This is a genomic window from Komagataeibacter rhaeticus (assembly GCF_003207855.1).
GTDB classification, from domain to species: Bacteria; Pseudomonadota; Alphaproteobacteria; order Acetobacterales; family Acetobacteraceae; genus Komagataeibacter; species Komagataeibacter rhaeticus.
Map to the genome: position 1 here is coordinate 396245 of NZ_NKTZ01000001.1, position 54647 is coordinate 450891.

Here is a 54647-nt window from a genome sequence, read left to right on the forward strand (position 1 = left end):
TTTTTACCGGAAAAATGCCGTCCATACGGGATTATGTGCTTGACGTTCGTGTGCCGTACGGATGATAACGCGCCACCTGTTACCGCTACATTACCGGACGGAACACTGAATCCATGAAGACCACACTTTCGCTGAAACCCACCGAGGTGACGCGTGGCTGGACCCTGATCGATGCCGAAGGCCTCGTTCTGGGCCGTCTGGCCGCCATCATCGCCCAGCGCCTGCGCGGCAAGCACAAGCCGCAGTTCACCCCGCATGTTGATTGCGGCGACAACATTGTCGTCATCAACGCCGAGAAGGTCCGCCTGACCGGCAACAAGGTGGACCAGAAGCTGTTCCATTACCACACCGGCTACCCCGGCGGGATCAAGGAACGCACGATCACCCAGCGCCTGACTGGCAAGAACCCCGGTCACGTCGTGCGCAAGGCGGTCGAGCGCATGATCACGCGCGGCCCGCTGCAGCGTGCGCAGATGAAGCACCTGTACGTCTATGCCGGCAGCGAACACCCGCATGAAGGCCAGAAGCCGCAGGTACTCGATGTCGCGGCGCTGAACCGCAAGAATGCCGTCAACACCCAGAAGGTCGGGGGCTGAACCACATGTCTGAAACCCAAGAACGTACAGGCACGCTGGCTGACCTGAAGGAAGCCGTGGCTTCCGGCCAGGTCGTTTCCTCCCAGGAAGCGGCACCCGTCTACGAAGCCAAGCGCGATGCGCAGGGCCGTTCCTATGCAACCGGTCGCCGTAAGGACGCGGTGGCCCGCGTGTGGATCAAGCCGGGCAAGGGCGACATCATCGTCAACCGTCGTCCGGTCGGCACCTATTTCGCCCGTCCGGTCCTGCGCATGCTGATCACGCAGCCCTTCCTGGTGGCTGACCGCTACAACCAGTTCGACGTGTACTGCACGGTCGTTGGTGGTGGCCTGTCCGGCCAGGCCGGTGCGGTCCGTCACGGCATCAGCCGTGCGCTGACCCATTACGAGCCCGCGCTGCGCAGCATCCTGAAGGCCGCTGGCTTCCTGACGCGCGATTCGCGTGTTGTTGAACGTAAGAAGTACGGCCGCGCCAAGGCCCGTCGTTCCTTCCAGTTCAGCAAGCGCTGATCCTGCTTTTCCCGTGGCGTGCCACGGGATACGGGTTCTGCAACGGGGTCGGTCCAGCAATGGACCGGCCCCGTTCTGCGTTGGGCCTGCTGTTCATCGGAACATGAAGACGCTTCAGAAGAACGCCGCCTTTTTGAAAAAAGGCGGTACCCAGAAACTTTTGTTATTATTTACAATATCCCCTTAGGCGAAGGGATTGGGCACCCTGGCCGCCTTGCGGGGCGGCAGGCTGTCGGGCAGGTCTGCCTGTGCATCCAGCGTATCGACCACCTGCTGCAGGAACGCCAGCAGCGCGCGGGCGCGTTCCAGCCCGGCCTTGTCGCGGCTGAGATCGGTCTGGCCATAAAAGGCGATGCTGTCGGTGCCATTTTCCACCGTCATGCCGCCAATGGTGCGGCTGGTGCTGTTATCGGCAAAGGGCACAAGCCCCGTGGCGGCAGGGCCGGGTCTGGTGGAATGGGTGGTCATGGCTGTCTCTCCTGTTATCAGCGGGACTTTTACCAGCGGTAATGGGCATGCCGCCGTGTGGTGTGGCGGCGTGTATGGGTTGTGGTGCGCACGCGGCCATACGGCAGGGTCATGCAGTTCTGTTTCATGCGTGCGGGCAGGGCGGGAAAGGGATCGATCCCGGTCATGCGCGTCAGTTCCGCTACGCTGACATGGCTGCAACCGGGGTTGCGGGCCACATTATGGCATACATAAACCCCCGTCTGCTGCCGGGCGGGCGTATAGACGGCCTTCCATGTGGATGTCGGCACCAGCACCCGGTCGCGGCCTATGGCCGACAGGCTGTTGCCACGGAAGGCGGGGCCGGTCACCACGTACAGTTCCCCGGCACGCAGGGTCAGGCGGCGCAGGTCCGATTCGATCATGGCCCATTTTTCCCGGTTCAGCGCCGCGCGCTGGGGCACGATGTTGGACAGGGCAAAGGTTTCTTCCTGCGTCTGCCGGTCCGGCATGTCGCCCGAAGGCGCCATGTGCCCCCGGTCGAAGCCGGAGCGGACATAATCCTCCAGCTCCGCGCGTGACCCGGCGGGGATGCGGGCATCAGGGTGGAACGTACCCTCACGCGGGGTGGACATGGCCGCCCGCACCATCGCTTCATCCAGATGTTCCGCCGCCCATAGCGGTTCGCGCGCCAGACCTGAATACAGCACGGCGAACCGGCTGCTGCACAGGATACGGGTCTGTGGTGCCATGCGGGGATTGTCCAGAACGGGCAACTGGCCGCCTGCGCCCAGGGCCGTGCAGTCCTGCGCCCGGGCGGCATGGCAGGCCAGCAGGGCCAGAACGCCAAAGGCGGCATGGAGCAGGCAACGGGCGGCGTGGCATGGGGCCATGGACTGGTGTTATCCATCTGTTCTGGTAAAACGGGTGTATTCATAAACATCCCGCAGGGCAGGGCAATGGTGCAGCAATCCGGTTCAGGCCGTCCCGATCCCCGTTTTGTCCTGCGTCGGAATGAACTGCCGCCCAGCCGGCGTGAGCGCCTGATGCGTATCGGGCTGCGTGTGGTGACCGTCGTGCTGCTGGCGGCGGCGTTGACCGATCTTGTGTTCCGCCTTGTCCGGCATGGATAACAGGGCTGTTTCCAGAGCAGTCCATTGATAAAAAAATAGTAAGAGGCTGTTTGATCAGTCAGCTCATGATAGCGCTTTAAAATTAAAGAAAGTTTTTGGTGAAGCTTTTTGCAAAAGCTGCGAAAGAACGCCGCCTTTTAAAAAAGGCGGCGTGCCCTGGGGCTTTTCGGGCAAAGCTTGACCAGCAACGTCCTGATCATCCGCCGGATGCTTCAAGGGCAGGCCATGGCCATGGTCTTTTAAGGCATCATGCCCGGTTTCTGGTCCGGTGGGGGCAGATCGGCGGGGTCGGGGCCATGGGCCAGGGCAATGGTTACATCCACGGTTTCCTGATTGACCAGCGCATCAAATATCGGATCCACCACCGGGTTCTGCATGTCGGATGTCATGGCGCCCAGTTCCATGTGGGTCCAGTCGATGCGGTCATGGGCCTGGCGGGTAAAGTCAAAGTCCAGCATGGGGTGGGACCGGCCATCGGGCGCGGTATAGGACCAGGTGAAGTGACAGCGCGCGGGGGCGCCGCGCTGGGTGAACAGCGCATGGACGAAGCCGGGGGTCACATCCGTCTGCACCGCGTTCATCAGATAATGCGGGGCCGCCTGCCGCAGCGCGGGGGTCACCTGCGTGCTGAACAGCCCCGCCCGCACCATTTCAGGCACATGCGCCATGAAGGTGGTCTGGTTGATGCCAAATGCCACCCGGCAGGGAACCGCACTGGTAATGCGGGTTTCCACGCCCCATGCGTGGGCGGTGCTGCGTGCATCCGTCAGTGGCGCGGGATAGGACGCGGTGCCCGCGGCGTGGGCCGTGGCAGCCCATATGCCGCCGGGCAGCGCCAGGCACAGGGCCAGCGCGCACCATGACAGGGAACGGGTTGGGGCAGGGGGGAAGGCATCGGGGCAGGGCAAGGACAGGCACCAGTCGTACTGAGGGAAACGGGAGCGGCCATGGTACGCAACCGCCGACCCTGTTTCTGTCATGGTGGGCCGCATGCTGTCACCCCCATCGTGCCATCCGGGTGCGTGCAAACAGTATGGCCGTGTCCTGATACTCTGGAACAGGTAATGAAAAGAACAGATGTTCATGAAATTATGTATCTGTTCTGTAATGATACGAATTCGATCTGTACAGATTTTAAAATGCCATTCAAATGACATAATAACCGGGTTTTTACCCCATGCCCAAACGGGTGCGACAGGGTAGGAAAAAACATGGGTTTGGGGAAGCAAGTCCTTATTACAGCATGTTTTTTCAGAACCTTTTGCGGGAACCGCCAGCACCTCGCCGCGTTGGCGGGCAAGTGATGCAGATAACGGCAAGACGCCGGCAGGCAGCATGGCCATACAGCGCCATGCGCGGCCGTAACCGGCGCTTCAGGTCAGGAAACCATGTTTGATTCAAAGATCATAGAAGTTGATGGAGTGTTCGTGGGGGCTGCCATCATAACCGGCATTGCGACATCGCTGCGCTTTTATGCCACGCATGAGAGCGTGCGTTCACTGCACAATACCCTCATGCCCGACCTTGCGGCCCTGCGTGCATGTGTCACGGCCACATTCCGGCGCATGGGGCAGGGACGGCGGGGCCTGCGTCAGGCGTAAGGCCGGCCCCGCAGGACGGGTGGGCCAGCAGGCTGCCCAAGGGTGGCCTGCTGACAGGAATGGAAGTTTCCGGCTGTCGCCTTTTTGCGGAAAGGCGGCGTTCTCTGAAGCTTTTTGAAAAAGCTCCACCAGAAACTTCCTCATGATTGCGGGATTTTCTGGGGCTGGCTTTTCAGGCACCCCCTGACGGAAAGACCCCGGCGGCCCGGCCCCGGGGTCTCCCCTGCTACCGGCTGGTGCGGCGGCCCAGCTGGCTGACATCGCGCACGGCACCCTTTGCCGCGCTGGTGGTCAGCGCGCTGTAGGCCTGCAGCGCGACCGAGACCTCACGCTGGCGGTCAGGCTGCCAGGCGCGGTCGCCACGCTCTTCCATCGCATCGCGGCGGGCGGCAAGGTCCGCATCGCTTACGGTGGTGCGCAGGATGCGGTTGGGGATGTCGATCTCGATGGTGTCGCCTTCCTCCAGCAGCCCGATAATGCCGCCTTCCGCCGCCTCGGGCGAGATATGGCCGATGGACAGCCCCGAGCTGCCGCCCGAGAAGCGGCCATCGGTAATCAGCGCGCATTTTTCCGCCAGCCCCTTGGATTTGAGATAGCTGGTCGGATACAGCATTTCCTGCATGCCGGGGCCGCCCTTGGGGCCTTCGTAGCGGATCACCACCACGTCACCCGCCACGATTTCGTTGCCCAGGATGGCCGAGACGGCAGCATCCTGACTTTCAAAGATACGGGCAGGCCCGGTAAAGGTCAGCAGGTTCGGGGCCACGCCCGCGGTCTTCACGATCGCACCGTCTTCCGCCAGGTTGCCAAACAGCACCGCAAGCCCGCCATCCTGGCTGTAGGCATGCTCCGCATCCCGGATTGCGCCATTCGCCCGGTCGGTATCCAGTGCTTCATAGCGGCTGGACTGGGAGAACGCCTGCGTGGTCCGCACCCCGCCGGGGGCGGCGCGGAAGAAGGTGCGCGCCGCCTCATCCGCCGTACTGGCGCTGATATCCCATTTTGCCAGCGCCGTGCTCACGCTGGGGGCATGCACGCTGGGCGCGTCCAGGTGCAGCAGGCCCATGCGCGCCAGTTCCCCCATGATGGCGGGAATGCCACCGGCGCGGTGCACGTCCTCCATATGGATGTCCATGCGTGAGGGCGAGACCTTGCACAGGTTGGGCACCTTGTGGGAAAGCCGGTCGATGTCGGACATGGTGAAATGCACCTTGCCCTCATGCGCCGCCGCCAGAAGGTGCAGCACCGTGTTGGTCGAGCCCCCCATGGCGATATCGACCGACATCGCATTCTCGAACGCGGGCTTGGTGGCGATGCCGCGCGGCAGGGCGGTGGCATCGTCATTTTCATACCAGCGGCGTGCCAGGGCCACGATCTCGCGGCCCGCGCGCATGAACAGGTCGCGCCGGTCGGCATGGGTGGCCACAAGGCTGCCATTGCCCGGCAGCGCCAGGCCCAGCGCCTCGGTCAGGCAGTTCATGGAATTGGCGGTAAACATGCCCGAGCACGACCCGCAGGTAGGGCAGGCCGAGCGCTCGATGGTGGCGGACTGTTCGTCACTGACATCCGCATTGGCCGCCGCCACCATGGACGTGATCAGGTCGGCGCGCTGCTCGGTACCGTTATTGAGGATCTTGCCCGCTTCCATCGGCCCGCCGGAGACGAAGATGGTGGGGATGTTGAGCCGCATCGCCGCCATGAGCATGCCCGGCGTGATCTTGTCACAGTTGCTTATGCACACCAGCGCATCGGCGCAGTGGGCATTGACCATGTATTCCACCGCATCGGCAATCAGCTCGCGCGAAGGCAGGCTGTACAGCATGCCGCCATGGCCCATGGCAATGCCATCATCCACGGCAATGGTATTGAACTCACGCCCGATGCCGCCCGCATCCGCCACGGCACCGGCCACCAGCTGGCCCAGGTCCTTCAGGTGGACATGGCCGGGCACGAACTGCGTGAAGGAATTGGCGATGGCGATGATCGGCTTGCCGAAATCACCATCCTTCATGCCGGTTGCACGCCACAGACTGCGCGCACCGGCCATGTTGCGGCCATGGGTCGTAGTGCGGGAACGATAGGCGGGCATGACAGTGACCTCTCGCGTCAATCTGGTTAGCATCAAAGGGGCATGAAGTTGCCTGACCGCATACAGGACGCGCGGCTGTCGCGCCAGTCCAAACCTGCCGTTAACGGTGCCCGGCCATGATGGCGGCAGGGCTGGGCCGCAACTCCATGTGCGACCATCCGTTCATCTGATATCCCCTCCGCCCCCGCACAAGGAGTACCAGCAGCATGCCGCAACCGGATCATTCCACCGTCCCGCCCGGAACGGCGCGGCGCAGCGTCCTTGCGCAGATACGGTTTCCGGTCCTTGGGGTGCTGGCGGTTGCAGTAATGGCGCTGGTCATTTTCTGGTCGTGGGACTGGTTCATTCCCATGGTGGAACGCCGGGCCGGGGCGGCACTGGGGCGCAGGGTTACGCTGGCGCACCTGCATGTGCGTATCGGGCGCGTGATCCGCATCACGGCTGACGGGGTGAAGATTGACGAACCGGACGGCTTCACCACCCTGCCGCCATTTGCCACCGCCGACCACCTGATGGTGGGCCTCAACCTGTGGCACCTGCTGGGCGGGACGGTGGACCTGCCGGTCATCGCGCTGGACAGGCCGGTGGTGGAACTGAACGGGAAGCGTGATGGCACCGCCAACTACCAGTTCCCCGCCCGTGGCGGTGGCGGTTCGACCGCCATGCCGCGCATTGGCGAACTGGATATCGATGCGGGCCAGATGCATCTTGTCCATGCGGGCCTGCGCAGCGACATGCGCGCGCAGGTGCACACCACGCCGGGGCAGGGGGACGTGCAGCCCCGGATCGTGGCGGATGTGCGCGGCACCTATGCCGGGCAGGCCATGACCGGGCATTTCTCGGGCGGGGCGCTGGTCTCGCTGGCCGACCGGACCCGGCCGTATCCGGTTGATGTGGACGTGCGCCACGGCCCCACGCGGCTGACACTGGTGGGGACGGTGGATGATCCGCTGTCCTTTGCGGGCGCGCGGCTTAAACTGACACTGGCCGGGCCGGACATGTCACTGCTCTATCCGCTGACGGGCGTGGTGATCCCCCAGACGCCCGCCTACCATGTGGCAGGCAGCCTGGATTACCATGACCAGCGCGTGCGCTTCCGTGATTTCGAGGGCGTGGTCGGTTCCAGCGACCTTGGCGGCACGTTGAGTGCGGACCCCCACCAGACCGTGACGTTTGTCGATACCGACCTGCATTCACGCCATGTGGACCTGGCGGATCTGGGCGGGTTCTTTGGTGCGACGCCGGGCGAGCATCCCTCCACCACGCAGCAGGCGGCGGAGGAAAAGGCGCATGCGGCGAGTGGCGCCGTACTGCCCACCACGCCCATCAACATGCCCCGGCTCAAGGCGACCAATGTTCACCTTGCCTATCATGGTGATCATATCGAAAACCGCCATACCCCGCTCGACAACATCGACGTGCTGGCGGATATCCGCGACGGCACGATCGATGTCCATCATCTCAACTTTGCCGTGGGCAAGGGCACGCTGGCCAGCAGCGGCACCTTCGTGCCGCAGGGCGATGGCATGGATGCGCGCATCCGCATCGACATGGAGCAGATCGACCTGGCCCGCCTGATGCAGTCCATGGGGCACAACCTGCATGGGCAGGGGATCATTGGCGGCCATATCGTGGTGCATGGCCATGGCCGGTCGCTGGCCCAGATTGTGGGCAATGGCGATGGCGGCATTACCATGGCGCTGGATGACGGGGGTGATATTTCCGCAATCCTGCCCGACCTGCTGGGGCTGGAACTGGGCAAGGCGCTGCTTTCCGCGCTGGGCCTGCCCGCCCGGACCGACCTGAAATGCCTGATTGCCGACATGCCCCTGCAGGATGGTGTGTTCCACACCCGTACCCTGCTGCTGGAAACGGGTGATACCCGCACCGTGGGCAGTGGTGACATCCGGTTCAGCAACAATACCATCGACTACAGGCTGCTGACGCATTCGCGGCACTTCGCCATCGCGTCCTTCCCCGGTCCGCTTTACATCACCGGGCCGCTCAAGGACCCCAGCATACGGCCGGGGGCGGAAATCATTGGCCGGGCCGTGGCGTCGGTGCTGACGGGTTTCGTGTTCTCGCCTGTCGGCCTGCTGCCCACCATTGAAGGGGGGGTGGGCAGGAACTCATCGTGCGCCAGTGCCATCCGGGAGGTAAACGAGAACCCGGCCGCGGGCATTGCCCCCCATGCTTCCCACCCGGTGCGCCATGGCGCGCATGGCCGGAGCATTTCCGCCCGGCACGGCGCGACAGCGGACCATACGGATGGCGGCGGGAGCGGTGCGAACGGGCTGGGTGCCGCCGAACGCGCGCGCATCCGCGCGGCCTGGGCGCGCAAGATGGCAGCGCACTGAAGGATGGAATCCCCGCTTGACCATGCGGGGCATTTCGGCAAAAAGGGACGGGTGCAGCAGGCAACCCGCAACAGGCGGGCCACGCCTGTCGCCATGCCGGGTTAGCACAGTGGTAGTGCAGCGGTTTTGTAAACCGAAGGCCGGGGGTTCAAATCCCTCACCCGGCACCAGACTTCCATCCTGAAAATCATGAAGAAGTTTTTGGTGAGGCTTTTTCCCAAAAGCTTCAGGAAACACCGCCTTTCCTGAACAGGGCGGTGCCCGATACATCCGTTATTGCCAAAGCAGGCATTTACGCAAAAATCCGCTCCATCCACGCTTCCACCGTATCGCCGCTGCTGATGGCGGGGTCGATCAGCCCATCGACCATGAAGGTAGGGGAGACGTGAATGCCGTTCTGGCGGGAATATCTGCACTGCCACTTGATGGCCTTCTGCAAGTCCGGCACGGCAAACGCCGCCGCCAGTTCAAGCCCGCTATAGCGTTCGATCCGCTTTATGATGTCGTTGGGTGTCGCATCCATGTTGGGGCCGGCACAGTGGTCGGTGAACTCGAATTCCTCCCGGTGCGCGCCCACGGCGGCCATGACAGTGCGGGCGGCCTCACGCCCGCCCTCCAGTGTTGCGGCCGCAAGGATGCAGCGCACGATCACACCAGAGAACATATGCCACGGCTGGGACTGCAGGCGGATTTTGATGGTGATCCGCCCTTCCCCCGCGCGCGCCAGCAGGTCCGGCAGCTTGTCGAACGCGCGCACCGAGAACGGGCAGGTCGGTTCCAGAAAGGCTTCAAAAACCCTGGGGCCATGCCCCCATTCAAGCGGGGCAACGCGCAGTGGGGTGGCGGGCATGGTCAGGGTTCTCCCTTTGATGGTCGGCATCCCGGTCGTGTGTCACACGGTACGGTGGCATGGCGCGGAGTCTGCCGTGGTTGCGGGCATATAGGCAATCCCCCTGAAAGCCTGCATAAGGAGAATGTTTCCCTGTTTCCGTCCGGTGAGAATCATGTCCCGCTCCCTTTTGCTCAAGAATGCACTGCGTCTGGTCACGATGGATGCGCAGAGACGCGAAATCGAAGGTGGATGGATACTGGTCCGTGACCGGCAGGTGGCGGCCATCGGCACCCCCGCCGATCCGCTGCCCGTGGCGGACGAGGTGCTGGACATGACCGGCCATGTGGTGATGCCGGGTCTGGTCAATACCCACCACCATATGTACCAGACACTCACGCGCGCCATCCCGGCGGCACAGGATGCCTCGCTGTTCGGGTGGTTGCAGGCGCTCTATCCCATATGGGCGGGGCTGACGCCCGAGATGATCCGCGTTTCCGCCTGCACCGCCATGACGGAACTGCTGTGGTCAGGCTGTACCACCACCAGTGATCATCTCTACTTGTTCCCCAACGGGGCGCGGCTGGATGACGAGATCGAGGCGGCAGCGCAGATGGGTATGCGCTTTCATGCCGCGCGCGGGGCGATGAGCGTGGGGGAAAGCCAGGGCGGCCTGCCGCCGGACCGTGTGGTGGAGGATGAGGACACCATTCTGGCCGATACCCGGCGCGTGATCGAAACCTATCATGACCCGGCCCGCTTTTCGATGCTGCGGGTGGTGGTGGCGCCGTGTTCGCCCTTTTCCGTCAGTCGTGACCTCATGCGCAATGCTGCTGCCCTTGCACGGGCAACCGGCACCATGCTGCATACCCATCTGGCCGAGAATGCCAGCGACATTGCCTACAGCCGCGAAAAATTCAACATGACCCCCGCCGAATATGCCGAGGATACCGGCTGGGTGGGCCACGACGTATGGCATGCGCACTGCGTGCGGCTGGATGATGCGGGCATTCACCGCTTTGGTGCGACGCATACGGGCATGGCCCACTGTCCGTGTTCCAACATGCGGCTGGGGTCCGGCATTGCGCCGGTGCGTCGCATGGTGGCAGCGGGCATGCGGGTGGGGCTGGGGGTGGATGGCTCAGCCTCCAACGATGGTAGCCACATGCTGGGCGAGGCCCGGCAGGCCATGCTGCTGGGCCGCCTGCTGGAAACGGAGGACAACCGCCCGATGATGCAGGCGCGCGAAGTGCTGGAACTGGCCACGCGCGGCGGTGCCAGCGTTCTGGGGCGTGATGACATAGGGCATCTTGCCCCGGGCATGGCGGCCGATATCGTGGCGTTTGACCTGCGCGGGATCGACCATGCCGGTGCCCAGTCGGACCCTGTGGCCGCCCTGGTGTTCTGCACGCCGGGGCGGGTGGCATGCAGCATTGTCAATGGCCGGGTGCTGATCCGTGACGGGGTGTTTACCGCGCATGATCCCGCCCTGCTGGCCCGGCGGCATAATGAACTGGCCCGTCAGCTATTGCAGGGCTGACCGGGCCGCGGGCCACTCCACGGCCTGTTTACAGGTCCTGTTCAGGAACCATCCCGGGATTATCAAGAAATTCCTGGTGAAGCTTTTTTCAAAAGGCATCATGGAACGCCGCCTTTTTAGGAAAAGGCAGCATCCGGAAATTTTTTATTTTCATCTACCCACGGGTTATTTTTAAACACCTAGCGTCGGGGGGGCGACAGGCGGCGCAGGTAGGCGCGGTAGCCCCGCCGGCCCAGCATCTTCATGATGGGCAGGCTCAGGTTGAGCAGCGGCATGGAGGCAAGGCAGGCATGGGTGAACAGTTTGTCGAATACGGAACTGAAGCGCTCGCGGCTGCGATGTTTACAGCATTCAAGGATGCGCCGGGCCGTGACATCAGGTTCCTGCGGCGGGTCAATGAAATTGTAGATCGAGCCACCGGCGTTCATTTCCCGGCTTAGCATGGGGGTGTTGACGCTGGCGGGATAAAGGGAAGAAACCTGTATGCGCCGGGGCCGGAGTTCCTGTTCCAGCGCGCGGGCAAAGCCGCGCAGGCCGAATTTTGCCGCCGTGTAGACACTGCTGCCCGCCAGCGGAAAGACCGCCGCCATCGAGTTGACGAACACGATATGCCCGCCGTCGCGCATTGTGGGCAGCAGGGCATTGGTCAGTTCGATCGGGGCAACCAGATCCACCGCGATCTGGTCGGCCGTGACCGCGCTGTCCAGTTCACCCACGCTCTGCGGGGTAATCACGCCCGCGCAATGCACCAGTACGTCTATGGCAGGCGCATGGCTGGCAATGACGGGTGCGGCCGCGCGGATGCTGTTGCCGTCCGTCAGGTCACAGGGGACAATGGTGACGGCGGGCAGGTCCACCGTGCCCTGGCGTGAAAGGATGATGACCCTGTAACCACACCCCAGCATGCGCCGGACCAGTGCACGCCCGATTCCGCCCGTTGCCCCCGTTACCACCGCAACCCGACCGGGCCTGTCGTTTAAATCACTATTTTCCAACGATCTGCATACTTCCCTGACCGCAACGCCTGTCGTAGCGCCTGATACGCGCCAGACCGGATAGTCCGCAAGATGTTTTCCCGTTGCCTGACCGGGGCCATGGTATCGGCAATGGAATAATCCGTCGATAACCCGCGATGGCGACCATCGGTAAGCGTAAGCGGATGCGTTTATGGGGAAACGGGATGGTGGCGAAGGAAACGGGATCAGCATGACACGCCTGCCGGTTCCATAGTCAGGAAAGGCTTGGACAGCGGCCGCGCCAGACTCGATGACCTTCCCGATATCCCGTTGTGGATTTTGGCTGGAAAGGGATACGCATCGGACGCCTGACCTCAATGGCCTGTCGCTGCTGTCATCCATCTGGATCGAGTGCTGACAGCCACCAATGTCCGAAGATGGAATGTTCTTCCGCAGGAAATCGGATGCTCCGTGTAATGCAAATTCTTTCATCTACACGGATAAAGAATTTCACAACTACTATAAAAAATTATTATTCATAATAATAAATTTTTATTATGATTTCAGTATATTTGTTCTGAAAGAATTTATAAACAGCTTTCTGCAAAAAAATATCTACAATAAAGGCTCTTCCCTACCTGCGGTGCGAGATGGCAGTCGGAAGGGCCGTTGGCAGAGGCTGGCGTGCTGACCCTATGGCATCATGAAGAGCATGACATCATGCTCTCGAGGCAATGGAAATCTTTTTGACAATTTTAAATGGAATATCTTGGCGGAGAGAGTGGGATTCGAACCCACGGTACGCTATTAACGTACACACGCTTTCCAAGCGTGCGCCTTAAGCCGCTCGGCCATCTCTCCAGCCGCTACCGGATTCCAGACCATCCTGCGGATGGTGGTTCCCGATGCGGCGGAACATATCATCAAATTTTATTGGCGCAAGGGGAAAACGCCACGCCCATGCCATCTGCCCCGATTGCGCGGGGCAGGTGGCATGACAGCGACCTACTGGTCCATCTTGAGCGCGGCCAGGAAGGCGCTCTGCGGTATTTCCACCTTGCCGAACTGGCGCATGCGCTTCTTGCCTTCCTTCTGCTTGTCCAGCAGCTTGCGCTTGCGCGAGATGTCGCCACCATAGCACTTGGCCGTCACGTCCTTGGACATGGCGCCAATGGTCTCGCGTGCGATGATGCGGCTGCCGATGGCGGCCTGCACCGCGATCTTGAACAGCTGGCGCGGGATCAGTTCCTTGAGCTTGGCGCAGATCGAGCGCCCGCGCGTCTCCGCGGCCGAACGGTGGGCGATGAACGACAGCGCATCCACCGGCTCCTGGTTGACAAGGATGGAGATGCGCACAAGGTCGCTCTCTTCATACCCGTCCATCTGGTAGTCGAAGCTGGCATAGCCACGGGTGACCGATTTCAGGCGGTCATAGAAATCGAACACCACCTCGTTCAGGGGCAGGCGGTAGACCGCCATCGCGCGGTTGCCGACATAGGTCAGGTCCACCTGCATGCCGCGCCGTTCGCTGCACAGGGTCAGCACCGCGCCCAGATATTCGTCCGGCACCATGATGGTGGCGCGGATCCACGGTTCCTCGATCTTCTCGATCAGGGACTGGTCGGGCATGTCGGCGGGGTTGTGCAGTTCCGCCTGCTCGCCATTGGTCAGCTGCATGCGGTACACCACCGACGGGGCGGTTGCGATCAGGTCCAGGTCGAATTCGCGGCTCAGCCGCTCCTGGATAATTTCCAGGTGCAGCAGCCCCAGGAAGCCGCAGCGGAAACCGAAGCCCAGGGCCGCCGATGTCTCGGCCTCGTAGTGGAAGGAGGCATCGTTCAGCCGCAGCTTGGCCAGACTGTCGCGCAGCTTTTCAAAATCATCGGCCACAATGGGGTACATCCCGCACCACACCACGGGGATGGAGGGCTTGAACCCCGCCAGTGGGGCATCGGCCGGGCGACGGTCATCGGTAATGGTATCGCCCACATTGGTATCGGCCACGGTCTTGATGGCGGCGTTGATGTAGCCGATCTCACCCGGGCCCAGTTCGGCCACATTGGTCATGCGCGGCGCGAACACGCCCACCTGATCCACCAGATGCACCACGCCGGTGGACATCATGCGGATGCGCATGCCGCGTTTCAGACGGCCTTCCTTCACCCGCACCAGCGTGATGACGCCCAGATACGGATCGTACCAGCTATCGACCAGCAGGGCCTTGAGCGGGGCCTCGGCATCGCCCGTGGGGGGCGGCAGGCGCTTGACCAGCGCTTCCAGCACGGCTTCGATGTTCAGCCCGGTCTTGGCCGAGACCTCCACCGCGTCATCGGCGGGAATGCCCACCACTTCCTCGATCTGTTCCTTCACACGCGGGCAGTCGGCGGCGGGCAGGTCCACCTTGTTCAGCACCGGCACGATCTCGTGGTTGGCGTCGATGGCCTGGTACACATTGGCCAGTGTCTGTGCTTCCACCCCCTGGGATGCATCGACCACCAGCAGCGAGCCTTCGCACGCGGCAAGCGACCGGCTGACCTCATAGGCAAAATCCACATGGCCCGGCGTGTCCATCAGGTTCAGGACATAGGTCCTGCCGTCTTCAGCAGGGTAGGTCAGGCGCACGGTCTGCGCCTTGATGGTGATGCCGCGTTCACGTTCCAGGTCCATGTTGTCCAGGACCTGATTGGTCATTTCCCGCTGGGTCAGCGCGCCGCAGGCCTGGATCAGGCGGTCGGCCAGGGTGGATTTCCCGTGGTCGATATGCGCGATGATCGAGAAATTGCGGATCAGGGAGAGGGGCGTGTCGGTCATGGGCGAGACATAGTTGAAAATCGGGAGAAAGTCAGCCGCTACCTGCGGCCCGCATGCAAAATATCCGCATGCCTGCCGGGGGGGGCGGGGCAGGTTACATGCAGGCCATCGTGATGCGGTGGATACGGGTCGCGCCATCCAGGATGATTTCCTCCCCCTCTATGGCGGCAAGTCCCTTTATGCGCACAAGTTCGTGCACGGGGGCGGTGGCCGGTGCATCATGCCAGCGCTCCGTCACCATGCCGCAGCAGGCCGTGCCCTGCGGGGTATGCAGCAGCACCCGGTCATGCACCCGGATCGCGGCGGTGGGGGAGACGACCAGCGTGCCACCCTTGCGAAAGATCGGCTCCATGGTGTCGCAATCCACATGCACGGCATAGGAATGGTGGTCCGCCATGCCGTGGAATTCCCATTTCTCCCACCGTTCGCCTTCGGGCAGTCCGGTTTCATCAAACAGTTCGGGATGGGCGAGCTGGGAAAAGGGCGCGATCTTCAGGTGCGAATGATGCGCCCTGTTCGTGGTTTCGGGGTCGTGATGGCCCGACAGCAGGCGGCTGAAGCCCTCGAAGGAGATGCCGGTGGCCGACAGCGTGCGTGCAAGGCTTTCCGTGCCCGGCCAGCGCGGCCGCCCTGAAGGCGTGATCCGTTTGGAGGGGTTGAAGGTCGTGCTGTCCAGTCCCGCCGCGCGGGCCAGGCCGGAGGGGGTCAGCCCCCGTTCGGCGGCCAGGCGGTCGATGGCGCGCCAGATGTCGTCATGGCTGATCATGTCGGCTGTTTCAGTATTTCCGTTCTGTGGCGTGCATGGCCCTGTGTGGTGATTGTATAGCGCTGGTCATCCCCGCTGCTGCTGGCCAGTCCCATGCCTTCCAGCCGGTGCAGGCATGGCGCATCCCCCACGCCCGCGGGGCGGCCGGCCTGCCCGCTTAGTTTCAGCCGGTGCAGCGCGGAGCGGCAGCAGGATTCAAGATAAGGTTCATTCCACATGGGACCGCCAGGAAACAGGGGACAGCATGACCACCATCGCATGATGTTACTGCCAGCCGGGTTGGATAGATGTGGCGGATATGCTTGCTCCTGTCACATAGTGGCATTATTGCGGCATGTCCACCACGCGGGGCGGCATTGCCTGCATCAGAATGGTAGGTGGCATGTGCGCGGCGCGTTACGTTTTTCAGCAATTGATCCCTATATCCAGCGCGGGATGGTCGCGCATTGTCATATTTTCGACCGATCCCTGCCACAGGCTTACGCAGCATTCAGGTAGAAAACCCCTTTGACCAAGGTTGTGTCCATGAAATTCCGCAGATATCTTCTTGCTCTTTCCGTTTCTGCCGCCCCCATTACCGGGGCGGCCGGCGCAATGGCGGCTGACTGCAGCAGCCAGAACACACCCGGCTGGGATGTGCTCGACCGCGCGGCGCAGGCGGGGGACTGTGCCAACAACCGGCTTCAGTCCTATCGCAACAACGTGGACCAGAACGTACAGAATCGCGAGCAGAACCTGCGGCAGGGCTATGACAACCGGGTCAACGACATGAAGCAGGATACGGTTGGCAGGTGGGACAGCGCGCGTGACAATGCCGAGCAGAAGCTGGCGGACCAGCGCTCACGCGTTGATGACAAGATCCAGAACGGTCGTGACCGGCTGGACGCGATCCGCAACGCACCGAAGAACCGGCTGAACGACCTGCGCAACGCGGGCAGCCAGGAACGTCAGCGCTGGGATAATCTCAAGGAAGGCACCCGTTCGAACATCGACAGTTTCCTCGGTGGCGGCAGCCAGCAGGGCAACCAGTAGCATCCCGTGTTCCTGCCGGCCAGACCGGCAGGGAACACGCTGGCGGCATGGCCCGTTACCCCGGTGGTAACGGGCTTTTTTCATGGCCGCGCGCTTATGCTCAGGCTGAAGGCGCGCGCGCCGCCCGCCTTGGCCTGTGGCCGTTGCGTGACCTGCACGAGATAGAGGTCATCCTCCGGCACGTACCACGACTGTACGGGGCCTGTCATGGCTGTCGCGGGATGCGGGTCGATGACCCGCATGTCCAGCCCGGATGCCGCCGGTTCCAGTCGCGCCGTCACCTGTTCGCCCCGGTGCAGGCCCACGCGGTAGATGCAGGTCGTGTCCTGTCCCATCCGCGCATGCCAGTGCAGCCGCCTGCCCGGTGCCAGGTCCTGCGCCGGATTGCACAGCGGGGCGACCACGCCCATGTTTTCGAGCATGGCGCGGATGTCGGCAGGTTTGGTGAGTGGTGTGGGACCGGTCGTGAGGAGATCGAGCCGCCCCGGATCAAGAATCCCCACCGTCATGTTCACGCCCTGCCGGTCGGTCAGCAGCCAGGCGATGCGGCTGCCGCCTTCGTGCTGCCGGTTGCCGGTGATGAACAGCAGGTCGCCCGCGGGCTGCAATGGTCCCGCCACTTCCATGTTTGACAGGAAAGTCGCGTAGCGCGCGCCCAGTTCCTGCCGGAGCCTCGTGGCCAGTGGTCCTTTTTCAAACAGGCCGGTGTCGGGTGCGTACTGCCCGGCCGTCATGGCCAGTTCCCGCGCCAGCGCCGTGTCGGGGGCCTGCGGCGCGGCAAGGGCTGTGGACGCGCCAAGGGCAAGCAGGCCTGACAGGCCACAAAGGAAAAGGCGGAAATCAGGCACGGGGAAACCTGTGTTTGCAGCCGATTGGAAAACACATGCCCGGCGTGGGGCCGGGCATGCGGGGAAGGTGTGCCCGGAGGCGATCTGTCAGGCGCGTGGCGGACGCTTGCGGGAGGACGCGCCCCCGCGCGGCGGCCCGCCAAACCCACCGGGCCGTCCCGCGCCGCCGGGCTTGCGCGGGGCGAACGGGCGACCGCCACGCGGCGGCCCACTGCGGCGCGGCGGGCCACCTGCCGGAGCGCTGGCGGGGGAGATCTGCACCTCGTCATTCTCGATCGCTGCGATGCAGGAGCGGAATTTTTCGGTCGATTCCGGCGTGATCTCGAACAGGGTCTGGGTATCGTTGATGCGGATGGCACCGATATCCGCCTTGCGCACGCCACCCAGGCGGCAGATCAGCGGGATCAGCCATTTGGGATCGGCCTTTTCCTGCCGGCCCACATTCATGGCGAACCATGCGCCCGGCTCGCCACTGCCATAGCTTTCACGCGGGGGGCGGGGGCTGCCATCACGTTCGGGGCGCTCGCGCACGGGGCGCGGGGCATCGGGGGTGATGTGGCGCACGTTCTCGGGCGCGGGCAGGCGGGCGCGGTACATCTGCAGCAGCGCGGCGGCAAGCTGCTCGCTGCTGCGGCCTTCCACCAGCTGGCCCACCAGTTCGCTGTCGGCTTCCGCCACGTCCTGGTTCAGCACCGGATCGGCCAGCAGGCGCCTGGCGTCACTGGCGCGGATTTCAGCCGCCGTGGGCACGCCGGACCATGTGGCGGTGATCTTGGCCCCCTGCATCAGCCGCTCGGCGCGGCGGCGCTGGGACATGGGCACCATCAGCACGCATACGCCCTTGCGCCCCGCGCGGCCCGTGCGGCCCGAACGGTGCAGCAGGGTGGCGGGATCGGTGGGCAGGGTGGCATGCACCACCAGCGCCAGCGCGGGAATGTCGATGCCACGGGCGGCCACGTCGGTGGCGACGCACACATTGGCCTGGCCCTTGCGCAGGCTGTCGATGGCGCGCGTGCGCTCGTTCTGCCCCAACTCGCCCGACAGGGCGACCGAGGAGAAGCCGCGCTCGACCAGTGCCGCCTGCATGTGGCGCACCATCTCGCGCGTGGCGCAGAACACCATGGTGGTCTGGCTGTCGGTATAGCGCAGCACGTTGACCACGGCGGGGATCAGTTCCCGCGCATCGGCCACGACGGCGCGGTATTCGATATCGGCATGCTGCTTGGCGCCCGACAGGGTATCGATGCGCACGGCGTCGTTCTGGTAGCGGCGCGCCAGCGATGCGATTTCCTTGGCGATGGTGGCCGAGAACAGCAGCGTGCGCCGCGTCTTGGGCATGGCGTCCAGAAGCTGCTCAAGCTCGTCACGGAAGCCCAGGTCGAGCATTTCGTCCGCTTCATCCAGCACGACCACGCGCAGGTCCGACATGTCCAGGCGGCCACGGGACTGATGGTCGCACAGCCGTCCCGGCGTGCCGACCACGATATGCGCGCCAAGCTGCAGCGCCCGGGCTTCACGCCGGGCGTCCATGCCGCCAATGCACGAGACGATGCGCCCGCCGGCCGGTGCGTACAGCCACGTCAGCTCACGGGTTACCTGCATGGCCAGTTCGCGCGTCGGCGCGATGATCACGGCCAGCGGCGGACCCGCCGGGCCAAAATGCTCGGCCCCGCCAAGCAGGGTGTCGGCCATGGCAAGGCCGAAGGCAACGGTCTTGCCGGAACCCGTCTGGGCGGAGACAAGCAGGTCACGCCCTTCGGCGGCGACATCCAGGACAGCTTTCTGGACGGGGGTCGGGTTATCGTACCCACGCTCGTCCAGCGCGCGTTGCAGGGCGGGGTGGGTTTCAGGAAACGGCATGTATCGGGCAATCCGGACAAAGCATGAAGAACATGGGCGACGCAGGAAGGAAACTGGCCGCCGGCCCGTGTTCATGCGTCAGGGAGAACGCCGGTCCATAAAGAATGATTGCCCCAAAAGCCAGAAATAATAACCAGACGGGGTATTTTACCCCGGCACGGGCGGGGCAATCAGGGCACCAGCACCGCTGCCCCTTCAAAACGGCCGTGGCGCAGGTCATCCAGTGCCCTGTTGGCGTCACGCAGCGGATAGGGCGTTGTCGTGGTGCGGATTCCCGCCCGGGGCACGATTTCCAGAAAGTCCAGCCCGTCCTGCCGGGTCAGGTTTGCAACCGACACGATCTGCCGCTCCTCCCACAGCAGGTCATAGGAAAAGGCGGGGATTTCGCTCATGTGAATGCCCGCGCAGACCACGCGCCCGGCCTTGTGCACGGCCTTCAGCGCCGCGGGCACCAGCGCGCCCACAGGGGCGAAGATGATGGTGGCATCCAGCTGCGCGGGCGGGGCCTCATCCGACCCGCCAGCCCAGGTGCAGCCCAGCGAGCGGGCGAAGTCCTGGGTTTTCGTATCGCCCGGCCGGGTAAAGGCATAGACGGAGCGCCCCTGCCACAGCGCCACCTGCGCAATGATGTGGGCGGCCGCCCCAAAGCCGTACAGCCCGATGCTGCGCGCCTCCTTCCCCGCCATGACCAGCGAGCGCCAGCCGATCAGCCCCGCGCACAGCAGGGGCGCGGTGGCCACGTCGTCATCGCCATCGGGCAGGGGGAAGGCGAAATGCGCGTCGGCCACCGCCAGCGTGGCGTAGCCGCCATCACGCGTGTAGCCGGTGAACAGCGGGTGGTCGCACAGGTTTTCGTGCGCGGTCTGGCAGTAATGGCAGCAGCCGCAGGTATGGCCCAGCCACGGGATGCCCACGCGCTGGCCCATGTGCAGCCCTTCCACATTCGGGCCGATCGCATCGATCCGGCCCACGATCTCGTGCCCCGGTGTCAGGGCATGGCCGGGAAAGGGCAGGTCCGCATCCACCACATGCAGGTCGGTGCGGCAGACGCCACACGCCCCTACCCTGACGCGGATCTGCCCCGGCCCCGGCTGCGGGTCGGGCAGTTCGGTCCATTGCAGGGGGGTGTGGGGGGCAAGCAGTCGCATTGCGTACATGGTCCGCTCCTTTGGTGGCAGGGTGCCTGTGATGGCATGCTACCATGCCCGCAGCCACAGGGGGCATGACCTGTATCATCACGGGTTCACGACCCGCAGCGGTAGGGGGTCAGCGCATCAAGGGCCGGCAGTCCGGCCATGATGGCCGCGCGTTCCTGCCCCAGGAATTCGGCCACCGCCGCCCGCAGGCCGGGGTGGCTGATCCAGTGGGCGGAATGGGTCAGGCAGGGGCGGTAGCCGCGCTGGAGCTTGTGCTCGCCCTGTGCGCCCGCTTCCACCCGCTTCAGCCCGTGCGCGATGGCAAAGTCGATGGCGCGGTAATAGCACAGTTCGAAATGCAGGAAGGGCCAGTCATGGCCCGCCAGCCGCCCCCAGTTGCGGCCATACAGCGTATCGCGCCCCATGAGGTTGAGCGCACCGGCCACCGGCACGCCCTCACTGCGGGCGATCATCAGCACGACCCGCTCCCCCAGCCGTTCCGACAGCAGGGGAAAGAATCCGGGCTGCAGGTAGGCGCTGCCCCATTTGCGGTCCACGGTGGACAGGTAGAACTGGTAGAAATCCTGCCACAGGGATTCGGTAATCTCCGTGCCGCGATAGGTATGGAAGGTCAGCCCGCAGGCATTGGCATCGCGCCGTTCACGCCGGATGGCCTTGCGCTTGCGTGAGGCGAGGGCTTCGAGGAAATCATCAAAACCGGTGTAGCCGTCATTATCCCAGTGGTACTGCACGCCCAGCCGGGACAGCCAGCCACTTTCCCCCAGCAGCGCCTGTTCATGCTCCGTGCAGAAGGTGATGTGGACGGAAGAGAGATCCAGCTCCCCGCAGGCCTGCCGCAGCGCACGGCCGACCAGCAGGCGGCGGGCATCGGCATCGGGTGCGTCGCCCACCAGCAGGCGTGGCCCCGGCACGGGGGAGAAGGGAACGGCCACCTGCAGCTTGGGATAATACTGCCCGCCCGCCTGCGTGAAGGCCTGCGCCCATTGCTGGTCAAACACGTATTCCCCAAAGGAATGGCTCTTGGCGTAAAGCGGTGCCACCGCCAGAAGCTGGCCCGCGCCATCGCGCAGGGCAAGATGCTGGGGCAGCCAGCCCGTGGCGGGGCCGGTCGACCCGCTGTCCTCCAGCGCCGAAAGGAAGGCGTGGCTGACAAAGGGATTGGCATCACCCGCGCAGGCATCCCATTCCCGTGCCGGGATTTCGGCAATCCTGCGGTGCAGGATCATGGTGGTGCCGGTCATGACGGGCGCCGCGTGATACCGGCGGGATGGCGTGCTGGGGTCATGACTGGCTCCCTCCCATGTGGTGTTACATCCGTGTTCAGCCGATCTCGAACAGGCCCTCGACCTCAACCGCCGAATCGAGCGGCAGCGAGGGCACGCCCACGGTGGAGCGGGCGTGGCGGCCCGCATCGCCAAACACCGCCACCGCCAGGTCGGATGCCCCGTTCATGACACTGGCATGCTGCGTGAAGTCCGGCGTGCAGGCAATGAAGCCGCCCAGCCGCACCACGCGCTTCACGCGCGACAGGTCGCCAAGGGCGGCCTTAACCTGTGCGATCACATTGATCATGCTGTAGCGCGCGGCTTCGACCGCCAGTTCCACCGGCACGGTACCACCCAGCTTGCCGGTGGTGAGCAGCTTGCCATCAACCAGCGGCAGCTGGCCGGACACGACCAGCGATGACCCGCTGATCACGGCCCCCACATAATTGGCAACCGGGGCGGCGGGGGTGGGCAGGATGATACCAAGCTGCTTGAGGCGCTGTTCGGGCGTGGTGTCGGGCATCGGGTCGTCCTTTTTACTGTCTCGGGGGCGGGTGCCTGCGTGGCCGGTCAGCCGACCAGGCGCAGCCCGCGCCGCCGTGGGGGCGTGTCATCGCCATCATCATTGCCGGACCGGGGCAGGTCCAGTGGCAGCATGGGGGCGGGACTGTCCGCCATCATGTCCTCATGCGGGGCATCGGGCAGCCTGCGCCCCAGATACGCATCGGACAGCGCCCGGAAGGCATAGTCCAGCATGGATGTGGCATAGGACGCAACCGGGTCGCCCTCCACCGTGCCGGCGGGGCCGAACTGGGTGTAGGCGAAGGCCTCGACATAGCTTTCCAGCGGCGCGCCGTACTGCAGTCCGATGCTGACCGCCTGGCCCAGCGTGTCCATGAGCCCGCGCACCATAGGGCTTTCGCGCGTTGGCGTCAGGCTGATCTCGCCCAGCGCGCCATCGGCATATTCGCCCGTGCGCAGGAACAGGCGGTGGCCGCCCACGCTGGCCTTCTGCGTAAAGCCGCCATGGCGGGCGGGCAGCGGGCGGCGCACGCCGCGCTCCAGCCCCGCGCGGGTGGCCAGCACGTCACGCGTGGCGTCGGGGCGTGGCGGGGCGCGGTCCACGAAGCCGCTCAGCGCGCGGTGCATCGCCTGATGGGAGGCCGCACCGGGCAGGGCCAGCACGTTTTCACCCGCAAGGGTCGCGGCAAAGGCGGCTTCCAGGGTCAGCCCACGGCAGGCCAGGCGCGCCAGCGTGCTTGTGGCCAGCCGCCCGTCGGCGCGCAGTGGCGAGAACACGGGGGCCAGGCCGCAGGCTTCCACGCCCAGCAGCGCATCGATCGGGCCGGGGGTGGAAAACCCGGTTTCCACCCGTGCCGCGGGCTGGTCGGTCTCCACGGCGGCTTCCTGCCAGACGCTGCGCGCGATCTGGCTGACACCGGGCAGGATGCTGCGCACGGGGGGCAGCGGCATGGCGTCCGCGCCCTCGCCCGCATGGGCGACCAGGGTGGCCAGCGCCACGATGCTGCACGCGGCGTCGCGCCCGGCCTCGCTGTCATAATCGAAGCCCAGCCCGGCCAGACAGGCATCAAGGTTGGTCAGCAGCACGGAGCCGGCAATGACCGGGCGCTCCTGCCCCGGCTGCGGGGCGGGGGGGACGGCGCGCAGATGCGTGGCCGCCTGCCCCGTGGGGTCGGGCAGGGGCAGTTCGCCATTGCACATGTGCCGCTTCTGCTGCGCGATCACGCGCAGCACGCGTGCCAGCAGCCGCAGGGCGGCCACGAAGTCGCGCGCCATGAAGCTGTTGTCGGCCTCCACGAAGGCGGCCAGGTTGACCACGAAGCCGGGCCTGCGGTCATGATGGCCGTGCCACAGGTCCCGCGTGGGGGCCGCCTGACGCATGAGCAGCAGGCACGACAGCGCCCGCGCCACGGGGCGGACGACCGGGCCGGAGCATTCGCCCGTGCACAGGTCATCTATCCAGTGCGCCGCTTCCTCGGGCAGGCTTGCGGGACCATGGCCGGGGGCCAGCCGGGCCAGGGCCTCGGCTGCCGTGTCATCCCAGTCGGCGGGCAGGGTAACGGAACGGGGTGTGTCGTCAGGGTCCGCTGCGGCCTCTGTGGTACGCATGCGCACGCCGTTCCAGTGGCTTCGTGCTGTCATGCCTTCCGTTTTACCGGGGGGCAGGGGCGGTGCGGAACCCGTTCGGGACGGAGTCGCAACTATACATCCCACTGGGTACAGTGGATATGGGGGATAACTTCCCGTGATCGGGATGCCATGGCCCGCGGGTACCCCGCCGTGGCGCCACGATCCCGCAGATGTGAGGGGCGGGGGCGCATATCCGCGTGGACCGCGCGGCCGCGCGCGGACTAGGCTTGGGGCATGGCAAATCTAGGCACCCGTATCTATACCCGTTTCAGGGGGCGGCTGGTCGGCAGGGACGCCGATGGCCGGTGTTATTATGAGGCCCGGACCCCCAACCGCACCGGCGGCGGGGAAAAGCGGCATGAGCGCTGGGTCATCTATCATAAGGGGGAGGACGCGTCCGCCGTGCCGCCCGAATGGTGGGGCTGGCTGCACCATATGGACGCAGCCCCCCTGCCCGAGAGCGCGCGCCAGCCCTGGCAGCAGCCCTGGCAGCCCAACCGGACCGGGACGGCACAGGCCTATCACCCGCCCGGCAGCGACCTGCGTGGTGGCCAGCGGGCTTCTACCACCAGTGATTATGAGGCATGGTACCCCGAGGGATGAAACCCGTGGCGTAACCTGCTAGGGTGCGCGCCATCGGATATTGGGGAAGCATTGCCATCATGGTTGCTGCTGTTTCACGGCGCGCGGGCCACCAGCCAGCGGAACTTCTTGCGGGCTTTGCCGTGCTGGCCGCGCTGGCCGGCATGCTGGCCTATGCGGTGCTGGACAAGGGCCGCACGCATGAGACCGGGTACAGGCTGAACGCGGGCTTTGCCCATATCGATGGCCTGTCCATCGGTTCTGACGTGCGGCTGGCCGGGATTACGGTGGGCCAGGTGGTGGCGGAACGGGTCGACCCGAAAACCTATGCCGCGCAGGTGACCTTTACCGTGCGTCCCGATATCAGGCTGCCCGATGATACGGCGGCCATCATTACCAGCGACAGCCTGCTGGGGGGCAAATACATAGCCCTCTCGCCCGGCGGGGATGAGAAGATGCTCGCCCCCGGTGGCACGATCGGCCAGACGCAGGGCACGATCAGCCTGGAGCAGCTGCTGAGCAAGTTCATCTTCTCCGTCACCGATACACTGACCAGGAACCGGCAGGACAAGGCGGCGCAGACCCCTGTCGCCCCGGCAGGGGACGCCGCGCCATGAGCCATGACGGGACGGATGACGTAACCATGCCTGAAATCTGGCCTCAGCCCGATGGCACGCCGGTCTCGTGCCGGGACAAGCTGCTGGTCCTGCGTGAAAACCATGCCGAACTGCAGGGCATCCTGCGCGATGCGTTCGAGGATGCGATCATAATGGGCGTGGACGAGGGGGCCATGCGGCGCATCCTGCACGACGTGGTGGATGGCCTGCGGAGCCCGAAGGCATGAGGCTGCCCGCGTTCTGCCTGCCCGCCCTTGTGCTTGCCACCCTGCCCGGTGCCGCCCATGCCGCCGAATGGCTGGCCCCGCCCGCCATGTACCCGCCCGATACCTGGCAGGGCCGCACGGTTGCCGTGGTGCGCGTGCTGGACAAGCTGGACGCGCATGTGCAGCAGGTCGAGATTCCGGTGGGGCAGGATGTGCCCTACAAGAGCCTGACGCTGCATGCCACGTCATGCCTCCAGCGTCCGGCCACGCTGGCGGCCGACAGTGCCGCATGGCTGGAAGTCCATGACGCGCATGAGGGCATGGCCGCCTTCCAGGGCTGGATGGCCATCGCCGAACCGTCCACCGGCGTGTTCCAGAACCCGCTCTATGACGTGCAGCTTGCCAGTTGCGGGGGGGATGCGGTCGCCCCCGTCCCGCCCCCGTTAAGTGTCGCGGCCGCGCAGGCTCCCGCCCCCGGCCCCGATGGCACGGGCGCGCCGCCCCTGCCCGATGGCAGCGTGCCGCCCGTGCCCGGCACGGCCGCGCCGGGTGGGACACCGGCGCCCCAGCCGCCGCCTGTCGCGCGCCCGCTTTCCCCGCCGCTGCCCGTGCCCCCGGCCGACCCGGCCGATGAAGGGGCCGCCCCGCTGATGCTGCATTAGAAAACAGTTTAATTTATATCGTATCAATGCTGCAGGTCTGCACAGCGCGGTTCCGGGCTTGCGCATTCCCCAGCTTTGCCGGAGGCTAGAACAACCATGAGCAAGATCTCCACCCTTCCTTCGCTCGATCGGCTGCCTCCGCCCGCCCGCGCGGCATTCCTGCTGGATTTTGATGGTACGCTGGTTGATATCGCCCCCACGCCTGAATCCGTGGTCGTGGCGCCCGGCCTGATCGATACGCTCCTGCGCCTGCGGGAAAAATGTGGCAATGCGCTGGCGGTCATATCCGGCCGGCCGATCGAGCAGATCGACCATTTCCTGCCCGGTGTGCCCTATGCGGTGGCGGGGGAACATGGCATCGCCATCCGCCATGCACCGGGCCAGCCCATCGCGCGCGCGCCGCTGCCCCCCGTGCCCCCGGCCTGGCTGGAACAGGCCGACCGGCTGGCGCAGGCCCATCCCGGCATGCGGGTCGAGCGCAAGAAGGCGGGGCTTGTGCTGCATTACCGTGGCGCGCCCGACGCGGGGGACGCGCTGGGCCGGATCGCGGATGAATGGGTGGCGGCCACGCACGGTGCCTTTCATGTGCAGGCGGCCAAGATGGCGTGGGAAATCCGCCCCGCGGGCATAGACAAGGGCCATGCGGTGGAAGCTCTCATGCAGGCGGCACCCTTTGCCGGGCGTTCCCCGATCTTTGTCGGGGATGACGTGACGGATGAGGATGGCATCCGCATGGCGGTGCATCTGGGGGGGGCGGGTTTCCGCATTCCCGCCGACTTTCCCGATCCGGCCGCCTTCCGTGGCTGGCTGGCCCGACTGGCTCAGGGGGGGGACGGCGCATGGGGCGGCTGATCATCGTTTCCAACCGCGTCCCCTCCCCGCGTGAGCGCAGCCAGCCTGCCGGTGGTCTGGCCGTAGGGCTGAAGGACGCGCTGCGGGAAGGGGAATCCCTGTGGTTCGGCTGGTCGGGCAAGCAGGTGCAGCTGCATGGGGGCGACCCCGTGCCCCGGCTGGACCGGGTCGATAACGTAACCTACGCCACCATCGACCTGACACCGCTGCAGTATGAGGGGTTTTACCAGAACTTCTCCAACGGCATCCTGTGGCCCCTGTTCCATTACCGTGTCGGGCTGATGAACTATTCCCGCACGGACTGGGAAACCTATCTGGCGGTCAACGCCATGTTCGCCCGCACGCTGCTGCCACTGCTGCGGCCCGATGACGTGATATGGGTGCACGACTACCATCTGTTCCCGCTGGGTCAGGCGCTGCGTGACCTGGGGGTGAACTGCCGCATCGGCTTCTTCCTGCACATTCCGTTCCCGCCATGGAGCCTTGTCCGCTCGCTGCCCGGCGCCGAACTGCTGCTTGAGGACATGCAGGCCTACGATCTGGTGGGCGTGCAGACCCCCGAGGATGCCGAGAACCTGAACCATTCGCTGGAAGCCAACGGCCTGCCCGCGCGCGGACAGGCCTTTCCCATCGGCATCGACCCCGATGAATTCCGTGCCCAGGCGGAAAAAAGCATGCAGGGCGAGGAAGTGGAGCGGCTGGAGGGCAGCCTGCGCGGGGCCAGGCTGGTGCTGGGGGTGGACCGGCTGGATTATTCCAAGGGCCTGCCCGAGCGGTTCCGTGGCTATGAAGCGCTGCTGGCGCGCTACCCCGAGCATCGGGGCAAGGTCACGTTCCTGCAGGTGGCCCCGATCTCTCGCGGCAGCGTGGAGGAATACCGCCAGCTGCGCCGCCAGCTGGATGAACTGACCGGGCGCATCAATGGCGCCTATTCCGAATTCGACTGGACACCGATCCGCTACATCACCCGCCCCCTTCCGCGGGAGGTGCTGGCCGGGTTCTATCGCCGGGCGGAGGCCGCGCTGATCACCCCGCTGCGCGATGGCATGAATCTGGTGGCCAAGGAATATGTCGCAGCCCAGGACCCGGCCAACCCCGGCGTGCTGATCCTGTCGCATTTCGCCGGTGCCGCGCCGGAAATGGATGAGGGAATTCTGGTCAATCCGTATGACCCGGATGAAATTGCCGATGCCCTGCACGCCGCCCTGACCATGGGGCTGGCGGAGCGGCGCACGCGCTGGCGCGCGCTGGAGCGCGAGGTCAGCAGCACCACGGCGGTAAGCTGGGCAGCCGATTTCCTGCGCGCGCTTGAAGCGGCCCCTGTCGCGGAGCGGTCGTAGGCATCATGCGACAGACTGCCCTGTTGATGGTGCTGGCTGGTTGTGCCGCCCTTGGTGTCGCGTGGTGGAGCGAACACATCCTGGGCCATGTGCCCTGCGGGCTGTGCCTGTGGGAGCGCTGGCCCTACCGTATCCTGGTGGGGTTCGGGCTGCTTGGCATGGTTCTGCCGCGTGACGTGGCGCGCGGCGCGGTGGTCATGTGCGTGCCGGTGCTGCTGGTTGCGGCGGGCCTGGGATTTATGCATGTGGGGGTGGAGCAGGGGTGGTGGCCCAGCCCGCTGCCCGAATGCCGTGCGCCCACGTTCCATGGCGGCAGTTTCGCGCAGCGTCTGGCATCCATGCCGGCACGTCCCGCCAAGCCGTGTGACGCACCGACCTATCTTCTGCCCGGCGTGCCGCTTTCCATGGCGGCACTGGGCAGTCTTTACGCGCTTGGGCTGATTCCCTTCGTGCGGCGTGGAACGCAGGTCAGGACAAGGTTCCGCGGCCGCGGCCGAAAATCAATCCAAGGATGAACAGCACGATGAAGATGAAGAACAGGACCTTGCCAAAATAGGCAAAGGTGTCAGAGATGCCGCCGAAGCCAAAGACCGCGGCGATCAGGGCCAGGACAAGGAATGTGATGGTCCAGCGTAACAGGTCCATGATCCGGTTTCCTTCAGGTAAGGGGTTGGGACAGGCGGGGCATGCCATCCGCCCCATAACAATGCGCCAGATGGGCCCCGGTTCATCACGGATGGTTATTTTGGCTGAAGCAGCGCGGGAGACCCGGACATGACGGCAGGCAGTGGTATGGCTGGTTTTCATGGTTTGTACCAGCAGGGTTTCGCGCGCGTGGCCGCCTGTACCCTGCCCGTTGCGCTGGCCGACCCGATGGAAAACGCCCGTCGCATCCACGAAGGAATCGTGGCCTGCCATCAGGCGGGGGCGGTGCTGGCCGTGTTTCCCGAACTGGGCCTGTCGGGCTACGCGATCGAGGACCTGCGCCAGCAGGACGTGCTGCTGGATCAGGTCATGGAAGCGGCGGCCTGGCTTGCACGGCAGACGGCGGGCCTGCTGCCGCTGGTGCTGGTCGGGGCGCCGGTTGTATGGGAAGGCGCGCTGTACAACTGCGCCATTGCCCTGCATGACGGGCATATCGTGGGTGTCATACCCAAGTCCTACCTGCCCAATTACCGTGAGTTCTATGAAGCCCGGCAGTTCACCGCCGGGGCCGGGCTGCGGGGCGGGCATATCATGCTGGGGGCGCGCGCGGTCCCGTTTGGCACCGACCTGCTGTTCAGGGCGCGGGGCGTGCGCGGACTGGTGATCGCCGCTGAACTGTGTGAGGACATGTGGGTGCCCCAGCCACCCGCCGTCCATGCCGCCCTTGCGGGGGCCACGGTCATTGCCAACCTGTCCGCCAGCAACATCACGGTGGGCAAGGCGCGTACGCGCACGCTGCTGTGCCAGTCCCATTCCGCACGCTGCCTGTGCGCCTATGTCTATGCCGCGGCGGGGGAGGGTGAATCCACCACCGATGTGGCATGGGACGGGCAGGCCTCGATCTTTGAAAACGGTGTGACCCTGGCGCAGAGCGCGCGCTTTCCCACCGGGCTGGTCACGCTGCTGGCGGATGTGGATCTGGACCTGCTGCGTCAGGAACGGCTGCGCATGGGCACCTTTGCCGATAACCGCGCCCATGTGGCGGCGGCGGCGGAGTGGCGGTCTGTCGAACTGGTCCTGAGCCCGCCGGCCACCGATCTGGGCCTGAAGCGCGCCATCCCCCGTTTTCCGTTCGTGCCCAGCGATCCGGCGCTGCTGGACCAGGACTGCTACGAAGCCTTTACCATCCAGGTTACCGCCCTGAAGCGGCGGGTACTGGCATCGCGGGCGAAGACGCTGGTGATCGGGGTCTCGGGCGGGCTGGATTCCACGCATGCCCTGCTGGTCGCGGCGCGTGCGGCCGATGAATGCGGGCTGGGGCGGCAGGCGGTGCTGGGCTACACCATGCCCGGTTTTGGCACCAGCGGCGGCACGCGCGACAATGCGCATGAACTCATGGCCGCCCTTGGCGTGCAGGCGCATGAGATTGACATCCGCCCCGCAGCGCGCCTCATGCTTGAACAGATGGGCCATCCCTTTGCCGGGGGGGAGGCCGTGTATGATGTCACGTTCGAGAACGTGCAGGCGGGCCTGCGCACCGATTTCCTGTTCCGCCTGGCCAACCAGTCCGGTGGCATCGTGATTGGCACGGGTGACCTGTCGGAACTGGCGCTGGGGTGGTGTACCTATGGCGTGGGTGACCAGATGGCGCATTACAACGTCAATGCCGGGCTGCCCAAGACGCTGATCCAGCACCTGATCCGCTGGGTCATGGCCCATGGGCGGGAGACGGCGCGGACCTGTACCGTGCTGGACGCCATCCTTGCCACCGAGATCTCGCCCGAACTGGTGCCCGCCACGGCGGGGCAGGCGGTGCAGAGCACGGAATCGCTTATCGGCCCCTACGCGCTGCATGATTTCACGCTGTTCCATGTGCTGCGTTACGGATTCCGCCCCTCGAAAATCGCCTTCATGGCGCTGCATGCCTGGGGGGATGCCGCGCGCGGGGACTGGCCGCCGGGATTCCCCGAAGGGGGCAGGAAGGTCTATGCCCTGTCGGAAATCCGGCACTGGCTGGGGGTTTTCCTTAACCGGTTCTTCGGTTTCAGCCAGTTCAAGCGCTCGGCCATGCCCAACGGGCCAAAGGTACTGGCTGGTGGCGCGCTCTCGCCGCGTGGCGACTGGCGCGCGCCATCGGATGGCAATGCCCGCATCTGGGTGGAGGAGCTTGAAAGCCGCGTGCCGACGGACTGAACCAATCGGGGTCCGATTCCGAATTTCTTAACCCATTCCTGACAAATACGGTCCTGAAAGCTTCCCGGCTCACGCTGCGGTCACGACAGCACGGGCGGTGGCACAGAAGCGGCGCGATGGGGCGGTAACATGGCCTGATCCCCAGCGTGCAGGAAGGAATGAATTGCATGATGGGATACGTGACCGTAACCGGGGCCACAGGGCTTACGCTTGATGTCAATCCGGATAGCAGCGACATCATACTGGCGCTGAAGACCGTTGGGGAAGAAGCCGCGCTGAGCCAGCTTGACCAGTTTGCGGTGAATGAGGATGTCACGGGCACGGAGATCGTGTCCCTCAAGGGTGATTTCAGTGACAGTGCCTTTCAGGAAGCGCGTCTTCTCGGGGTGGCCGGGATTGATTACGGCATGGACGACGCGGCCGGTCCCCTGCTGCAGGAAATTACCTCGGGCGGCAGCTATGACGTGACAGGCCGCGCGGTCGAGATCGGCAGCACCACCGCCACCGTGCTTGACCAGCAGCTTTTCCTGTACGGCGGCAGCAATGCCACCGACGTGGTGGATGGCGATGCCGGGACGGTGGACTATCATGCCGGTTCAGGCAGCGTGAATTACGACGCGGCGGGTGGGGATACGCTGTTCTTCAGCGGCAGGCCCAGCGATGACGTCAACCTGATGGCCGGGTCCGATACCGTCTATGCCTTTGACAGCACGCCCACGGTCACGGGGGACTGGGATGCGGCGGGCAGTACCACGGCGCTCTTTAACGGTGCGGGCACGACCCTTACCGCCATTGATGGCGAAGTGGTTCAGGATATCAGCCATTCCACCATCAATGCCTTTGTCAACACCACGTTTTTTGAAGATGAGGGCGCCCAGGTCAACATCATCCAGGATGGCCTGGCCGATACCATCAATGGTGACGGGGCCCTGGCGGTGGAATCGGTCAGCGGCAGTTCCATTACGGCGGATAGCGGCCTGAGTGTGACCGGGGGCAGCGGGGACACGATTTCGGCCAGTGCCTCCGCCCTGCTGTCCGGCGTGGATGACAGCACGATTTCAGTCAGTGTGCCGGGCACGCTGCAGTTCATCAACGGGGCCAGTGGCATTGCAGATACCGTGACCGGGGGCAATGCCACCATTTTTGGCACGGCGGGACTGGACCTGACTGCCAGTACCTCCGGCACCACCACCTATTATGCCAGTAGCGGCAACGAGACGCTTGATGGCGGCCTGTCCACGGGCAGGCTCTATGCGGTGGCCGGTAGCGGGAATGACACGCTGGTTGGGGGCAGCGGGCAGGACACGCTTCAGGCGGGAACGGGGAACGACTTGCTCAAGGCCGGTAGCGGTACGACGGAATTCGACTTCATCAAGGGCAAGGACGGGGGCAATGACCTGATCCAGGATTTTGGCAAGTCGGCCGCCAATGTCGTCAACCTGTCCGGCTTTGATGCGACTCCGGCCACCATCCAGTCCATGCTGGATAACGCAACCATTGCCGGGGGCAATACGACCATAAGCCTGGGTGACAGCACCAAAATCACCTTTGTGGGTGTTACGGACCTGAAAGTACAGAATTTCAAGAGCTGAAAAGACAGGCGGGCGGTACGTCCCCTGCCTGCGTGCAGGGATGGGACGCCGCCCGTCATGATGGCCTGATAGCGGAGAACGGGCCTGTCGGGCGGAAAGATTCAATTCCGATATGAATTTTCCGTACTGGCCATTTCTGCCCATCCATACGGGCATTTCTGTCATGGATGGCGTTCTTGCTGATGACATCAACAAGAATTTTTATGTGATAACAAAAAATTGCTGGTCTAACCCCGATCAGCGGGTTACAAGCCGCGTCCATCCCGCCCGGAGGATGGCACAAGCCCTTGTCCAATGCGGGTCACGGATATTTTCGAGAGTCGTTTTTAGCCAGCAGGGAGCAGGCCGTTCCGATGAGTAAAGCCTTCATTGCAGCCGTTATACAGGATTCGATCGATTGTACCGGCGTCGCTGCCAATCAGGCTGCTGCTGACCTGATTCAGGCCATTGTCAAGGAACTCAAGCGTGAGGGTGGTTTCACGCTGCCGTCATTCGGCACGTTTACCGTCAAGAAAACCAAGGCGCGTCAGGCACTCAACCCCCGCACGGGTGAGCCGGTGAAGGTCAAGGCCGGCAAGACGGTACGCTTCAAGGCCAGTCCGAACCTGAAAAAGGCGGTCTGAATAGGGTAAGGCCGCCCGGCCATCATGCCGGGCAGCCCATCGGGTCAGGTGAACCAGACCGAAAGTGAGCGCACGCCCTGTGCGCCACGGATCAGCACGCCCTGGATATCCGCCGTGGCGGAGGGACCGCTCATCAGCACGCCATAATTGGCGGACCGGAATTCCGGCCGCTGCTGGTAGGCGGTGTGCATGTTGGCCGTCAGTTCACTGGCGGACAGCAGCACCACGATATGCTGCCCCAGATGCGCGAATGAATTGATCGGCAGCTGGGCCTCGCTCAGGAAAATGGACCCCATCTCCGCAATGCCGAAGGGCGCGCGCACCACGGTCACGTCAATCATGGCCGCGTCCTGCGGTGTCCTGATCTTCTCCACCGGCAGGGTGCCACGGGCTTCGGGCACGTTGGAGCAGATGATCTTCGCATCGGGATGGCGGCGCGCGATGGCTTCATCCAGCGTCTCGCCCGGTGTTGCCGGTTCCAGCACATCGCCGCCCAGTATCTTCAGGCTGGCAATGAAGCGTTCCCGGCTGGCATCCATGTCGCCCAGTGTTGCAACCGGTGGCAGCGGATGGTTTTCGGGCGTGGGGCGATTGGCCCGCAACGCCTGCAGGATCTCGTCGCGTGCGCTCATTTCTTGGCCTCCGGTGTACCCTCTTTGCCGGGCTTGCGGTTCTTGCGGTACCAGTCATTGAAGGTCTGCTTGACCGGATGGGGGTTTTCGCGGTGCCTGCCCCACGGGTTCAGCCAGTTATACAGCACGAAGCGCGGCATGGTGCTGAGTGATACCTCGGTCGCCTTGATGGCGGCGCGGTACAGCTTGGGCTGGCCCATGAGCTTGCCCGCCATGTGCATGATCTCACGCTTGACGAAGGGCATTTCATGGTGCTGCACCAGCACGCGGCGCCATTTGTAAAGCTGCTCGTGAATGTTGATCTTGACCGGGCAGACATTGGTGCAGCTTCCGTTCAGCGTGGAGGCGTAGGGAAGCGTGCTGTATTTGCGCTCGTTGAAGGTGGGGTCGATGATCGCGCCGATCGGGCCGGAATACACCGCGCCATAGGATAGCCCGCCAGAGCGGCGGTAGACCGGGCACGTATTCATGCACGCGCCACAGCGGATGCATTTGAGCGAGGTCCAGAAATCTTCCATCCCCAGGCGGGCGGAACGGCCATTGTCCACCAGCACCACATGCATCTCGCCCCCCTTCTGCGGGCCACGGAAATGGGTGGTGTACTGCGTGATGGGGGAACCCAGCGCACTGCGGGAAAGCAGGCGCACGAACACGCCCAGATCGGCCATGCGCGGCACGAGGCGTTCGATGCCGATGGTGGCGATGTGCAGGTTGGGCACCGTCGCACTCAGGTCGGCATTGCCTTCGTTGGTGCACACGACAAAGGTGCCGGTCTCCGCCACCACGAAATTGCCGCCGGTCATGCCCGAATCGGCGCCCAGTATGACCGGGCGCGCGGCCTGGCGCTGGGCTTCGGCCAGCAGGTGCGGGTCCCGGATGTTCGGGTCGGTGTTGTAGTCCTTGGCGAATATCTTCGCCACGTCCGATGTCAGCTTGTGTACGGCGGGCACCACGATGTGGCTGGGCAGCTGGTCATCAAGCTGCTGGATGCGTTCGCCCAGATCCGTCTCGGTCACGCGCACGCCCTGTTTTTCAAGATAGGGCCGCATGTCACATTCCTCGGTGACCATGGACTTGCTCTTGATCAGGTTGTGCGCGCCATGGGCCTTCAGGATCTCGCCCACGATGCGGTTGTGCTCCGCCCCGTCGCGCGCCCAGTGGACATGGATGCCGTTCTTCTTCGCGTTTTCCTCGAACTGCTCAAGGTATTCGGGCAGGCGGGAGAGCGTGTGTTCCTTGATGCGCGAAGCCTCCTCGCGCAGTTCCTGCCATTCGGGCAGGATGTGCATCTGGGCATCGCGCTTCTGGCGCATGTCCCACAGGCGTTCATCATGGAACTGCAGGTGGGGCTTGTCTTCCAGGAAGTGTTCCGCCGCCCTGGCGTGATTGACGGGCCGTTCGCTCATTGCGCTGCTCCGTTCAGGATCTGTGCGATATGGATGAAGCGGATGGGTACGCCCGCGCGTTCCGCGCAGCCCTGCTGGTGCATCATGCACGAGGAATCGGCCGAGACGATGTATTCCGCTCCCGCCTCGTGGTGATCGCGCACCTTGTCCAGACCCATCTGCGAGGACACGGCTTCTTCCGTGACCGAGAAGGTGCCACCGAAGCCACAGCATTCATCCGGCCGCCTGGGGGTGACGAAGCGGATGCCCCTGACCTTGCCCAGCAGGTCCATCGGCTTGGAGAAGGGCTTTTCCCCCAGTTCGGACATGCTGGCCGTGCGCAGCGCGCGCAGCGTGCCGCAGCTGTTGTGCAGGCCCACGGTGTGGTTGAACTCGGCCCATGGAAAGGCATCGACCTTCAGGATGTCATGGAGGAATTCCACCAGTTCGAAGGTATTCTCGCGCACATGGCGGACTTCATCCGTCTGCTCGATCGCATCGAAATTGTCGCGGACATGATGCGTGCAGCTGCCCGAGGGCATGACGATCTTGTCGTATTTGGCAAAGTTGCGGACAAACAGGGCTTCCGCCGCCGCCGCATCCGAATTGCACCCGGAATTGCCCATGGGCTGGCCACAGCAGGTCTGGTCCAGCGGATATTCAACATCCTGCCCCAGCTTTTCCAGCAGTTCCAGCGTGGCAATTCCTGCCTCGGGGTAGAATGCGTCGATATAACATGGAACGAACAGGCCGATTTTCATTGTTGGGCACTCATCCTCAGCACGATTGGCGCGAAACGTGGCGCAAGCTATGTTATTTCGTCAAATATATATTGAAAGACGATCCCATATATAATTTATATGCGGCATGGATCTAAGGCATTTACGTTATTTTGTGGCCGTTGCCGAGAACGGAAGCTTCACGCGTGCTGCAGAGCAGCTAGGCATAGAACAGCCCCCTCTGAGCCAGCAGATCAAGCATCTGGAAAATGAACTGGGTGTACTGCTGTTCCAGCGGCTGACGCGCGGGGTCCGGCTGACCGATGTGGGGCTGGTACTGCTGGACCAGGCGCGCGCCCTGCTGGGCATGCAGCAGCAGTTCGTGGCCACCGCCCATGGTCTGGCGCGTGGCGAGAAGGGGCATATCCGCGTGGGGCTGGCCGGTGCGGTATCGCTGCTGCCCATGATCCCGCTGACCGTGCGGCGGTTCCGCGAACTCTGGCCCGATGTCACGATCTATCTTGAGGAAAGCAACACCCCCGCCCTGCGCAAGGGGCTGCATGACCGCGCCATCGACATTGCCATCGTCCGCCCCCCCGTGCCCGATGGTGCGGGGCTGCTGGTTTCTCCCCTGCTGGAGGAGGAGACGGTCGTGGCCCTGCCCAAGGGGCACAAGCTGGCCATCCACCGGCATCTGGAACTGGACATGCTGGCGGATGAGCCCTTCATCATCTTCCCGCGTGAACTGGGGCCGGGCTTTCATGATGCCATCCTGTCCGCCTGCCATAATGCCGGCTTTACGCCGCGCATGGGCCAGCAGGCGCCGCAGATCGCCTCCACCGTACCGCTGGTGGCGGCCGGGCTTGGGGTATCGGTCGTGCCGCGTTCACTACACCAGATCCATTCCGGTGGCGTGACCTATCATTCACTGGGGGCGAAGGCGCCGCGCGCGGAACTGGCCATTGCCATGCGGGCGGGCCAGCATGTGCCGCTGCTGTCCAATTTCATTTCCACACTGCGGGCCTGCTGCCGTGACATGCATGCGGGCGCGCAGGCCGACCTGTCCCGGGGGGACCGGGGGGACGAAACCTAGCCGCCCCATCCATCATACGGGAAATGCCACAGGTTTTCGGGCTTGGCCTTGCGGGCCATGCAGTGTGCTGACGTGACGCCGGGGCCTTAGAGGTTATATTGTTTTCTTAACTCGTCTTCAAAGCCACGACTGTTCGGTTTCTTCCTTTTTGCGGCTTCGGCCTTGGCTTTTTCTGCATCTTCCTGATCTATTTTTGCCATATCTTTTTTATATTCACCGCTAATGAAATATATGAAAATATGATATGTAAAACGGATTGTATACACAATAATTCTGAATAAAAATGGAATGAAAAGGCCCAGAAATACAAGTAAAAAAGCAAATATTGCTTCAGAAGAAAGTATGGCTATTCCCATTTTATCCCTTTTCGTAAATACTTTTTATGCTAGAAATTTTAACATATATATTCATCGAAATCTTAATATAAACCAAAAGGGACATTTTTAAAATTATAAAATTCTGACAGTCGATCAGGCCCCGGCAGGCGCCTGTGCCACGCGGCTTTCGCGGATCAGGTCATGGATGAAAGACAGCTTGCGCAGGATCTCGGGCGTCAGCACGAAGGGATAGAAATCCGGCAGCCCCATGGAGCGGTTGAGGCTGTTGACCGCATAGGTCAGCGGCAGCCAGCCCTGCGTGATTTCGTCAAAGGACATTTCGGTATAGGGGTCACGCCGGATGCTGGTGCGTAGCGGCGGGGCATGCGCGCCCGCCGCATCAATGGAAATGCGGTAGGCCCATGCGGTTTCCAGTGTCGAGATGATGTGCAGGTAATGCGCCCATGTCTCGGCAAAGTCCTCCCACGGGTGGGATGTGGCGTAGTGGCTGACATAGCGGCCACGCCAGTCGGTGCTGGACGGCGTATTGTAATGGGCCTGCAGGCTTGCGGCGTAGTCCTGTCGTTCATCGCCAAACACCGCGCGGCAGGCGTCCAGCCGGTCCGGCCTGGCATCGCGGATCAGAACGTTCCAGTAATAATGCCCGATCTCGTGGCGGAAATGGCCCAGCAGGGTGCGGTAGTATTCCCCCATTTCCTGGCGCATTTTCTCGCGCTGGGCATCATCCGTCTCGTTCATGGCGATGGTGATGATGCCATTCATGTGGCCGGTCATGGCGGGCGTGCCATCGGGCTGGCTGTCCAGAAAGTCGAAGGCCAGCCCGTTTGCCGGGTCTTCGCGCCGGTTGCGCATGGGCAGGCCCAGACGCAGCAGGGTATAGAACAGCCGGTGCTTGGCCACTTCCAGCTTCTGCCACCGCGCGATGTTGCCCGGCACCGACAGGTTGGGAATGGTGCGGTTGAAGCTGCACGCAATACAGTAGACCTGCCTCGGCTCGGCCAGCCAGTTGCACGCGCTATGGGCATTGTTGGCGCACAGGGCGCGGGGTGTGTGGTGCGCACCCGCGCCCAGCGGCCGCCACAGCCCGTCGCCCATCGCATCCAGTGCATACAGTTCGGTATCCTGTGGCAGGTAGCCCAGCGTATGGCCACAGCGTTCGCAGGCCGTATTCTCGAAAAACAGGACCTGTTCGCACGACTGGCAGAAAAACAGCTTCATGAGGAGATATGGGTTCGCCGCAGGGGGGAGCGGGCATTGGTAGCGGGGGGCAGGGGAATGGTTTCCATCACCGCCTCGAATGTGGCCACGCAGTGGTCCAGCAGCCCGCTTACGGGGGCGGCCTGATGGGGGGCGGCCGCCACGGCCAGGGGTACATGGCCCTGTGCCGCCAGCAGGCCCGATGTCGTATCCAGCCCGATCCATCCCGCGCCGGGCACGTATGCCTGCGCCCAGGCATGCAGTTCACCGCCATACTGCCCCGGCGCACCGGCACGCGGCTGGAGCAGGTAGCCGGACACGAAGCGTGCGGCAACGCCCAGCCCGCGCAGTACCGCGATCAGCAGCCATGCACTGTCCCGGCATGAACCGGCACCGTTGCGCAGGGTTTCCTCCGGTGACCATACGCCCGCCTCAAGCCGGATGCGGTAGGTGACGCGGGTGGCGATGGCGCGCGTCAGTTCCACCAGCATCTCCAGCGTGGGGCGCGGCAGGGTGGCGCGCCACGTCCGTACCAGCGCATCCAGCAGCGGGGTGGGGCTGCCGGGCGGGCAGGCGGGCTGCAGGTAGGGGGCCAGGGCGGGGTCAGCACTCCTGTCCGGTGCCGGCGCGGGCCACAGGCGGGCCGCCGGGGCGATGGTGAAATGGAAGGGATTGGTGGGCGTCTGGTCCGTGGCAAGGCGGATGGTAATGTCGAAATGCGTGACCTGCCGGGTAAAGGTGACGCGGGCGATCCGGTTGCCGAAAGGATCGTGCTCCCATGTACAGCCATGCGGCGTGGGGCTTATGTCCATGCTGTAGGACAGCACGCCCGGACAGTCGGGCACGGGATGCAGGCGGATTGTCTGGGGACCAAGGTGAACGGGCCGGTCGTAGCGGTAGCGTGTGTGGTGGACCAGCATGGCATGCGCGTTCATGTACTCTTGAGCCCCGGAAAACAGTCCCGCATGCCTGCCATCGAGACCCGACGATGGTACGGTTCGGACATGGTTGCAGTGTGCCGCCCCCACGCTATCAGGATTGGCGGTGGCAGCAATATCGTATTTTTCAGCGATTTGCGCCCGAAAGGGAAGGTCGGGCAAGATTCGTTCTTGGCAAGAGACGATTTTCTTGCTCCCGTAGTCATGGATCGAAATGATTAACGGCAGGTGGGTGGATATGATTCCTTCGCCCCTGATCCACCTCCATTCCAGCGGGGGTAGGGCATGAATGACATGAAAATGGCGGCACAGGCGGCCGGGCTGTTCGCGACGTATGACGTTCCGGATTTTTTCTGTGAACTGCTCAACCGCAGGGACATCCCGCCCCCCGGCCTGCAACTGGTGCGCGAGCGCCTGGCGCGTTTCGATCTGGCTGAACTGCGCCGCAGGGCGGCGGCGGTGGAAGCCCAGTTCTACCGCCTGGGCATTACCTTTACCGTCTATTCCGACCGCGAGGCGATCGACCGCGTCCTGCCCTTCGACGTCATCCCCCGCGTGCTGACCGCGGCCGAGTGGGATCATGTGGAACGCGGCGTGCAGCAGCGCGTGCAGGCGATCAACCTGTTCCTGCATGACATCTATCACGACCGCCATATCCTGCGAGATAACGTGGTGCCGGCGGATCTGGTGCTGGGCAATTCCAATTACTGTCAGGCCATGGTGGGGCTGGATGTGCCCGGCGGGGTTTACGTGCACATCAACGGCACCGACCTTGTGCGCGACCGCGATGGCCGTTTCCTGGTGCTGGAGGACAATGCCCGCACCCCCTCGGGTGTGTCCTACGTGCTGGAGGACCGGCAGATGATGCTGCGCCTCATGCCCGACCTTGCCACCGGGCTGGACATCCGCCCGGTGGATGAATACGGCCCCCGCCTGCACCGCGCGCTGGCGGAGGTCGCCCCTACGGGCGTTGCGGACCCGCAGGTGGTCCTGCTTTCGCCGGGCATCTACAACGCCGCGTATTTCGAACATGTGTTCCTGGCGCGCGAGATGGGCATTCCGCTTGTCGAGGGCCGCGACCTCATGGTGGAGGACGGGCGCGTCTACATGCGCACGGTGGGCGGCCCGCGGCCGGTCCATTCCATCTACCGCAGGCTCAATGACGACTTCCTTGACCCGCTGGTCTTCAACCCCGACAGCCTGCTGGGCGTGCCGGGACTGGTGGATGCCTACCGCCGGGGCAACGTGACGCTGGCCAATGCCCTTGGCACCGGCGTTGCCGATGACAAGGCGGTCTATGCCTACATGCCGCGCATCATCCGCTACTACCTGGACCAGGAGCCGATCCTGACCAACGTGGAAACCCATATATGTGGCGAGCCCGAGGGGCTGGCCTACACGCTGGCCAACCTGGAGCATCTGGTGGTCAAGCCGGTGGGTGAATCCGGTGGCTACGGGCTGCTGATCGGCCCGCATGCGACACAGGCGCAGCTGGATGAATTCCGCACGCTGCTGCGTGCCGACCCGGCCAATTACATCAGCCAGCCCGTCATCAGCCTGTCCGTCTCGCCCACGCTGTGCCCGGCGGGGGTGGAGGGGCGGCATGTGGACCTGCGGCCCTTTGCCGTGACCGGGCGCGATACATGGGTCCTGCCCGGTGGCCTGTCGCGGGTCGCGCTGCGCAAGGGGTCGCTGGTGGTCAATTCCTCGCAGGGTGGCGGGGCAAAGGATACATGGGTTCTGGCATCATGACACAGGTTTCAGCCTTTCCTCCCCCGGTGCTGCCGGGCCTGCGCAACCTGCTTTCACGCTATGCCGAAAGCACGATGTGGCTGGCGCGCTACATGGAGCGCATCGAGAACATGGCGCGCCTGATCGAGGTGACCAGCACATCCGTGCAGGCCAGCAACATGGATGCGGGGTGGGACAGCGTCATCCGCATCAATGCCGATGATGCGCTGTTCTTCCAGCACCACAAGAGCGTGACCGAGCGCAGCGTGGTGTCCTTCTACATTACCGACCGCGACAACCCGGACTCCATCGTGTCCATGGCGCGTTGCGCGCGTGAGAATGCCCGCGTGCTGCGCCCGCTGATCTCGACGGAGATGTGGATGCATCTCAACGTTTTTACCCGCTGGGTCATGGAACTGGGGCCGGATGATACTGGCGCGGGATACCTGTCCACCCTGTGCACCCGGCTCAAGCAGGACTGCCAGACCCATTTCGGCATTACCGAAGGCACGCTGTACCGTGACCAGGCATGGCTGTTCTACATTCTGGGCAAGAACCTGGAACGTGCGGACCAGATCACCCGGCTGATCGACATAAAATACCATACCCTGCTGCCCAGTGGGGCGGGCGTGGGGTCGGATATCGACATGAGCCAGTGGACATCGGTCCTGCGTTCGGCGGCGGCCTATCATGCCTTTCGCCGGGTGCTGCCCGAAGGCATGACGCCAGCCAATATCGTGGGCTTCATGCTCAAGAACGACGGATTCCCACGCTCGCTTTCCGCCAGCCTGCGCAGTGTGGACTGCGCGCTGGCCTCCCTTGCGGGGGAATACCGGCTGCGCCATTGCAGCCCAAGCCAGGAGCGGGTGGAGGAACTGCGCGTGACACTGGTCGAGCAGACGGTGGAAGACATCATCATGCGCGGCCTGCATGAATACATGGACTGGATCCAGCGCCAGCTCAGGCAGATCCAGAACGATATTGCCAATGCCTTCTGGCCGCCGGTGGTGTCCGTGCAGGCATAGCGCCGCCCCGTCTGTCGGGACCGGATGAAAATTTCCGGATGCCGCCTTTATTTCAGGAAGGCGGCAGTTCCCGGCGCTTTGCGGGAAAAGCTTCGTCCGAAACGTCTGTAATTTCCAGATGCCGGAAACTGGCTGGGGCGGGAGGGTTCGAACCTCCGCATGGCGGAATCAAAATCCGCTGCCTTACCACTTGGCTACGCCCCATCAGATCACGGATCACGCGATTCGCATGATCCGGGGATCTTCTAATGTCTAAAGGGCGGTGCCGTAAAGGGGGCAGCACCCGGTACCATCATTCAGGCGGAAGGTTCCAGCGGCAGGTCGACCATCGGGTCGGTGCCCGCGTCCGGGGTGGTGCCGGCGGGGGATTGCGGGGTGACGGGCGCCAGTCCGGTAAAGCGGGCCGCGCGGTCCAGCGCCTGATCCAGGGCGGCCATGGTCAGGCCCATGTCCTGACTGTCATCCCTGTCCCAGGCGCGCAGGGTCAGGGTCCATACACCCAGCAGCGCCTGCAGGCGCACCACACCGGCAAGGCCCGCCGTGTCCAGCCCCGCGGCATCCGCAAGCCACTTCATGCTTTCCATCGTGGCCCCGCCCAGCAGGAGTGCGAGCGGCGGGTCCAGCGGCACGGCGCGCAGGACGGCGCGCACGCCCTCGCGGTACTGCTGGAATACATCAAGGCGGCGCATGATCATGTCGAACAGCTTTTCGCGCACGCTGCCTTCGGACCCGTCCTCGACCAGGGCCGCCTCATCGGCCAGCCGCCCCAGTGTCAGCAGGAGCATGGTCTTGCACCCAAAACGCTTGCGTGCGGTATCCAGGCTCAGCCCCGCCTCGCGCGCGGCGTCCACGACCGTCGTGCGGCGCCAGCCGTGCAGGGCGGCACGTTCCAGGGCGGAGCGGAGAAGGGTGGCGTCAAACTGGTCGTTATCCATAGAGGGCCTGGTCTTCCGGGTTGGGGGTTCAGCAAGGGCAAACCATGCGGGCACGCATGGTCATGAAACGGGTGATGCGCCCGACAGTTCGCGTGACCGGCGCGCCGCCGCCCGTACGGCGGTGGCAAGGGCGGCAGGCCAGGCGTCCGGGGCCATCAGCACCTCAAGCGCCTGCTGCGTGGTGCCGCCGGGACTGGTCACGTTGCGGCGCAGGGTGGCGGCGTCCATGCCGCCCTGTATCATGAGCGCGCCCGCACCCGCCACCGTCTGGCGGGCGATCTGGCGGGCCAGGGCGGGGGGAAGGCCCTGGGCCACGCCGGTTTCCTCCAGCAGTTCGGCCAGCAGGAAGACATAGGCCGGTCCACTGCCGGATATGGCGGTCACCACATCCATCTGGTCTTCATGGTCTATCCAGGCCACGTCGCCCACCGCGCGCAGCAGGCGCGTGCACAGGGCACGCTGCGCGGGTGTCGCGGCGGGGGGGGCGTAGCATACGCTCATGCCCTGGCCAATGCTGCTGGGCGTGTTGGGCATGGCGCGGATCACCACCGGCATCGGGCTGCCCGCGGGCAGGGCATCGGTCAGCCGGTCGGCCAGGTCGCCCGACCGGCGGCCCGCCAGAACCGACAGCACCGGCGCGCGTAGCGCGAAGGGGGCGATGGCGGACATGACGGCGTCCACCTTCTGCGGTTTGGTGGCCAGTACGATCATGCCGGGATGGAAGCTGTCGGGAACCTCGTCCTCGCTGCGCACCAGATGGTGCGGGGCGGGGACGGAAGGGCGGTGCCGGTCGATGATGAAGGAAGGGGCAAGCCCTTCCTTCAGCCATCCATCAAGCATGGCGCCACCCATGTTGCCGCAGCCGACAAGCAGCACGGGGGGAAGCATGTCCGCCATCAGGCCATGCCCGCGCAGTCCAGCATGGCGGCTTCCAGCGCCTCGGCGGGTTTCTTGCCGCCCCACAGCACGAACTGGAAGGCGGGGTAGAAGCGTTCGCATTCCGTCAGGGCGATATCGATCATGTCCTCCAGGCTTTCCATGGAGGCCCCGCGTGATCCGCGCAGCAGCACGGCATGGCGGAAGACCGGGGTGCCATGTTCCAGGTCCATGCCGAAATGGCCGATCCACAGCCGCTCATTGGCCAGGGCCACCAGTTCGAACAGGTTCTGGCGCTGCTCGGCGGGGACCTTGAGGTCGAACGTGCAGGTAAAATGCATGGCGCTGACTTCTTCCGACCAGCAGAAGAACAGCCCGTAATCGCACCATTTGCCCGGTGCCTCGGCAGCCATTTCCGAATCGCTGCGGCGTTCGAAATTCCAGTCGTATCCGCCCACGATCTGTTCCATCAGATCGAGTGGATTCGTATTGCGTGTGCGTGTTGTCTGAGTCAGAGCAGGCATGTGGCACTCCCCGAAGCCGTCGTGGAGGAAATCCGGCGTGCTGGCCGGATTCCGTGTCTCTGCAACCCGGTCCGTGTCCTGTTGCGGGGAATCAGGGCGCGGACCGTCCTGATACCCTATGGCGCGCGGGCACCGGCTGCAAGCGTTGTGCTGGGGCGGGGTGATCAGGCGTGCGGCCGGGGGGTGGGCGCGGTCAGGCTGGCTTCCAGGTCGGATACGCGTTCTTCCAGCCGGGCAATCCGGTTTTCCATTTCGGACTGGGCCAGCCGGGCGCGGGTGGCCACTTCGCGCACCACCTCGAATTCGTCGCGGCGCACGAGGTTCAGGCTGCCCAGCGTCTCGTCCACACGGGCGCGGACGATGGCGCCGATTTCCTCACGCACGCCGGCAAGGGCGGAAAACGCCCCACCGGCCACACCGGCAAGGTCATCAAGAATGCGGGGCCTGTCGGACATAATGGGTACTCCATGAACGGACCGCGCCGCGTCTTCTGTCAGGCCACGGGCGGGATGAAAGCCGCCACTATAGACACATTGCCGCCTCAGGGCTATCCGCACGATAGTCATGGGCGCGCATGGGCCGCGCCACCGACTTCCAGGCGGCAACAGGCGGGGTGCGGGACAGTGATCGTGATTACGGGTGGCGCGGGCTTTATCGGTTCGTGCATGCAGCAGGCCCTTCATGCGCGTGGCGTGGAGACGGTGGTGGTGGACTGGCTGGGCAGCGCGGGCAAGTGGCGCAACCTGCGCCATCACGCCCCCGGCCGGATCATCGCCCCCGAGGCGCTTGACGCATGGCTGGCCAGCGGGCCGGATGTGGGGGCCGTGATCCATCTTGGCGCCATAAGCGAGACCACGGCCACGGACGGGGATCTGGTATGGCGCACCAACGTGGACCTGTCCCACCGTCTGGCGTCATGGTGCGCGCATGCGGGCGTGCGCTTCATCTATGCCTCGTCCGCCGCCACCTATGGGGCCGCCGACCGGGTGGAGCAGTTCAGCGATGACCCGGGGGCGCTGGACCACCTCAGCCCGCTCAACCTGTATGGCTGGTCCAAGCAGGCATTCGACACTGGCCTGCTGCACCGGCTGGAAAAGGGGGAACTGCCCGGCCTGTCCTGGGCGGGGCTGAAGTTTTTCAATGTCTATGGTCCCAACGAATACCATAAGGGCCGCATGATCTCGGTGGTCAGGGTCAAGTATGACGAAGCCCGCGCGGGCCAGCCGCTGCGCCTGTTCCGCTCCGACGTGCCGGGCCTGGCCGACGGGGCGCAGGCGCGCGACTTCATATGGGTGGGGGACGTGGTCGATGTCATGCTCTGGCTGCTGGACCACGGGCATGTCAGCGGGCTGTTCAACTGCGGCACGGGGGTGGCGCGCACCTATGCCGATCTGGCGCATGCGGTGTGTGACGCGGCGGGTGTCGCCCGCCAGATCGAATTCATCGACATGCCCGAAAGCCTGCGCGGCCAGTACCAGTCCTTTACCTGTGCCGACATGCGCAGGTTGCGCGCCGCGGGCTACAGCCGCCCCTTCACCACGCTGGAGGATGGCGTGCGCCGCTACGTGCAGGACTATCTTGCCCGCCCCGACCCCTATCTTTAGGTACCCTGCCCGTGGGCGTCCTGCCTGGTGCCGCCGCAACCCTGACATGAAAGTGGGCCGATGCTGCCTGTCCTGATCTTTCCGCAGTTCGATCCGGTAATGGTCCATTTCGGGCCGTTCGCCATCCGCTGGTACGCCATGGCCTATATTGTCGCACTGGTGGCGGGGTGGCGGATCGCGCGCCATCTGATGGCCCTGCCACCACGGGCCGCGACCACGGTACAGGTGGATGACTTCCTGACATGGGCCACGCTGGGCGTGGTGCTGGGGGGGCGGCTTGGCTACATCCTGTTCTACCAGCCGGGCTATTACCTGGCCCATCCGCTCAATATCCTGCAGGTCTGGCATGGCGGCATGTCGTTCCATGGGGGGGCGGCGGGGGTGATCATCGCGCTGATCGTGTTCACACGCCTCAACGGGTTGAGCTTCCTTGCCTTTTCGGACCGCATCACGACGGTGGTGCCCATCGGGCTGGGGCTGGGGCGCATTGCCAATTTCATCAATGGCGAACTGTGGGGCCGCCCCGCGCCGTCCTCCCTGCCATGGGCCATGATCTTTCCCGACGCCGGGCCGGAACCACGCCACCCGTCCGAACTGTACGAGGCCTTTGCCGAGGGGCTGGTGCTGTTCACCGTGCTGTGGTGCGTCTCGCGCAGCCTGCGCGCGCGGCAGCATCCGGGGTTCATCGCGGGGCTGTTCCTGTTCGGTTATGCCGTGGCGCGCACGGTGTGCGAATGCTTCCGCGAGCCTGATGCCTTCATCGGCTTCCTGCCCTTTGGCGTGACCATGGGGCAGGTGCTGTGCGTGCCCATGGCCATTGGCGGGGCGGGGCTCATGCTCAATGCCTGCCTGCGGCCGGCGCGCACATCCGTCATGGCCGCGCCGGAACCGGAGCCGGAAGCCGTGGATGGCGGGGCAGCGCGGTGAGGGACGGGGCGGAACGCCTGGACCATTTCATGGCCCGGGCCAATGCCGCCTATTACGCGGGCTGCGACCCGTTTGCCGATTTCATCACGTCACCTGAAATATCGCAGATGTTTGGTGAACTGCTGGGGGCGTGGGTTGCCGTTGCATGGGGGCAGCTTGGCAGCCCGGACCCGTTCATGCTGGTGGAGGCCGGGCCGGGCCGGGGCACGCTCATGGCTGATGCGCTGCGCCTTGTGCGCCGTGTCGCCCCGGCCTGCCACCGGGCCGTGCGGCTTCACCTGATCGAGACATCACCGCGCCTGCGTGGCGTACAGGCGCATGCGCTGGAGGGGGGCACCCTGATTCCGCCCTGCTGGCATGACAGCCTTGCCACCGTGCCGGATGGCCCGATGATCCTGCTGGCCAACGAATTCCTTGATGCGCTGCCCATCCGCCAGTTCACAAGGCGGGCAGGGGGGTGGGAGGAACGGTTTGTGCATCATGGCGCGTTCGTGGGGGCGCCCGCATCCTTTCCCGCCACCCATCCCGCCCGCGGGCGGGCGGTGCCAGAGGGGGCGGTGCTGGAAACCTGCCAGCCCGCGTTGGATTTCACGCAGGCCCTTGCCGCCCGGCTGCGGCGATGGTCGGGTGCGGCGCTGCTGATCGATTATGGTTATGACGCGCCCGCGTGGGGGGACAGCCTGCAGGCCCTGCGCGATGGCCGCCCGGCGGACCCGTTGCGCGATCCCGGCACGGCGGACCTGACCGCGCATGTTGACTTCCGCTCCATCGCACAGGCCGCGCATGGCGTGGATGTATGGGGCAGCGTGCCGCAGGGGCGGTTTTTGTCCGCGCTGGGGCTTGCGGCGCGGTGCGCGCGGCTTGAGCGCGCGGCCCCGGACCAGGCGGCGGCAACCCGTGCCGCGGCGGCAAGGCTTGCGGCGCCGGAGCGCATGGGCCAGCTTTTTCGCGTGCTCGGGCTTGCGGCGGGGCTTGCGGGTGACCTGCCGGGCTTTGCGGGCCGACGCATGGATGACGACGGGACAACACCCAACGGGGGAACACGATGATGACGGACAGCGCCATTACGGATGCACAGGTCGTGCGCGCACCGCTTCTGGCCGCCGCCCGGCACGGGTTCTTTACCCGGCAGGGGGGTGTTTCGACCGGCCCGTATGCCAGCCTGAACTGTTCCACCCGCTCGGCCGATGCGCCCGAAGCGCTGCGTGAGAACCGCCGCCGCGTGGCGCAGTACATGGATGTGCCGCCGGGGAACCTGCTGGGCCTGACGCAGGTGCATGGCGCGCGCACCCTGACCGTGACCAGCCCATGGCCGACAGGTGCCGGGCCGGAGGGGGACGGGCTGGTGACCAGCCAGCCGGGCCTTGCGCTGGGTGTGATTACCGCCGATTGCGCGCCCATCCTGTTCAGCAACGCACAGGGCACGGTGGTGGGGGCCGCGCATGCGGGCTGGCGCGGGGCATGTGGGGGTATTGTGGAGTCGGTGGTGGCCGCCATGGGCGCGCTGGGCTGCGCGCCGGACGGGATCAGCGCGGTGGTCGGGCCCTGCATCGCCCCCCACAGTTATGAGGTGGGACCGGACATGCGTGATGCCGTGCTGGCATGGGATGCATCCGCCGCCCGCTTTTTCACGCCGGCCAGCCGGCAGGGGCATTTCATGTTCGACCTGCCCGGCTACTGTGTCGGGCGGCTGGCGCGTTGCGGTGTGGGGCGGGCCGTGGCGGTGGGACTCGACACATTGCATGATGAAGCCCGGTTTTTCAGCCATCGCCGCCGCACGCTGGCCGGCGGTGGCCCGATTGGCCACCAGATTTCCGTTATTGCCTGCCGGGCGATATAGAAGGATCATGATGTCAGAAGTTTTTGCCCGGCGGCTGGTCATGATGTCAGCCGTCGCCGCGCTTGGCGCCCTTGGTGGCTGCGTGAACATGCCGCATCCTTTCCGCCCCACGGGCGCGGGCAGTGTGGCGCAGGCACCGACCGCGCGGCTGGCGGTGCCGGTCTCGACCGGGCCGGGCACGGACGCGGCGGCGGCACAGGTCTGGCAGCATGCCATGGTCGATGCCCTGCTGGCGCAGTCCGTGCCCGCCATGGCCCAGCCCGTGCGCCCCGGTGACTGGTGGCTGAAGATGACGGCCACCACCAGCAATGGCGCGATCGTGCCCATCTATGCCGTCATGACCCCCAAGGGCGAGGAACGTGGCCATATGGCGGGCGCGCCCGTTCCCGCGGCCCAGTGGCAGGCGGCGGATGGACAGGCCGCCGCCCGTTCGGCACAGGTGGCGGCACCCGGCGTGGCCGAACTGCTGACCGGGATTCAGGCGGCACAGATGCAGAAGGACCCCAACAGCCTCAAGAACCGTCCGGCGCATGTGTATTTCGCAGGCGTGCGTGGCGCGCCGGGCGATGGGGACCATGCCCTGGCGCAGGCCTTCATCGCGGCCTTCCCCGATGCGCATGAGGATATCCGGCATACGGCGGCGGGGGCTGATTACACCGTGCGGTGCACCGTAGTGCTCAATGATGCCGTGACCACGACATCGCTCAACCGCCAGCAGCATATCGTGCTGACATGGCAGGTAGTTGACGCACAGGGCAAGGAAGCAGGGGCCGCCACCCAGATCCATGACATCGCGGCCCATTCCCTGGACAGGAAATGGGGAGCGGTCGCGGTATCGGCCGCCGATGAGGCGGCAGGGGCCGCCCGGCAGATCATAACCCGTTATTCCGGCCGGGCGAATGCGCCGCTGGCGGCGGATGGCACGCTGGCCGCGCCGCAGCAGCCTGTCCCGTCCCGGCTGGCGGCGGGGGAAAGGGGGGCGCCGCCGGCCGCCGCCGTGGCACCTGCGCCCGGCACGCCGGCCGTTCCCTCTGTGCCTGTTTCCGTAGCGGCTGGCACGCCTGCGCCAGTGACGACCCCGGTGGCGGCTCCCGTTGCCGTTCCCGTGGCCCCTGCCGTGACGGTACCCACGTCACGCCCTGCTGCAGCACCTGCAATGGCGGCCGGGACTGTTGCCACCCCGGTGGTTCCTGCCACGGCGCCGGTGGCCGCCAGGCCTCCGGCATCCGTCCCCCGGCCGGTGGCAAAACCCGCGGCTCCCGCCCTGCGGCAGCCGGAGCGGTGGCCACCCATGCCCAGTGCTACCGCTACCCCCGTCCCCGATGCGGGCACGGCCACCGTGCATGAAATCAGTGGCACGCCCGTAACGGTGGCACGTCCGGTGGCGCCGCATCCCTTCCCCGGTGTGGTCCTGCCGCCAGCCGGCGCCGGTGTGACGGATCAGCAACGACGGGCTGGTGTGCGGCTGCCGCCCGCCATAGACAGGTGACAGGTTATGTGCCGGTTGTTAGAAGGCGGCACATAAAGAACGGGGGTGCGGAAAAACGCCTGCCCCATCGCCTGTATCGCCGCCCGGGAGCGCCATACGATGAAAATTGTCGCCTGTAACAGCAACCTGCCTCTGGCCGAAAAGGTCGCGATGGAACTGGGGTTGCCGCTCTGCAATGCGACCGTGCGGCGTTTTGCCGATATGGAAATCTTTGTCGAGATTCATGAGAACGTGCGTGGCGAGGACGTGTTTGTCATCCAGAGCACCTGTTCCCCCACCAATGACAACCTGATGGAACTGCTGATCATGCTTGACGCGCTGCGTCGCGGGTCGGCACGGCGCATCACGGCGGTCATGCCGTATTTCGGCTATGCCCGGCAGGACCGCAAATCCGGCCCCCGCACACCCATCAGCGCCAAGCTGGTCGCCAACATCCTGGTCGAGGCCGGCGCCAACCGCCTGCTGACCATGGACCTGCACGCCATGCAGATCCAGGGCTTCTTCGATATCCCGGTGGACAACCTGTACGCAGCCCCCCTGTTCACGCGCGACATCCGGGGCCGCATGAAGCTTCAGGGCGAGCCGCCGCTGCCCTATGACGCGCCGCCGATGGACATTCCCGGCGGGCCGCACAATCTCATGATCGTCTCGCCCGACGTGGGCGGCGTGGTGCGTGCGCGCCAGCTGGCGCAGCGGCTGAACGTGGATCTGGCCATCATCGACAAGCGGCGTGAGCGCGCCGGTGTGTCCGAAGTCATGAACGTGATCGGTGACGTGCGCGGTCGCTACTGCATTCTGGTGGATGATATCGTCGATAGCGGCGGTTCGCTGTGCAACGCGGCGGAAGCGCTGATGAAGCATGGTGCGGCCGCGGTGGAAGCCTACGTGACCCATGGTGTGCTGACCGGCAGCGCGGTCAGCCGCGTGGGCCAGTCCCCGCTGGGGATGCTGACCCTGACCGACAGCATCATGGCGACCGAGGCGGTCAAGGAATCGGCCAATATCCGCCAGATCAGCACGGCGGGCCTGATCTCGCGCGCGATGCAGGCCATCTCGGATGAAAGTTCGGTTTCCTCGCTGTTTGACTGACGGTGGCATTGACCATGGCTGGCGCGGGGCGTTACCCCCAAGGGGTTGTATCAAGAAGGAACGCCCCATGACCGACCTGATTTCCCGGCCCTACTGGTATCTGCGCCACGGGGAAACCGACTGGAATGCACAGGGCCGGTCACAGGGGCGCACGGATATCCCGCTCAATGCCACCGGCATTGCGCAGGCGGAGGCGGCGGGCCTGCTTCTGGCGCGGCACTGGCGTGACCATGCGCCGATCGTGCGCATCGTATCCTCGCCGCTGGTGCGCGCGCGCCGCACGGCTGAAATCGTGGCTGACCAGCTTGCCGCCCATGGCGCCCCCCGTTTTGACGTGGCGGTGGATGACGGGCTGAAGGAAGTCTGCTTCGGGGACGAGGAAGGCAAGCCGATGGGCACATGGTACGACAGCTGGATCGCAGGGGACTACACGCCCGCCAATGGCGAAAGCTTCGCCGACCTCCGCGCGCGCGCGGTATCGGCCGTCAACCGTGCGCTGGAGCATGAGGGCGTGCCGCTGATCGTCTGCCACGGCGCCATGTTCCGTGCCCTGCGCGCGGCCATGCATCTCAAGCCCAATGTGCGCCTGCCCAATGCCACCCCCATGTGGGTCGAACCCGGCCCCACGCCGGTCTGGAGCCTGAGCGCCCTTTCCTGAAAAACCGGGCACGGGTAAGGCCTGGGTGATTGCATCGGACGCGGTTTTCCGTTAAAGGCCGCGCACGCGCTGGCACCCCTGGAGGCCCGCGCGCTTGTGTTTCAGGAGCAAACAAGTGACCAAATTCACGAAAATCGAAGTCTCTTCGCGCGCGAAGGCTGGTAAGGGGGCAGCGCGTGCAACGAGGCGTGCCGGGCTGGTGCCCGGTGTCATCTATGGCGCAGGCCAGGAACCCGTCCTGATCGCGCTTGACCCCCGCATCGTCTACCGTGAACTGCACAAGTCCGGCTGGCGCTCGCGCATCTATGACATCTCGGTGGAGAAGGGCGCCTCCGTGCATGCCCTGCTGCGTGAAGTGCAGCTGCACCCCGTGTCCGACGCGCCGATCCATGTGGACTACCAGCGCCTGGCCGCTGGCCACAAGGTGCATGTGGAAGTGGAAATCCGCTTCGAGGGTGAAGAAGTCTCCCCCGGTGTCAAGCGTGGTGGCGTGATGAACATTGTCCGCCACACGGTGGACGTGGTGGTCGATCCGGCCAATATCCCCGAGTTCTTTACCGCCGACCTGTCCAAGCTCGACTTCCACGACAACGTGCGCTGGGAAGACCTGAAGGGCACGGAGAACGTGACCCCCGTGCAGCATGACAACAACTTCGTCATCGCCAACGTGGCCCCCCCGAGCATTGACGAGGACGCCGAGGCCGCTGAAGCCGAAGCCACCACCGAGGGCTGATCCCCCCCACCGCCCGGATACACGACAGGAGATGAACGATGCTGCTCTGGACCGGTCTTGGTAACCCCGAGCCGGGGATGAGCCGGAATCGTCACAATGTCGGGTTCATGGCGGTGGACCGGATTGCCGCGCGCCACGGGTTCGCCCCGTGGCGCAGGCGCTTCCGTGGTGAGGTGGCCGAAGGCATGGTGGGGCGGCACAAGGTGCTGCTGCTCAGGCCCATGACCTACATGAACCTCTCGGGCGAGAGTGTTCAGCAGGCGGCCGCCTTCTATAAACTGCCAGCCGAATCCATCACGGCGTTCCATGATGAACTGGACCTGGACCCCGGGCGCATCCGCGTGAAGCGTGGCGGCGGGGCGGCGGGCCATAACGGCCTGCGGTCGATGGACCGCATGCTGGGCACGAAAGAATACTGGCGCGTGCGGCTGGGCATCGGGCATCCGGGCAGCCGCGAGCGTGTGACGGGTCATGTGCTGGGTGACTTTTCCCGCGCGGACCACGAGTGGCTTGACCCGATGCTGGATACGCTGGCCGATGAGGCCACGCTGCTTGCGGACGGGAAGCCGGAACTGTTCATGACAAGAATGGCCGCGCAGGCCGGGGAGTAAGGGCGTATGGGCTTCAACTGTGGCATCGTGGGCCTGCCGAATGTCGGCAAATCGACGCTGTTCAACGCCCTGACCGAGACCGCTTCGGCGCAGGCCGCGAACTATCCGTTCTGCACCATCGAGCCCAATGTCGGGCGCGTGGCGGTGCCCGATGCGCGGCTGGCCAATCTGGCGCGTATCGGCAAGTCGCAGAAGATCCTGCCCACCAGCCTTGAATTCGTCGATATCGCGGGCCTGGTGCGCGGCGCGTCACGCGGGGAAGGCCTGGGCAACCAGTTCCTGGCCAATATCCGCGAGGTGGATGCGATCATCCATGTGCTGCGCTGCTTCGAGGATGACGACATCACCCATGTCGAAGGCGGTGTTGATCCCATCCGCGATGCGGAGATCATCGAGACCGAACTCATGCTGGCCGACCTTGAATCGCTGGAAAAGCGGATCGTGGCGCTGCAGAAGAAGGCGCGCGGCAATGATCGTGAGGCGGCGGCCCAGGTCGAACTGATGGAACCGCTGATCGCGGCCCTGCGCGAAGGCCGCCCCGCGCGTGAGGCGATCCCGGCGGGGCAGGAGGAAGCGGTGCGCCGCCTCCAGCTCATGACATCGAAGCCGGTGCTGTATGTCTGCAATGTCGATGAGGCATCGGCGGCAACGGGCAACGAATTTTCCGAGCGCGTGCGCGCCCGCGCCGAAGCGGAGGGGGCGGCGATGGTTGTCGTCTCCGCCGCGATCGAGGCCGAGGTCAGCCAGCTTGGGGCGGAAGACCGCGTGGAATTCCTTGAGGGCCTGGGCCTGAAGGATAGCGGGCTGGACCGGGTGATCGCGGCGGGCTACCGCCTGCTGGGGCTGAACACCTACTTTACGGTAGGCCCCAAGGAAACGCGGGCCTGGACCATTACCGAAGGCACCAGGGCCCCGCAGGCGGCCGCCGTCATTCACAATGATTTCGAGCGTGGCTTCATTGCCTGCGAGACCATTGCATATGATGATTACATTGCCTGCAATGGCGAAGCGGGCGCGCGTGAGGCGGGCAGGCTGCGCATCGAG

General features: G+C 64.7%; 57 protein-coding genes and 3 tRNA genes (1 of these 60 cut by a window edge). 31 read left to right on the top strand and 29 right to left on the bottom strand.

The window, feature by feature from the left end; translation table 11 throughout:
* The first annotated feature begins 113 nt into the window (after positions 1–113).
* Both rplM and rpsI read left to right on the top strand, forming a co-directional pair.
* Entirely contained in the window at positions 114–596 is a 483-nt protein-coding gene (rplM, locus tag CFR78_RS01845; protein ID WP_007396879.1) for a 50S ribosomal protein L13, read from the top strand.
* Between the two features lie 5 nt (positions 597–601).
* Complete coding sequence (gene rpsI / locus CFR78_RS01850; RefSeq protein WP_034927130.1) at positions 602–1105, top strand: 30S ribosomal protein S9; 504 nt, start codon at positions 602–604, stop codon at positions 1103–1105.
* A gap of 183 nt (positions 1106–1288) precedes the next feature.
* Here the strand turns inward: rpsI and CFR78_RS01855 are convergent, their stop codons facing one another.
* A complete protein-coding gene (locus CFR78_RS01855; RefSeq protein WP_034927132.1) occupies positions 1289–1573 on the bottom strand; it encodes a hypothetical protein in 285 nt (94 codons plus the stop codon).
* A 29-nt stretch (positions 1574–1602) separates the two neighbouring features.
* Positions 1603–2445: a DNA/RNA non-specific endonuclease gene (locus CFR78_RS01860; RefSeq protein ID WP_110580955.1), complete on the bottom strand. Its 843-nt coding sequence runs from the start codon at positions 2443–2445 to the stop codon at positions 1603–1605.
* 66 nt (positions 2446–2511) lie between these two features.
* Between CFR78_RS01860 and CFR78_RS16170 the strand changes: the two genes are divergently transcribed.
* Positions 2512–2685: a hypothetical protein gene (locus CFR78_RS16170; RefSeq protein ID WP_166498085.1), complete on the top strand. Its 174-nt coding sequence runs from the start codon at positions 2512–2514 to the stop codon at positions 2683–2685.
* Between the two features lie 63 nt (positions 2686–2748).
* On the opposite strand, the gene CFR78_RS16175 is transcribed toward CFR78_RS16170, so the two are convergent.
* Both CFR78_RS16175 and CFR78_RS01865 read right to left on the bottom strand, forming a co-directional pair.
* On the bottom strand, positions 2749–2901 hold the full coding sequence (locus CFR78_RS16175) for a hypothetical protein (protein WP_156953835.1): 153 nt from the start codon (positions 2899–2901) through the stop codon (positions 2749–2751).
* Positions 2902–2924: 23 nt separating this feature from the next.
* A complete protein-coding gene (locus tag CFR78_RS01865) occupies positions 2925–3665 on the bottom strand; it encodes a hypothetical protein (RefSeq protein ID WP_240471314.1) in 741 nt (246 codons plus the stop codon).
* A gap of 408 nt (positions 3666–4073) precedes the next feature.
* Here CFR78_RS01865 and CFR78_RS01870 point away from each other — a divergent pair, with 408 nt between their 5' ends.
* Positions 4074–4286 (top strand): hypothetical protein, encoded by a 213-nt coding sequence (locus CFR78_RS01870; protein WP_007396870.1) that lies wholly within the window; start codon positions 4074–4076, stop codon positions 4284–4286.
* Between the two features lie 226 nt (positions 4287–4512).
* On the opposite strand, the gene ilvD is transcribed toward CFR78_RS01870, so the two are convergent.
* Entirely contained in the window at positions 4513–6375 is a 1863-nt protein-coding gene (gene ilvD / locus CFR78_RS01875; protein ID WP_034927138.1) for a dihydroxy-acid dehydratase, read from the bottom strand.
* Between the two features lie 206 nt (positions 6376–6581).
* Here ilvD and CFR78_RS01880 point away from each other — a divergent pair, with 206 nt between their 5' ends.
* Both CFR78_RS01880 and CFR78_RS01885 read left to right on the top strand, forming a co-directional pair.
* Positions 6582–8732, top strand: a complete 2151-nt coding sequence (locus CFR78_RS01880; protein WP_034927140.1) for an AsmA family protein — start codon at positions 6582–6584, stop codon at positions 8730–8732.
* 95 nt (positions 8733–8827) lie between these two features.
* Positions 8828–8902: transfer RNA gene (locus tag CFR78_RS01885), tRNA-Thr, on the top strand.
* 122 nt (positions 8903–9024) lie between these two features.
* On the opposite strand, the gene CFR78_RS01890 is transcribed toward CFR78_RS01885, so the two are convergent.
* On the bottom strand, positions 9025–9582 hold the full coding sequence (locus tag CFR78_RS01890; protein ID WP_034927143.1) for a DsbA family protein: 558 nt from the start codon (positions 9580–9582) through the stop codon (positions 9025–9027).
* Positions 9583–9736: 154 nt separating this feature from the next.
* Here CFR78_RS01890 and CFR78_RS01895 point away from each other — a divergent pair, with 154 nt between their 5' ends.
* Entirely contained in the window at positions 9737–11101 is a 1365-nt protein-coding gene (locus CFR78_RS01895) for an 8-oxoguanine deaminase (RefSeq protein WP_084149581.1), read from the top strand.
* A gap of 179 nt (positions 11102–11280) precedes the next feature.
* Here the strand turns inward: CFR78_RS01895 and CFR78_RS01905 are convergent, their stop codons facing one another.
* The 5 genes from CFR78_RS01905 to CFR78_RS01925 form a co-directional block, all read right to left on the bottom strand.
* Complete coding sequence (locus CFR78_RS01905) at positions 11281–12096, bottom strand: SDR family NAD(P)-dependent oxidoreductase (RefSeq protein ID WP_034927149.1); 816 nt, start codon at positions 12094–12096, stop codon at positions 11281–11283.
* Positions 12097–12827: 731 nt separating this feature from the next.
* Positions 12828–12918 (bottom strand) — tRNA-Ser (locus CFR78_RS01910).
* Between the two features lie 144 nt (positions 12919–13062).
* Entirely contained in the window at positions 13063–14868 is a 1806-nt protein-coding gene (lepA, locus tag CFR78_RS01915; protein WP_007398788.1) for a translation elongation factor 4, read from the bottom strand.
* 94 nt (positions 14869–14962) lie between these two features.
* Complete coding sequence (locus CFR78_RS01920; protein WP_034927153.1) at positions 14963–15634, bottom strand: helix-turn-helix transcriptional regulator; 672 nt, start codon at positions 15632–15634, stop codon at positions 14963–14965.
* Positions 15631–15852, bottom strand: coding sequence for a hypothetical protein (locus tag CFR78_RS01925; protein WP_034927156.1), 222 nt, complete (start codon positions 15850–15852; stop codon positions 15631–15633). Before CFR78_RS01925 ends, CFR78_RS01920 begins: the two co-directional genes overlap by 4 nt.
* Positions 15853–16159: 307 nt before the next feature.
* Between CFR78_RS01925 and CFR78_RS01930 the strand changes: the two genes are divergently transcribed.
* Positions 16160–16666, top strand: coding sequence for a hypothetical protein (locus tag CFR78_RS01930; RefSeq protein ID WP_034927301.1), 507 nt, complete (start codon positions 16160–16162; stop codon positions 16664–16666).
* An 80-nt stretch (positions 16667–16746) separates the two neighbouring features.
* On the opposite strand, the gene CFR78_RS01935 is transcribed toward CFR78_RS01930, so the two are convergent.
* The 6 genes from CFR78_RS01935 to CFR78_RS01960 form a co-directional block, all read right to left on the bottom strand.
* On the bottom strand, positions 16747–17514 hold the full coding sequence (locus CFR78_RS01935; protein ID WP_034927159.1) for a hypothetical protein: 768 nt from the start codon (positions 17512–17514) through the stop codon (positions 16747–16749).
* 87 nt (positions 17515–17601) lie between these two features.
* Positions 17602–19374 carry a DEAD/DEAH box helicase gene (locus CFR78_RS01940; RefSeq protein WP_034927162.1) on the bottom strand — a complete coding sequence of 591 codons (1773 nt, stop codon included), beginning with the start codon at positions 19372–19374 and terminating at the stop codon, positions 17602–17604.
* Between the two features lie 170 nt (positions 19375–19544).
* Positions 19545–20531, bottom strand: a complete 987-nt coding sequence (locus tag CFR78_RS01945; protein ID WP_034927164.1) for a zinc-dependent alcohol dehydrogenase family protein — start codon at positions 20529–20531, stop codon at positions 19545–19547.
* An 86-nt stretch (positions 20532–20617) separates the two neighbouring features.
* On the bottom strand, positions 20618–21772 hold the full coding sequence (locus tag CFR78_RS01950; protein ID WP_034927167.1) for a GNAT family N-acetyltransferase: 1155 nt from the start codon (positions 21770–21772) through the stop codon (positions 20618–20620).
* A gap of 79 nt (positions 21773–21851) precedes the next feature.
* Complete coding sequence (locus tag CFR78_RS01955; RefSeq protein WP_007398798.1) at positions 21852–22319, bottom strand: RidA family protein; 468 nt, start codon at positions 22317–22319, stop codon at positions 21852–21854.
* Positions 22320–22366: 47 nt separating this feature from the next.
* The gene (locus CFR78_RS01960) at positions 22367–23926 is read right to left on the bottom strand and encodes a TSCPD domain-containing protein (protein WP_172459696.1); all 1560 of its coding nucleotides are present in this window, start codon (positions 23924–23926) and stop codon (positions 22367–22369) included.
* A gap of 255 nt (positions 23927–24181) precedes the next feature.
* Between CFR78_RS01960 and CFR78_RS01965 the strand changes: the two genes are divergently transcribed.
* The 7 genes from CFR78_RS01965 to CFR78_RS01995 all read left to right on the top strand — a co-directional run bounded on the left by CFR78_RS01965 (position 24182) and on the right by CFR78_RS01995 (position 28721).
* A complete protein-coding gene (locus CFR78_RS01965) occupies positions 24182–24550 on the top strand; it encodes an NADH-ubiquinone oxidoreductase subunit NDUFA12 family protein (RefSeq protein ID WP_007398801.1) in 369 nt (122 codons plus the stop codon).
* Positions 24551–24609: 59 nt separating this feature from the next.
* The gene (gene mlaD / locus CFR78_RS01970) at positions 24610–25146 is read left to right on the top strand and encodes an outer membrane lipid asymmetry maintenance protein MlaD (RefSeq protein WP_034927303.1); all 537 of its coding nucleotides are present in this window, start codon (positions 24610–24612) and stop codon (positions 25144–25146) included.
* A complete protein-coding gene (locus CFR78_RS01975; protein ID WP_034927174.1) occupies positions 25143–25373 on the top strand; it encodes a hypothetical protein in 231 nt (76 codons plus the stop codon). Before mlaD ends, CFR78_RS01975 begins: the two co-directional genes overlap by 4 nt.
* Positions 25370–26014: a DUF2155 domain-containing protein gene (locus tag CFR78_RS01980; protein ID WP_110580956.1), complete on the top strand. Its 645-nt coding sequence runs from the start codon at positions 25370–25372 to the stop codon at positions 26012–26014. The genes CFR78_RS01975 and CFR78_RS01980 overlap by 4 nt, the downstream gene beginning before the upstream one ends.
* A gap of 96 nt (positions 26015–26110) precedes the next feature.
* Positions 26111–26866, top strand: coding sequence for a trehalose-phosphatase (otsB, locus tag CFR78_RS01985; RefSeq protein WP_007398804.1), 756 nt, complete (start codon positions 26111–26113; stop codon positions 26864–26866).
* Positions 26854–28206, top strand: coding sequence for an alpha,alpha-trehalose-phosphate synthase (UDP-forming) (locus CFR78_RS01990; protein WP_007398805.1), 1353 nt, complete (start codon positions 26854–26856; stop codon positions 28204–28206). The genes otsB and CFR78_RS01990 overlap by 13 nt, the downstream gene beginning before the upstream one ends.
* 5 nt (positions 28207–28211) lie before the next feature.
* On the top strand, positions 28212–28721 hold the full coding sequence (locus tag CFR78_RS01995) for a disulfide bond formation protein B (RefSeq protein WP_083824462.1): 510 nt from the start codon (positions 28212–28214) through the stop codon (positions 28719–28721).
* On the opposite strand, the gene CFR78_RS02000 is transcribed toward CFR78_RS01995, so the two are convergent.
* On the bottom strand, positions 28675–28851 hold the full coding sequence (locus CFR78_RS02000) for a DUF1328 domain-containing protein (RefSeq protein ID WP_007398807.1): 177 nt from the start codon (positions 28849–28851) through the stop codon (positions 28675–28677). The genes CFR78_RS01995 and CFR78_RS02000 overlap by 47 nt on opposite strands.
* A gap of 129 nt (positions 28852–28980) precedes the next feature.
* Between CFR78_RS02000 and CFR78_RS02005 the strand changes: the two genes are divergently transcribed.
* The 3 genes from CFR78_RS02005 to CFR78_RS02015 all read left to right on the top strand — a co-directional run bounded on the left by CFR78_RS02005 (position 28981) and on the right by CFR78_RS02015 (position 33259).
* Positions 28981–31044 carry an NAD(+) synthase gene (locus CFR78_RS02005; RefSeq protein WP_034927179.1) on the top strand — a complete coding sequence of 688 codons (2064 nt, stop codon included), beginning with the start codon at positions 28981–28983 and terminating at the stop codon, positions 31042–31044.
* Between the two features lie 167 nt (positions 31045–31211).
* Entirely contained in the window at positions 31212–32636 is a 1425-nt protein-coding gene (locus CFR78_RS02010) for a calcium-binding protein (RefSeq protein ID WP_181417474.1), read from the top strand.
* Between the two features lie 353 nt (positions 32637–32989).
* Complete coding sequence (locus tag CFR78_RS02015; protein WP_007398811.1) at positions 32990–33259, top strand: HU family DNA-binding protein; 270 nt, start codon at positions 32990–32992, stop codon at positions 33257–33259.
* A gap of 44 nt (positions 33260–33303) precedes the next feature.
* Here the strand turns inward: CFR78_RS02015 and CFR78_RS02020 are convergent, their stop codons facing one another.
* From CFR78_RS02020 to CFR78_RS02030, 3 genes are read right to left on the bottom strand one after another with little or no spacing between them, the layout of a single operon-like run.
* Entirely contained in the window at positions 33304–33891 is a 588-nt protein-coding gene (locus CFR78_RS02020; protein WP_034927182.1) for a LutC/YkgG family protein, read from the bottom strand.
* Positions 33888–35297, bottom strand: coding sequence for a lactate utilization protein B (locus CFR78_RS02025; protein WP_007398813.1), 1410 nt, complete (start codon positions 35295–35297; stop codon positions 33888–33890). The genes CFR78_RS02020 and CFR78_RS02025 overlap by 4 nt, the downstream gene beginning before the upstream one ends.
* Entirely contained in the window at positions 35294–36037 is a 744-nt protein-coding gene (locus tag CFR78_RS02030; RefSeq protein WP_007398814.1) for a (Fe-S)-binding protein, read from the bottom strand. Before CFR78_RS02030 ends, CFR78_RS02025 begins: the two co-directional genes overlap by 4 nt.
* Positions 36038–36143: 106 nt before the next feature.
* On the opposite strand from CFR78_RS02030, the gene CFR78_RS02035 reads away from it, so the two are divergent.
* Positions 36144–37088 carry a LysR family transcriptional regulator gene (locus CFR78_RS02035; protein WP_034927185.1) on the top strand — a complete coding sequence of 315 codons (945 nt, stop codon included), beginning with the start codon at positions 36144–36146 and terminating at the stop codon, positions 37086–37088.
* An 86-nt stretch (positions 37089–37174) separates the two neighbouring features.
* Here the strand turns inward: CFR78_RS02035 and CFR78_RS16180 are convergent, their stop codons facing one another.
* The 3 genes from CFR78_RS16180 to CFR78_RS02050 all read right to left on the bottom strand — a co-directional run bounded on the left by CFR78_RS16180 (position 37175) and on the right by CFR78_RS02050 (position 39558).
* Positions 37175–37444, bottom strand: a complete 270-nt coding sequence (locus tag CFR78_RS16180) for a hypothetical protein (RefSeq protein WP_172459697.1) — start codon at positions 37442–37444, stop codon at positions 37175–37177.
* A 114-nt stretch (positions 37445–37558) separates the two neighbouring features.
* Complete coding sequence (locus tag CFR78_RS02045) at positions 37559–38644, bottom strand: zinc-binding metallopeptidase family protein (RefSeq protein WP_110580957.1); 1086 nt, start codon at positions 38642–38644, stop codon at positions 37559–37561.
* Positions 38641–39558 (bottom strand): transglutaminase family protein, encoded by a 918-nt coding sequence (locus tag CFR78_RS02050; RefSeq protein ID WP_034927190.1) that lies wholly within the window; start codon positions 39556–39558, stop codon positions 38641–38643. Before CFR78_RS02050 ends, CFR78_RS02045 begins: the two co-directional genes overlap by 4 nt.
* 288 nt (positions 39559–39846) lie before the next feature.
* Here CFR78_RS02050 and CFR78_RS02055 point away from each other — a divergent pair, with 288 nt between their 5' ends.
* Positions 39847–41313, top strand: coding sequence for a circularly permuted type 2 ATP-grasp protein (locus tag CFR78_RS02055; protein WP_007398819.1), 1467 nt, complete (start codon positions 39847–39849; stop codon positions 41311–41313).
* Positions 41295–42317 (top strand): alpha-E domain-containing protein, encoded by a 1023-nt coding sequence (locus CFR78_RS02060; RefSeq protein ID WP_034927193.1) that lies wholly within the window; start codon positions 41295–41297, stop codon positions 42315–42317. Before CFR78_RS02055 ends, CFR78_RS02060 begins: the two co-directional genes overlap by 19 nt.
* Positions 42318–42446: 129 nt before the next feature.
* Here CFR78_RS02060 and CFR78_RS02065 read toward each other — a convergent pair.
* The 5 genes from CFR78_RS02065 to CFR78_RS02085 form a co-directional block, all read right to left on the bottom strand.
* A tRNA-Gln gene (locus tag CFR78_RS02065) sits at positions 42447–42521 on the bottom strand.
* Positions 42522–42613: 92 nt separating this feature from the next.
* Positions 42614–43252 carry a hypothetical protein gene (locus CFR78_RS02070; RefSeq protein WP_007398821.1) on the bottom strand — a complete coding sequence of 213 codons (639 nt, stop codon included), beginning with the start codon at positions 43250–43252 and terminating at the stop codon, positions 42614–42616.
* Positions 43253–43312: 60 nt separating this feature from the next.
* Positions 43313–44149, bottom strand: coding sequence for a pyrroline-5-carboxylate reductase (proC, locus tag CFR78_RS02075; RefSeq protein ID WP_034927195.1), 837 nt, complete (start codon positions 44147–44149; stop codon positions 43313–43315).
* Positions 44149–44652 carry a type III secretion system chaperone family protein gene (locus CFR78_RS02080; RefSeq protein WP_014106114.1) on the bottom strand — a complete coding sequence of 168 codons (504 nt, stop codon included), beginning with the start codon at positions 44650–44652 and terminating at the stop codon, positions 44149–44151. The genes proC and CFR78_RS02080 overlap by 1 nt, the downstream gene beginning before the upstream one ends.
* Positions 44653–44816: 164 nt before the next feature.
* Positions 44817–45107 (bottom strand): accessory factor UbiK family protein, encoded by a 291-nt coding sequence (locus tag CFR78_RS02085; protein WP_007398824.1) that lies wholly within the window; start codon positions 45105–45107, stop codon positions 44817–44819.
* A 168-nt stretch (positions 45108–45275) separates the two neighbouring features.
* Here CFR78_RS02085 and rfaD point away from each other — a divergent pair, with 168 nt between their 5' ends.
* The 10 genes from rfaD to ychF form a co-directional block, all read left to right on the top strand.
* Positions 45276–46256 (top strand): ADP-glyceromanno-heptose 6-epimerase, encoded by a 981-nt coding sequence (gene rfaD, locus CFR78_RS02090; RefSeq protein ID WP_007398825.1) that lies wholly within the window; start codon positions 45276–45278, stop codon positions 46254–46256.
* Positions 46257–46316: 60 nt separating this feature from the next.
* Positions 46317–47183 (top strand): prolipoprotein diacylglyceryl transferase, encoded by an 867-nt coding sequence (lgt, locus tag CFR78_RS02095; RefSeq protein ID WP_110580958.1) that lies wholly within the window; start codon positions 46317–46319, stop codon positions 47181–47183.
* Positions 47184–47212: 29 nt separating this feature from the next.
* Positions 47213–48232 (top strand): class I SAM-dependent methyltransferase, encoded by a 1020-nt coding sequence (locus CFR78_RS02100; RefSeq protein ID WP_034927306.1) that lies wholly within the window; start codon positions 47213–47215, stop codon positions 48230–48232.
* A complete protein-coding gene (gene pgeF / locus CFR78_RS02105) occupies positions 48229–49023 on the top strand; it encodes a peptidoglycan editing factor PgeF (RefSeq protein ID WP_034927202.1) in 795 nt (264 codons plus the stop codon). The genes CFR78_RS02100 and pgeF overlap by 4 nt, the downstream gene beginning before the upstream one ends.
* 7 nt (positions 49024–49030) lie before the next feature.
* Positions 49031–50512 (top strand): hypothetical protein, encoded by a 1482-nt coding sequence (locus CFR78_RS02110; protein WP_034927205.1) that lies wholly within the window; start codon positions 49031–49033, stop codon positions 50510–50512.
* 99 nt (positions 50513–50611) lie between these two features.
* Entirely contained in the window at positions 50612–51601 is a 990-nt protein-coding gene (locus tag CFR78_RS02115; protein WP_034927308.1) for a ribose-phosphate pyrophosphokinase, read from the top strand.
* Between the two features lie 67 nt (positions 51602–51668).
* Complete coding sequence (locus CFR78_RS02120; protein WP_007398831.1) at positions 51669–52259, top strand: histidine phosphatase family protein; 591 nt, start codon at positions 51669–51671, stop codon at positions 52257–52259.
* 115 nt (positions 52260–52374) lie between these two features.
* Positions 52375–52992, top strand: a complete 618-nt coding sequence (locus CFR78_RS02125) for a 50S ribosomal protein L25/general stress protein Ctc (protein WP_007398832.1) — start codon at positions 52375–52377, stop codon at positions 52990–52992.
* A gap of 38 nt (positions 52993–53030) precedes the next feature.
* On the top strand, positions 53031–53603 hold the full coding sequence (gene pth / locus CFR78_RS02130; protein WP_007398833.1) for an aminoacyl-tRNA hydrolase: 573 nt from the start codon (positions 53031–53033) through the stop codon (positions 53601–53603).
* Between the two features lie 6 nt (positions 53604–53609).
* A protein-coding gene (ychF, locus tag CFR78_RS02135) for a redox-regulated ATPase YchF (RefSeq protein WP_034927208.1) crosses the window boundary here: on the top strand, positions 53610–54647 show its 5' portion. It continues 57 nt past the right edge of the window; only the first 1038 of its 1095 coding nucleotides appear in the window; it begins with the start codon at positions 53610–53612; its stop codon lies off the right edge, out of view.

Excerpts from the sequence above, each read along its gene's own strand:
- rplM (WP_007396879.1), top strand. The coding sequence starts at position 114 with ATGAAGACCACACTTTCGCTGAAACCCACCGAGGTGACGCGTGGCTGG.
- rpsI (WP_034927130.1), top strand. The coding sequence starts at position 602 with ATGTCTGAAACCCAAGAACGTACAGGCACGCTGGCTGACCTGAAGGAA.
- CFR78_RS01855 (WP_034927132.1), bottom strand. The coding sequence starts at position 1,573 with ATGACCACCCATTCCACCAGACCCGGCCCTGCCGCCACGGGGCTTGTG.
- CFR78_RS01860 (WP_110580955.1), bottom strand. The coding sequence starts at position 2,445 with ATGGCCCCATGCCACGCCGCCCGTTGCCTGCTCCATGCCGCCTTTGGC.
- CFR78_RS16170 (WP_166498085.1), top strand. The coding sequence starts at position 2,512 with ATGGTGCAGCAATCCGGTTCAGGCCGTCCCGATCCCCGTTTTGTCCTG.
- CFR78_RS01865 (WP_240471314.1), bottom strand. The coding sequence starts at position 3,665 with ATGACAGAAACAGGGTCGGCGGTTGCGTACCATGGCCGCTCCCGTTTC.
- CFR78_RS01870 (WP_007396870.1), top strand. The coding sequence starts at position 4,074 with ATGTTTGATTCAAAGATCATAGAAGTTGATGGAGTGTTCGTGGGGGCT.
- ilvD (WP_034927138.1), bottom strand. The coding sequence starts at position 6,375 with ATGCCCGCCTATCGTTCCCGCACTACGACCCATGGCCGCAACATGGCC.
- CFR78_RS01880 (WP_034927140.1), top strand. The coding sequence starts at position 6,582 with ATGCCGCAACCGGATCATTCCACCGTCCCGCCCGGAACGGCGCGGCGC.
- CFR78_RS01890 (WP_034927143.1), bottom strand. The coding sequence starts at position 9,582 with ATGCCCGCCACCCCACTGCGCGTTGCCCCGCTTGAATGGGGGCATGGC.
- CFR78_RS01895 (WP_084149581.1), top strand. The coding sequence starts at position 9,737 with ATGTCCCGCTCCCTTTTGCTCAAGAATGCACTGCGTCTGGTCACGATG.
- lepA (WP_007398788.1), bottom strand. The coding sequence starts at position 14,868 with ATGACCGACACGCCCCTCTCCCTGATCCGCAATTTCTCGATCATCGCG.
- CFR78_RS01920 (WP_034927153.1), bottom strand. The coding sequence starts at position 15,634 with ATGATCAGCCATGACGACATCTGGCGCGCCATCGACCGCCTGGCCGCC.
- CFR78_RS01925 (WP_034927156.1), bottom strand. The coding sequence starts at position 15,852 with ATGTGGAATGAACCTTATCTTGAATCCTGCTGCCGCTCCGCGCTGCAC.
- CFR78_RS01930 (WP_034927301.1), top strand. The coding sequence starts at position 16,160 with ATGAAATTCCGCAGATATCTTCTTGCTCTTTCCGTTTCTGCCGCCCCC.
- CFR78_RS01940 (WP_034927162.1), bottom strand. The coding sequence starts at position 19,374 with ATGCCGTTTCCTGAAACCCACCCCGCCCTGCAACGCGCGCTGGACGAG.
- CFR78_RS01945 (WP_034927164.1), bottom strand. The coding sequence starts at position 20,531 with ATGTACGCAATGCGACTGCTTGCCCCCCACACCCCCCTGCAATGGACC.
- CFR78_RS01950 (WP_034927167.1), bottom strand. The coding sequence starts at position 21,772 with ATGACCGGCACCACCATGATCCTGCACCGCAGGATTGCCGAAATCCCG.
- CFR78_RS01955 (WP_007398798.1), bottom strand. The coding sequence starts at position 22,319 with ATGCCCGACACCACGCCCGAACAGCGCCTCAAGCAGCTTGGTATCATC.
- CFR78_RS01960 (WP_172459696.1), bottom strand. The coding sequence starts at position 23,926 with ATGCGTACCACAGAGGCCGCAGCGGACCCTGACGACACACCCCGTTCC.
- CFR78_RS01965 (WP_007398801.1), top strand. The coding sequence starts at position 24,182 with ATGGCAAATCTAGGCACCCGTATCTATACCCGTTTCAGGGGGCGGCTG.
- mlaD (WP_034927303.1), top strand. The coding sequence starts at position 24,610 with ATGGTTGCTGCTGTTTCACGGCGCGCGGGCCACCAGCCAGCGGAACTT.
- CFR78_RS01975 (WP_034927174.1), top strand. The coding sequence starts at position 25,143 with ATGAGCCATGACGGGACGGATGACGTAACCATGCCTGAAATCTGGCCT.
- CFR78_RS01980 (WP_110580956.1), top strand. The coding sequence starts at position 25,370 with ATGAGGCTGCCCGCGTTCTGCCTGCCCGCCCTTGTGCTTGCCACCCTG.
- otsB (WP_007398804.1), top strand. The coding sequence starts at position 26,111 with ATGAGCAAGATCTCCACCCTTCCTTCGCTCGATCGGCTGCCTCCGCCC.
- CFR78_RS01990 (WP_007398805.1), top strand. The coding sequence starts at position 26,854 with ATGGGGCGGCTGATCATCGTTTCCAACCGCGTCCCCTCCCCGCGTGAG.
- CFR78_RS01995 (WP_083824462.1), top strand. The coding sequence starts at position 28,212 with ATGCGACAGACTGCCCTGTTGATGGTGCTGGCTGGTTGTGCCGCCCTT.
- CFR78_RS02000 (WP_007398807.1), bottom strand. The coding sequence starts at position 28,851 with ATGGACCTGTTACGCTGGACCATCACATTCCTTGTCCTGGCCCTGATC.
- CFR78_RS02005 (WP_034927179.1), top strand. The coding sequence starts at position 28,981 with ATGACGGCAGGCAGTGGTATGGCTGGTTTTCATGGTTTGTACCAGCAG.
- CFR78_RS02010 (WP_181417474.1), top strand. The coding sequence starts at position 31,212 with ATGATGGGATACGTGACCGTAACCGGGGCCACAGGGCTTACGCTTGAT.
- CFR78_RS02015 (WP_007398811.1), top strand. The coding sequence starts at position 32,990 with ATGAGTAAAGCCTTCATTGCAGCCGTTATACAGGATTCGATCGATTGT.
- CFR78_RS02020 (WP_034927182.1), bottom strand. The coding sequence starts at position 33,891 with ATGAGCGCACGCGACGAGATCCTGCAGGCGTTGCGGGCCAATCGCCCC.
- CFR78_RS02025 (WP_007398813.1), bottom strand. The coding sequence starts at position 35,297 with ATGAGCGAACGGCCCGTCAATCACGCCAGGGCGGCGGAACACTTCCTG.
- CFR78_RS02030 (WP_007398814.1), bottom strand. The coding sequence starts at position 36,037 with ATGAAAATCGGCCTGTTCGTTCCATGTTATATCGACGCATTCTACCCC.
- CFR78_RS02035 (WP_034927185.1), top strand. The coding sequence starts at position 36,144 with ATGGATCTAAGGCATTTACGTTATTTTGTGGCCGTTGCCGAGAACGGA.
- CFR78_RS16180 (WP_172459697.1), bottom strand. The coding sequence starts at position 37,444 with ATGGGAATAGCCATACTTTCTTCTGAAGCAATATTTGCTTTTTTACTT.
- CFR78_RS02045 (WP_110580957.1), bottom strand. The coding sequence starts at position 38,644 with ATGAAGCTGTTTTTCTGCCAGTCGTGCGAACAGGTCCTGTTTTTCGAG.
- CFR78_RS02050 (WP_034927190.1), bottom strand. The coding sequence starts at position 39,558 with ATGAACGCGCATGCCATGCTGGTCCACCACACACGCTACCGCTACGAC.
- CFR78_RS02055 (WP_007398819.1), top strand. The coding sequence starts at position 39,847 with ATGAATGACATGAAAATGGCGGCACAGGCGGCCGGGCTGTTCGCGACG.
- CFR78_RS02060 (WP_034927193.1), top strand. The coding sequence starts at position 41,295 with ATGGGTTCTGGCATCATGACACAGGTTTCAGCCTTTCCTCCCCCGGTG.
- CFR78_RS02070 (WP_007398821.1), bottom strand. The coding sequence starts at position 43,252 with ATGGATAACGACCAGTTTGACGCCACCCTTCTCCGCTCCGCCCTGGAA.
- proC (WP_034927195.1), bottom strand. The coding sequence starts at position 44,149 with ATGGCGGACATGCTTCCCCCCGTGCTGCTTGTCGGCTGCGGCAACATG.
- CFR78_RS02080 (WP_014106114.1), bottom strand. The coding sequence starts at position 44,652 with ATGCCTGCTCTGACTCAGACAACACGCACACGCAATACGAATCCACTC.
- CFR78_RS02085 (WP_007398824.1), bottom strand. The coding sequence starts at position 45,107 with ATGTCCGACAGGCCCCGCATTCTTGATGACCTTGCCGGTGTGGCCGGT.
- lgt (WP_110580958.1), top strand. The coding sequence starts at position 46,317 with ATGCTGCCTGTCCTGATCTTTCCGCAGTTCGATCCGGTAATGGTCCAT.
- CFR78_RS02100 (WP_034927306.1), top strand. The coding sequence starts at position 47,213 with ATGGCCCGGGCCAATGCCGCCTATTACGCGGGCTGCGACCCGTTTGCC.
- pgeF (WP_034927202.1), top strand. The coding sequence starts at position 48,229 with ATGATGACGGACAGCGCCATTACGGATGCACAGGTCGTGCGCGCACCG.
- CFR78_RS02110 (WP_034927205.1), top strand. The coding sequence starts at position 49,031 with ATGATGTCAGAAGTTTTTGCCCGGCGGCTGGTCATGATGTCAGCCGTC.
- CFR78_RS02115 (WP_034927308.1), top strand. The coding sequence starts at position 50,612 with ATGAAAATTGTCGCCTGTAACAGCAACCTGCCTCTGGCCGAAAAGGTC.
- CFR78_RS02120 (WP_007398831.1), top strand. The coding sequence starts at position 51,669 with ATGACCGACCTGATTTCCCGGCCCTACTGGTATCTGCGCCACGGGGAA.
- pth (WP_007398833.1), top strand. The coding sequence starts at position 53,031 with ATGCTGCTCTGGACCGGTCTTGGTAACCCCGAGCCGGGGATGAGCCGG.